This is a genomic window from Salinibacterium xinjiangense, assembly GCF_014645015.1.
GTDB classification, from domain to species: Bacteria; Actinomycetota; Actinomycetes; order Actinomycetales; family Microbacteriaceae; genus Rhodoglobus; species Rhodoglobus xinjiangensis.
Genome location: NZ_BMLC01000005.1, coordinates 1 through 57,671 on the forward strand (window position 1 = coordinate 1; position 57,671 = coordinate 57,671).

Annotated in this window: 50 protein-coding genes and 4 pseudogenes (1 of these 54 running past the window's edge); 33 read left to right on the top strand and 21 right to left on the bottom strand. The window is 62.1% G+C overall.

Annotation, left to right across the window (positions count from 1 at the left end; translation table 11 throughout):
• Positions 1-541: 541 nt before the first annotated feature.
• Positions 542-1,808, bottom strand: a pseudogene (locus tag IEW81_RS13280) (IS3 family transposase).
• A 438-nt stretch (positions 1,809-2,246) separates the two neighbouring features.
• Here IEW81_RS13280 and IEW81_RS13285 point away from each other — a divergent pair.
• From IEW81_RS13285 to IEW81_RS13295, 3 genes and pseudogenes are all read left to right on the top strand, one after another.
• Positions 2,247-3,755, top strand: a complete 1,509-nt coding sequence (locus tag IEW81_RS13285; protein WP_229671425.1) for a cell wall-binding repeat-containing protein — start codon at positions 2,247-2,249, stop codon at positions 3,753-3,755.
• Between the two features lie 462 nt (positions 3,756-4,217).
• Positions 4,218-5,371, top strand: a pseudogene (locus tag IEW81_RS13290) (IS3 family transposase).
• A 310-nt stretch (positions 5,372-5,681) separates the two neighbouring features.
• The gene (locus IEW81_RS13295; RefSeq protein WP_097061143.1) at positions 5,682-6,434 is read left to right on the top strand and encodes a hypothetical protein; all 753 of its coding nucleotides are present in this window, start codon (positions 5,682-5,684) and stop codon (positions 6,432-6,434) included.
• Between the two features lie 757 nt (positions 6,435-7,191).
• Here the strand turns inward: IEW81_RS13295 and IEW81_RS13300 are convergent.
• Positions 7,192-7,656: an IS3 family transposase gene (locus IEW81_RS13300; protein ID WP_097061141.1), complete on the bottom strand. Its 465-nt coding sequence runs from the start codon at positions 7,654-7,656 to the stop codon at positions 7,192-7,194.
• 17 nt (positions 7,657-7,673) lie between these two features.
• The gene (locus IEW81_RS13305) at positions 7,674-7,988 is read right to left on the bottom strand and encodes a transposase (RefSeq protein WP_143544690.1); all 315 of its coding nucleotides are present in this window, start codon (positions 7,986-7,988) and stop codon (positions 7,674-7,676) included.
• 105 nt (positions 7,989-8,093) lie between these two features.
• On the opposite strand from IEW81_RS13305, the gene IEW81_RS13310 reads away from it, so the two are divergent.
• Positions 8,094-8,717, top strand: coding sequence for a DUF429 domain-containing protein (locus IEW81_RS13310; protein ID WP_179691869.1), 624 nt, complete (start codon positions 8,094-8,096; stop codon positions 8,715-8,717).
• A 63-nt stretch (positions 8,718-8,780) separates the two neighbouring features.
• Here IEW81_RS13310 and IEW81_RS13315 read toward each other — a convergent pair whose 3' ends face one another.
• Together IEW81_RS13315 and IEW81_RS13320 are read right to left on the bottom strand one after the other, a co-directional pair.
• Positions 8,781-9,803 (bottom strand): LacI family DNA-binding transcriptional regulator, encoded by a 1,023-nt coding sequence (locus tag IEW81_RS13315; protein ID WP_097061138.1) that lies wholly within the window; start codon positions 9,801-9,803, stop codon positions 8,781-8,783.
• 30 nt (positions 9,804-9,833) lie between these two features.
• Complete coding sequence (locus IEW81_RS13320; protein ID WP_097061137.1) at positions 9,834-10,859, bottom strand: carbohydrate kinase family protein; 1,026 nt, start codon at positions 10,857-10,859, stop codon at positions 9,834-9,836.
• A gap of 123 nt (positions 10,860-10,982) precedes the next feature.
• On the opposite strand from IEW81_RS13320, the gene IEW81_RS13325 reads away from it, so the two are divergent.
• Together IEW81_RS13325 and IEW81_RS13330 are read left to right on the top strand one after the other, a co-directional pair.
• A complete protein-coding gene (locus IEW81_RS13325) occupies positions 10,983-11,825 on the top strand; it encodes a class I fructose-bisphosphate aldolase (protein ID WP_097061136.1) in 843 nt (280 codons plus the stop codon).
• The gene (locus tag IEW81_RS13330; RefSeq protein WP_097061135.1) at positions 11,822-12,970 is read left to right on the top strand and encodes a Gfo/Idh/MocA family protein; all 1,149 of its coding nucleotides are present in this window, start codon (positions 11,822-11,824) and stop codon (positions 12,968-12,970) included. The genes IEW81_RS13325 and IEW81_RS13330 overlap by 4 nt, the downstream gene beginning before the upstream one ends.
• 12 nt (positions 12,971-12,982) lie before the next feature.
• Here the strand turns inward: IEW81_RS13330 and IEW81_RS13335 are convergent, their stop codons facing one another.
• The 3 genes from IEW81_RS13335 to IEW81_RS13345 form a co-directional block, all read right to left on the bottom strand.
• Positions 12,983-13,453 (bottom strand): substrate-binding domain-containing protein, encoded by a 471-nt coding sequence (locus tag IEW81_RS13335; protein WP_097061134.1) that lies wholly within the window; start codon positions 13,451-13,453, stop codon positions 12,983-12,985.
• 219 nt (positions 13,454-13,672) lie between these two features.
• Entirely contained in the window at positions 13,673-14,146 is a 474-nt protein-coding gene (locus IEW81_RS13340) for a hypothetical protein (protein WP_188732732.1), read from the bottom strand.
• 108 nt (positions 14,147-14,254) lie between these two features.
• Positions 14,255-14,410 carry a shikimate kinase gene (locus IEW81_RS13345; RefSeq protein WP_143544689.1) on the bottom strand — a complete coding sequence of 52 codons (156 nt, stop codon included), beginning with the start codon at positions 14,408-14,410 and terminating at the stop codon, positions 14,255-14,257.
• Between the two features lie 215 nt (positions 14,411-14,625).
• Here IEW81_RS13345 and IEW81_RS13350 point away from each other — a divergent pair, with 215 nt between their 5' ends.
• Together IEW81_RS13350 and IEW81_RS13355 are read left to right on the top strand one after the other, a co-directional pair.
• Positions 14,626-15,651 carry a LacI family DNA-binding transcriptional regulator gene (locus tag IEW81_RS13350; protein WP_097061132.1) on the top strand — a complete coding sequence of 342 codons (1,026 nt, stop codon included), beginning with the start codon at positions 14,626-14,628 and terminating at the stop codon, positions 15,649-15,651.
• The gene (locus tag IEW81_RS13355; RefSeq protein ID WP_097061131.1) at positions 15,648-16,697 is read left to right on the top strand and encodes a class I mannose-6-phosphate isomerase; all 1,050 of its coding nucleotides are present in this window, start codon (positions 15,648-15,650) and stop codon (positions 16,695-16,697) included. The genes IEW81_RS13350 and IEW81_RS13355 overlap by 4 nt, the downstream gene beginning before the upstream one ends.
• Positions 16,698-16,885: 188 nt before the next feature.
• Here IEW81_RS13355 and IEW81_RS14565 read toward each other — a convergent pair.
• Positions 16,886-17,108 (bottom strand): annotated as a pseudogene (locus tag IEW81_RS14565) (transposase); the annotation flags it as partial.
• Between the two features lie 46 nt (positions 17,109-17,154).
• A complete protein-coding gene (locus IEW81_RS13365) occupies positions 17,155-18,996 on the bottom strand; it encodes a glucosidase family protein (protein WP_179691866.1) in 1,842 nt (613 codons plus the stop codon).
• Positions 18,997-19,294: 298 nt separating this feature from the next.
• Here IEW81_RS13365 and IEW81_RS14825 point away from each other — a divergent pair.
• The 16 genes and pseudogenes from IEW81_RS14825 to IEW81_RS13435 form a co-directional block, all read left to right on the top strand.
• Positions 19,295-19,591, top strand: a pseudogene (locus tag IEW81_RS14825) (aldo/keto reductase); the annotation flags it as partial.
• Positions 19,592-19,665: 74 nt separating this feature from the next.
• On the top strand, positions 19,666-19,938 hold the full coding sequence (locus tag IEW81_RS14710) for an aldo/keto reductase (protein WP_308421920.1): 273 nt from the start codon (positions 19,666-19,668) through the stop codon (positions 19,936-19,938).
• 110 nt (positions 19,939-20,048) lie between these two features.
• Complete coding sequence (locus IEW81_RS13375) at positions 20,049-21,248, top strand: ROK family transcriptional regulator (protein ID WP_097061468.1); 1,200 nt, start codon at positions 20,049-20,051, stop codon at positions 21,246-21,248.
• A gap of 140 nt (positions 21,249-21,388) precedes the next feature.
• Positions 21,389-22,756: an extracellular solute-binding protein gene (locus IEW81_RS13380; protein ID WP_097061128.1), complete on the top strand. Its 1,368-nt coding sequence runs from the start codon at positions 21,389-21,391 to the stop codon at positions 22,754-22,756.
• Positions 22,757-22,810: 54 nt separating this feature from the next.
• On the top strand, positions 22,811-23,761 hold the full coding sequence (locus tag IEW81_RS13385; protein WP_373285401.1) for a carbohydrate ABC transporter permease: 951 nt from the start codon (positions 22,811-22,813) through the stop codon (positions 23,759-23,761).
• Between the two features lie 4 nt (positions 23,762-23,765).
• Complete coding sequence (locus IEW81_RS13390; protein WP_097061127.1) at positions 23,766-24,671, top strand: carbohydrate ABC transporter permease; 906 nt, start codon at positions 23,766-23,768, stop codon at positions 24,669-24,671.
• 61 nt (positions 24,672-24,732) lie between these two features.
• Positions 24,733-27,753 (top strand): alpha-mannosidase, encoded by a 3,021-nt coding sequence (locus IEW81_RS13395; protein WP_097061126.1) that lies wholly within the window; start codon positions 24,733-24,735, stop codon positions 27,751-27,753.
• Positions 27,754-27,798: 45 nt separating this feature from the next.
• Positions 27,799-28,875, top strand: coding sequence for a Gfo/Idh/MocA family protein (locus IEW81_RS13400; RefSeq protein WP_097061125.1), 1,077 nt, complete (start codon positions 27,799-27,801; stop codon positions 28,873-28,875).
• Positions 28,872-30,005 (top strand): Gfo/Idh/MocA family protein, encoded by a 1,134-nt coding sequence (locus tag IEW81_RS13405; protein WP_097061124.1) that lies wholly within the window; start codon positions 28,872-28,874, stop codon positions 30,003-30,005. Before IEW81_RS13400 ends, IEW81_RS13405 begins: the two co-directional genes overlap by 4 nt.
• Entirely contained in the window at positions 29,998-32,145 is a 2,148-nt protein-coding gene (locus IEW81_RS13410; RefSeq protein WP_143544687.1) for an alpha-galactosidase, read from the top strand. The genes IEW81_RS13405 and IEW81_RS13410 overlap by 8 nt, the downstream gene beginning before the upstream one ends.
• A 47-nt stretch (positions 32,146-32,192) precedes the next feature.
• Positions 32,193-32,813, top strand: coding sequence for a MerR family transcriptional regulator (locus IEW81_RS13415; protein WP_179691865.1), 621 nt, complete (start codon positions 32,193-32,195; stop codon positions 32,811-32,813).
• A 163-nt stretch (positions 32,814-32,976) separates the two neighbouring features.
• On the top strand, positions 32,977-33,315 hold the full coding sequence (locus IEW81_RS14570) for a hypothetical protein (RefSeq protein ID WP_229671409.1): 339 nt from the start codon (positions 32,977-32,979) through the stop codon (positions 33,313-33,315).
• An 87-nt stretch (positions 33,316-33,402) separates the two neighbouring features.
• On the top strand, positions 33,403-33,726 hold the full coding sequence (locus IEW81_RS14575) for a hypothetical protein (protein WP_229671410.1): 324 nt from the start codon (positions 33,403-33,405) through the stop codon (positions 33,724-33,726).
• Positions 33,727-33,729: 3 nt separating this feature from the next.
• Positions 33,730-34,227 carry a GNAT family N-acetyltransferase gene (locus tag IEW81_RS13425; protein WP_097061121.1) on the top strand — a complete coding sequence of 166 codons (498 nt, stop codon included), beginning with the start codon at positions 33,730-33,732 and terminating at the stop codon, positions 34,225-34,227.
• 1,141 nt (positions 34,228-35,368) lie between these two features.
• On the top strand, positions 35,369-35,593 hold the full coding sequence (locus IEW81_RS13430) for a hypothetical protein (protein WP_097061120.1): 225 nt from the start codon (positions 35,369-35,371) through the stop codon (positions 35,591-35,593).
• 805 nt (positions 35,594-36,398) lie between these two features.
• On the top strand, positions 36,399-37,724 hold the full coding sequence (locus tag IEW81_RS13435; protein WP_097061119.1) for an alpha/beta hydrolase: 1,326 nt from the start codon (positions 36,399-36,401) through the stop codon (positions 37,722-37,724).
• A 928-nt stretch (positions 37,725-38,652) separates the two neighbouring features.
• Here IEW81_RS13435 and IEW81_RS14795 read toward each other — a convergent pair.
• A complete protein-coding gene (locus IEW81_RS14795; RefSeq protein ID WP_097061117.1) occupies positions 38,653-38,949 on the bottom strand; it encodes a helix-turn-helix domain-containing protein in 297 nt (98 codons plus the stop codon).
• Positions 38,950-39,674: 725 nt separating this feature from the next.
• Here IEW81_RS14795 and IEW81_RS13445 point away from each other — a divergent pair.
• Positions 39,675-40,730, top strand: coding sequence for a zinc-binding dehydrogenase (locus IEW81_RS13445; RefSeq protein WP_097061116.1), 1,056 nt, complete (start codon positions 39,675-39,677; stop codon positions 40,728-40,730).
• 979 nt (positions 40,731-41,709) lie between these two features.
• Complete coding sequence (locus IEW81_RS13450) at positions 41,710-42,717, top strand: alcohol dehydrogenase catalytic domain-containing protein (protein WP_097061115.1); 1,008 nt, start codon at positions 41,710-41,712, stop codon at positions 42,715-42,717.
• Between the two features lie 145 nt (positions 42,718-42,862).
• On the opposite strand, the gene IEW81_RS13455 is transcribed toward IEW81_RS13450, so the two are convergent.
• The 8 genes from IEW81_RS13455 to IEW81_RS13495 all read right to left on the bottom strand — a co-directional run bounded on the left by IEW81_RS13455 (position 42,863) and on the right by IEW81_RS13495 (position 52,095).
• Positions 42,863-44,554 (bottom strand): formate--tetrahydrofolate ligase, encoded by a 1,692-nt coding sequence (locus IEW81_RS13455; protein WP_097061114.1) that lies wholly within the window; start codon positions 44,552-44,554, stop codon positions 42,863-42,865.
• Between the two features lie 209 nt (positions 44,555-44,763).
• A complete protein-coding gene (locus IEW81_RS13460; protein WP_097061113.1) occupies positions 44,764-45,621 on the bottom strand; it encodes an SDR family NAD(P)-dependent oxidoreductase in 858 nt (285 codons plus the stop codon).
• Between the two features lie 787 nt (positions 45,622-46,408).
• Entirely contained in the window at positions 46,409-47,404 is a 996-nt protein-coding gene (gene dhaK, locus IEW81_RS13470; RefSeq protein WP_097061112.1) for a dihydroxyacetone kinase subunit DhaK, read from the bottom strand.
• 49 nt (positions 47,405-47,453) lie between these two features.
• Positions 47,454-48,098, bottom strand: a complete 645-nt coding sequence (gene dhaL / locus IEW81_RS13475) for a dihydroxyacetone kinase subunit DhaL (RefSeq protein WP_097061111.1) — start codon at positions 48,096-48,098, stop codon at positions 47,454-47,456.
• Positions 48,095-48,922, bottom strand: a complete 828-nt coding sequence (locus tag IEW81_RS13480; protein WP_097061110.1) for an HAD-IA family hydrolase — start codon at positions 48,920-48,922, stop codon at positions 48,095-48,097. The genes dhaL and IEW81_RS13480 overlap by 4 nt, the downstream gene beginning before the upstream one ends.
• Position 48,923: 1 nt before the next feature.
• Positions 48,924-49,784, bottom strand: a complete 861-nt coding sequence (locus IEW81_RS13485) for a class II fructose-bisphosphate aldolase (RefSeq protein WP_097061109.1) — start codon at positions 49,782-49,784, stop codon at positions 48,924-48,926.
• A 31-nt stretch (positions 49,785-49,815) separates the two neighbouring features.
• Positions 49,816-50,673 carry a LuxR C-terminal-related transcriptional regulator gene (locus IEW81_RS13490; protein WP_179691863.1) on the bottom strand — a complete coding sequence of 286 codons (858 nt, stop codon included), beginning with the start codon at positions 50,671-50,673 and terminating at the stop codon, positions 49,816-49,818.
• Positions 50,674-51,951: 1,278 nt separating this feature from the next.
• Positions 51,952-52,095 (bottom strand): GPGG-motif small membrane protein, encoded by a 144-nt coding sequence (locus IEW81_RS13495; protein WP_179691862.1) that lies wholly within the window; start codon positions 52,093-52,095, stop codon positions 51,952-51,954.
• Between the two features lie 188 nt (positions 52,096-52,283).
• On the opposite strand from IEW81_RS13495, the gene IEW81_RS14830 reads away from it, so the two are divergent.
• From IEW81_RS14830 to IEW81_RS14715, 7 genes are all read left to right on the top strand, one after another.
• Positions 52,284-52,631: a transposase gene (locus IEW81_RS14830; protein WP_486666778.1), complete on the top strand. Its 348-nt coding sequence runs from the start codon at positions 52,284-52,286 to the stop codon at positions 52,629-52,631.
• Complete coding sequence (locus IEW81_RS14835; RefSeq protein WP_486666777.1) at positions 52,574-52,963, top strand: IS3 family transposase; 390 nt, start codon at positions 52,574-52,576, stop codon at positions 52,961-52,963. Before IEW81_RS14830 ends, IEW81_RS14835 begins: the two co-directional genes overlap by 58 nt.
• Before the next feature lie 54 nt (positions 52,964-53,017).
• Positions 53,018-53,452, top strand: a complete 435-nt coding sequence (locus IEW81_RS14840; RefSeq protein WP_486666776.1) for a DDE-type integrase/transposase/recombinase — start codon at positions 53,018-53,020, stop codon at positions 53,450-53,452.
• Between the two features lie 437 nt (positions 53,453-53,889).
• Complete coding sequence (locus IEW81_RS13505) at positions 53,890-54,270, top strand: BlaI/MecI/CopY family transcriptional regulator (RefSeq protein ID WP_097061106.1); 381 nt, start codon at positions 53,890-53,892, stop codon at positions 54,268-54,270.
• A gap of 95 nt (positions 54,271-54,365) precedes the next feature.
• On the top strand, positions 54,366-54,677 hold the full coding sequence (locus IEW81_RS13510; RefSeq protein WP_097061105.1) for a hypothetical protein: 312 nt from the start codon (positions 54,366-54,368) through the stop codon (positions 54,675-54,677).
• Between the two features lie 687 nt (positions 54,678-55,364).
• Positions 55,365-56,069, top strand: a complete 705-nt coding sequence (locus IEW81_RS13515; protein WP_218840030.1) for a DUF4396 domain-containing protein — start codon at positions 55,365-55,367, stop codon at positions 56,067-56,069.
• A gap of 53 nt (positions 56,070-56,122) precedes the next feature.
• Positions 56,123-56,290 carry a hypothetical protein gene (locus tag IEW81_RS14715; protein ID WP_282432092.1) on the top strand — a complete coding sequence of 56 codons (168 nt, stop codon included), beginning with the start codon at positions 56,123-56,125 and terminating at the stop codon, positions 56,288-56,290.
• Between the two features lie 80 nt (positions 56,291-56,370).
• Here IEW81_RS14715 and IEW81_RS13525 read toward each other — a convergent pair whose 3' ends face one another.
• Positions 56,371-56,679 carry a hypothetical protein gene (locus IEW81_RS13525; protein ID WP_097061103.1) on the bottom strand — a complete coding sequence of 103 codons (309 nt, stop codon included), beginning with the start codon at positions 56,677-56,679 and terminating at the stop codon, positions 56,371-56,373.
• Positions 56,680-56,945: 266 nt separating this feature from the next.
• Positions 56,946-57,671, bottom strand: the 3' end of a protein-coding gene (locus IEW81_RS13530; RefSeq protein WP_097061102.1) for a PucR family transcriptional regulator. The gene runs 768 nt beyond the window's last position; the window shows 726 of its 1,494 coding nt (coding positions 769-1,494); its start codon lies off the right edge, out of view; it ends in the stop codon at positions 56,946-56,948.

Below are 57,671 nucleotides of genomic sequence, written 5' to 3' on the forward strand. Positions count from 1 at the left end.
ACGTCGCAAAGCGATCCACGCCTGACAGCCTCGAAACAGTCCCACCAGTCGACGCGGCCAACGAAACGGACGCAGACACAGATGTAGCTGCCAACATGCTGAGATAGAGCGCAAAAATCATTACAACACCAGTGACAAGAAGGCCTGTACTAGATTTAGAGGGCGAATGCATCAAATCGCGTCTCGATACCCGAAATTCCGGAGGCATTGCCACTGGAATGGCGGGACGGTGCGCCGACATTAATTCATCCTCAGGTTACGGTCCGCTAGTACGAACATTTAGGATTCAAGCTCAAGTTAGATGCCACGTCAACTGTAATTTGTAGCCGTCCTGCCGGTTTTTTGTCGGTGATCGCCAACGCCATCAAGAACCTTGATGGTTCGGGAGGATCTGCTGGCGATCTTGTTGACTCTGTGACGTGACCTACGGTGACGGTGGTCGCCGATGGAACGACGTCGGTTAGGCCCGCTTCCAGCGCCGCTGTCGGGCGCCAATTGAAGCGCCCCAGGTTTCCTGCCGCTCCCATGCGGGGTGCGGCTCTCAGTTGAGGGTCGCGTAGTGGGCGTTCTCGGACTCGACTGGTGGGACGTAGCCGAGGCTCGAGTGAAGCCTAAGATTGTTGAACCAATCGACCCAGCCAGCGGTCGCGTATTCGACGTCGGCGATGGTTCTGTAGGGACCGTCGTGGAAAACGGTGGTGCGGATGCACTCGGCTTTATAGAGCCCGTTGATCGTCTCCATGAGGGCGTTATCGTAAGCATCACGGACGCTTCCGATCGATGGCGCGATGCCGTCGAGAGCGAGCTTGTCGGTGTATGCCAACGAAACATATTGAGATCCGGCATCGGAATGCGCTCTCAGCTGCTGCGGCTGAACAGGCCGGCCCTGACGCCCGCGTTCCCACAGCCCCATCCGCAGCGGGATCATCACCAGCTCGACATGCTTCGAGGTCTGCGCGTGCCAGGCGACGATTCTCTGCGAGTAGACATCGATGATGAATGCGACGTAGACCCAACCGGCCCAGGTGCGGCAGTAAGTGAAGTCCATCACCCAGGTGTGATCAGGGCCAGGTGCAGTGAAGTCCCGATTCAGCAGGTCACCCGCACGGATCCCGTCCTTCGCGGGGATCGTGGTGCGCACCCCCTTGTCGCGGCGAATGCCCGATAACCCGAGCGCCCTCATGGCCCGGTCGATCGCTCCCCGAGACGCGCCAGGGACCGTCGTGCGGCGGATCAGCGCCGTCATCTTCCGCCGCCCATAAAGGCCTTCAGTGGTGAGCTTTCTGCGCTGATGGCCCGCGATCGTGGCAGTGGTCCAGGCCGCATAGCGAACAGCGCCTTGGACCGGAGCGTCGGTGACCGTCCGAGACGCGACAGCGCCGGTCTTCCAGGCCCGGTAGGTGCGCGCAGCGATCTGGCAGTCCTGCTCACGCAGAACCCGGCAGATCGACTCGACTGCGTACCCCTCGGATCTCATCGTGTCGATGAAACCCAACATCAACGGTTTCGGGGGTCGAGTTCCCCCACGAAGAAACTCGTCGCCTTCCGAAGAATCGCGACATCCTCACGCAGGCGCGTGTTCTCCGCCTCCAATTTCTTGATCTCCGCATGATCGACGGAGCTCACCCCGTCACGGGTGCCATCGTCAATATCGGCTTGCAACACCCATCGGGGCACAGACTCGTGGCCGACACCGACCTGACGGCCCACGGCCGCTGACGCGGCGTCAACGACGGATACTCCGACCGGTGCTCCCGCGCCAGCCGAACTGCCCGATCACGGAGGGCAGAATCTATTTTCTTAGGCATGACATACATCCTTCCAACTCAAAAGGATGCTGCAGGAAACCTGAGGCGCTTCATGTTGCGGAAACGGAATTGGCCCTTACAACGTGTGTGTGGCTCATGTTAGTGTCGGGGATCAACGGGTCGCCCACGATACGTTCACCAGTCAGACGTTAGGGGACCGCAGTGAAGCGGCATCTTTGTGCAGTAATTACGACTGCGATCACTGCAGCTTTAGTGCTCAGCGTCGGCGGCGTTTCGGCTACCGCCGCATCCGCCGGCAGTCAGGCTGCAATTTCCACCCTTCTGGATGAGCTCTTAACGGCCTCGCCGAGCATAGCCAGCTATGACCGTGCCTCCTTCACCCATTGGATCGATGCCGACGGTGACGGCTGTGACACGCGGAACGAGGTTCTCATCCTCGAATCTCAAACGGCGGTCACCCTGGGTGCGGGATGCAGCATCAGCAACGGGTCTTGGCTCTCCTACTATGACGGGGCTACTTGGACAAATCCCTCAGATGTCGATGTGGACCACATGGTGCCGCTTGGCGAGGCATGGAAATCGGGCGCGAGTGCATGGACCTCGTCACAGCGGCAGGCATTTGCTAACGACCTGGGTTTGGACGTTTCACTAGAGGCTGTAACCGACAATGTGAATTCGTCCAAGGGCGACCGCGATCCCGGGGCATGGCTTCCGCCGTTGAGTAACGTCCACTGCCAGTACGCAACCAACTGGGTCCTCGTGAAGTACCGGTGGAATCTTGCAGTCGACAGCAATGAGCGAGCCGCGCTTCAGAGCATCATCGCGGGCACGTGCGCCTCGACGATTGTCACAGTGCCAGAAAAAGCGGGCACTCCCACCGTTCCGGCATCTGTGGAACGGTTGTGGGGGGTGGACCGCTACGCGACGGCAATTGCTATAGCCGGTCAATACGCGGCGGGCGTGGACGCTCTCTATGTTGCCACCGGCACGAACTACCCCGACGCTCTTAGTGCAGCCCCCGCCGCTGCCGCTCAAGGCAGCCCGTTGCTGCTCACTGATCCATCGTCGCTGCCACTAAGTGTGGAACAGGAGATACGCAGACTTGCGCCGGCGTTGATCGTTGTCGTCGGAGGTCCCGGCGCCATCTCCAGCACCGTCTACGACAAGCTCGCAACGCTCGCGCCAGCGATCAGGCGAGATTCAGGCGTCGACCGGTATCAAACCTCCTACGCAATCAACCAAGCCGCGTTCCCGTCAGGGGCAAGTACCGCATTCATCGCCACAGGAAGCAACTTCCCGGATGCGCTCAGCGCATCCGCTGCTGCAGGAAGCATGGGAGCGCCCGTGATCCTTGTGAATGGCGCGGCAGCGAGCGTCGACACCGCAACCAGAAACCTCATCACTGAACTCGGCGTGACGAACGTGAAAATCGCTGGCGGAATCAGTGTCGTATCAGCAGGGATGGAGACATCTCTCAGCGGCATCACCGGTGTCACATCGGTGGTGCGTCATTCAGGAATCGATCGCTACACCACCTCCAGTGCAATCAGCAGAGCCTCCTTCATCTCCGCCCCGACCGTCTATTTCGCGGTGGGAACTGGCTTCGCCGACGCCCTCGCCGGTGCTGCCCTCGCCGGCCTCAACAATTCCCCCCTTTATGTGGTGCCCACGAACTGCGTGCCCTCCTACGTGTTGACCGACCTGCAAGCTCTCGGCACACGACAGCGGGTTCTGCTCGGCGGCAGCAGTGTGCTCGGCGCGGGCGTTGAAGCACTCACACCGTGCGACTCCAGCACGCCCCCACCGCCACCGCCACCGCCCGTATCACCGGCGAACCCCGGTGATACCAAGAACTGTGGCGACTTCGGCACCTGGCAGGAAGCACAAGCCTGGTTCAACACCTACTATCCCTACTATGGGGACGTCGCCCGGCTTGATTTTGATAACGACCTGATTGCCTGCCAAAGCCTGCCTGGTCACCCCTGAGCTCCGAGCATTCTCGCTGATCGTGGTCCGAAGGACACAGAGACTCAATTGCTGTGAGCAGTCGCGGGAATTGCCGGTGCTGCCGGCATGGCCGTGCTCGCCATTTTCAGCCCTGTAAGTCCTGGGATATTCCTCCGCTGATTTCGCTGGATCGTCCGGTATTCGGCAAGGTCAACCAGCCATCGGACAGGCTCTCAGATGTAGGCGCTGAAGTCCTGATCCGATTGCTACGCTCATCAGACCGATCGGCGGGCTGGATGGCGGCACGGGAACAACGACCTGTGACGTTTGGCTTTCGACAGGACTTAACGGTCGAGTGGTGCGATCCTGAGATCGACGCGATTCGGCCAAAACGCGGGTCGGATCGAAGCTCTTCCAAGTCGACTTGGGGAAGTGACGTGCCCCATGGTTTGGTTACCCGAAATGGTGTGTGGATCGGGCTCTCTTTGAGAGGCTTCATCCATGCCAAGTCCCTTTCCCGCTGAGTTCAGAATGCGAGCAGTTGCGCTCGTTCGCGCCGGCAAACCGATCACGACCGCAGCCGTTGAGCTGGGGGTGAGCGCGGCGGCGATTCACAATTGGGTTCGCCAGGATCAGATCGATCGAGGGGAACGCCCCGGGATAAGGACGCCGGAGAGTATGGAGTTGGCGAAGGCGAAGAAACGGATTCGGCAGCTCGAAACTGAAGTCGAGATTCTGAAGGTCGCGGCGAAGCTGCTCGGGGAGGATCACCCGGGCCCAAAGGGATTCACCCGGTAGTCGAGACCCTCGTGAAGGCGGGCTACCGGGCCAAAGTCTGCTGCCGGCTTCTCGGCGTCAGCAGCCCCGGGTATTACAAATACAAGAACCGCGTCCTGTCGCCGACTCAGATGCGTCGGCAATGGTTGACCGGGCTGATCCGGGAGGTTCACAGAGCCTCGCGGCAAACCTACGGTTCCAGGCGCGTCCACGCCGAGCTGACCCTCGGGATGGGTGTTCGGGTCAGCGAGCGGCTCGTCGCCGTTCTCATGAGTCATGCCCGGATCGCCGGACTTCCGGGGCCGGCGAAGGTGAAGCGACTGCACGGGGTTGTGACCGCCGATGACCTCGTTCACCGCAAGTTCCACCGGCTCTCCCCGAACGAACTCTGGGTTACCGACATCACAGAACATCCCACGAGAGAGGGGAAGGTTTTCTGTTGCGCCGTGATGGACACCTTCTCCCGGAAGATCGTCGGCTGGTCGATCGACAACGCGCAGGACTCGACTCTCGTCGTCAATGCCCTCGACATGGCGACTAAGAATCGCCAACCTGCCGCTGGCGGGATCGTTGATGCCGACCGCAGAGTCCAGTTCACCTCATGGGCGTTCACGAACAAGATCCGCGCCTCCGGGCTGATGCCGTCGTTTGGCACGATCGGCGATTGTTACGACAATTCGATGATGGAGTCGTTCTGGTCATCCATGCAGATCGAGATGCTGAACAGGAAGAAATGGCGCACGAGGATCGACCTGGCGAATGCGATATTCGACTACATCGAGATCTTCTACAACCGGCAGAGGCGCCACTCACAGCTCGGATATTTGACACCGATCGAGCACGAGCTACGCTTCAACCAAACATCCATCCCGGACTGATCTTCACACCCGCGCCGGTAACCAAGCTGTGGGGCACGTCATTAGCGACGTCCGTGTTAATCAGCATCAGGTCAACAAGAGCGGCTCCAGAGTCGGCATCAACCGTCCTGACCTCCAATATACGAAGGACGGCAAGCGCTATTACGTCGAGTACGACAAACAGCGATGCGGGAGCCCGGGCACAAGTCGGCGGGGAGATGCACACGAGCAGCGCGTCCTCGACAACGTCCCAACCATAGACCTCGGCGCTCAAGTGCTTTTGAAGCTCGTCGGCGCTTGCGAATGACCCGAATCGTGAGAAGCTCGGCGCATGACTGAGCGCTCTTCGGACAAATACGCTTCGCGCCTTCTCCTCGAGGGCGAGTGGCTACCGGTCACATCGACGATCCTTTTTATTCATGCGCCGGTCGAGCACTGTGTCGAGACACTCGTGAGCGGGGTTCGGGGTGTCCACGTTCGCCGCGAGTTCGGCAAGCCGCTCGTGCCGGAAACCGTCTCGGGCTCGCTCCCGGCTCTCCTGGCCAATCTCGTTCCCCTCGACTCGAGCCAGGATCGTCGCAACCTGCTACTTGCTACCGCGGATGCATCGTGGACGGCGATGTTCGGCTCGAACTGGCGGGGGTTCGACCCTCATTCGGCGATGAGCTGGTTCGGGGCGGCACGGATCGAGACGGTGGCAATCAGCGGCATCCCGAACGCTTACGAATCTGCTCTCGACAAGGGTTTCTATGGTGAACGCAAGATCGAGTCGTACGAGATACCGAGTGAAGGGGAGCCGGTAGGGCAGTCGCTCGGGGTGAGGATGTCTGAGCCCCGCAAGTGGGAACTCGTGTCACCGAGCGCTTCGTTCCGTGTCGGCAACGTGTGGAATCCCGCGGCGAAGCGAATCACCGATCGGTTCACCCACGATCACCTGAGCGAAATGGCAAACCGGTATGGTCTGCGACCCTTCGACGCCGACTTCTTCGCTCCCGAGGGAAGCGGGGTGCTGGTGTCGCGCACCGATGCTCCTCAGCCAGATGAGAGCCTGATCTCGCTCGCGATCGCGCGCGGCGAGCGCTGAGCGCACTGCGTCGGTCGAGCGAAGTCGAGACCAGGCCGAGCGAAGCCGAGGCTCATCCACTCAAGAAGGCAACCGCCGCACGGTACCCGCCTTTGCAGCCATCCATGCGAGCCCGCTCGGCTTGAGTTCCACCGACGCGACGACCATGAGCATGACGAGCACTCCGAAAACGATCGTTTAGGACAGGTCAAACTGACTCACCTTGTACCCTGATTTTTTAGGGTGGAGGACCTGTCCAAAAGTCGTTGCTGAAATCAAAGTCGCCGAAACGCTGCCGTCGTGCTTTCTGACCAAGATCCCTGGAAGCTATCTGCCGTGTCTTGAATAGCTAATGATTATCGAGACATGCGATCGGGCAGATTTCACGGGTCACAGATCGCTGCATTGCTGGGGGACTCGACTGTTTCGGAAACCCATCTCGGCGAGTTCAGGTGGTGAGCGCAACACCCTGAGTTCTATGGGGTGTCGTCGATGGGCAGACCGTGGTCGCTGTTGGATGTTCGTTTGGCGTTCTGGGAAGGGCTCGCCGCGGGGTTGTCGATGGCCGCTACGGCGCGGGCCGCGGGGGTTTCGTGGGCGACTGCCTACCGGTGGTTGAGCGACGATCAGAAGGTGCTATCTCCTCCAGTTGAAGATTTCAGTGTTCCCCGTTCGGGGCTCTTGTCGTTGCGTGAGTGGGAAGAGATCGGCTTCTAGCTCGCCAAAAGCCAGGGGGTGCGGCATATTGCCACGCTGCTGAATCGGGCGCCGTTGACGATCAGCCGGGAGGTCGCTCGGACCCGGCCCAGGCGGCGACACAGCTGAAGTCGGTCACCCAGGAATGATTCGGGAATGGGGCGGTGAAGTCCCGGTTCAGCAGATCACCGGCGCGTTTGCCATCCTTGGCAGGGACCGTGGTCCTGGTTTTCCTGCCGCGGACCAGTCCGTTCATCCCGGCCAGACGCATGAGGCGGTCGACCGTGTGCTTGGACACTCCGGGGAACCCGTTGCGGGACAGCCACGCCGTCATCGTCCGCAGCCCATAGAGGACCTCGGGTTTGGGCCGGCCCTTCGCGTCCCGCTGGTGAAGCCGGTGGAACACGTCGAGGATTCCGGCGTCGCTGAACGCGTGCGGCGGCGCGGCATGTCTCTTGCACGCCCGATATGTTCGCGCAGCGACCCCCACGCCCTGCATGCGCAGGACCTCACAGGCCGACTCGACTCCGCGACCATCAGCTTTCATCTGGTCGATGAACGCGACTATCCGTGGCGGCGAGGGTCGAGTTCCCTCGCGAAGAAAAACGCAGCAACTTTGAGGATCTCGTTTGTCTCCTTCAACTCACGAACCTCCTTCCTCAGCCGGCGTATCTCTTCCAGCTCCAAGCTCGAGGGCCCCGACTTCGTCCCGGCATCGGGTTGAGCCCGCCGGACCCACTTCCGCAGCGTCTCCGGGCCAACGTTCAACTTCTCGCCCAGGTCTCGGCATGCCGCCCACGGGGACGGGTAATTACGCAGACGATCCAGGGCCATCTGGGTCGCAGGCTGACGAACCTCGAGGGGATGTTTGTTGGGCATAACCAAATCCTTTCAACGAAAGAAAGCGGCACGAAACCCGGGACGGTTCAGGGTTCGACGGCGGCTGTTCAGCAGCTTCGGTTGGGGATCAACGATTCAGAGATCATGGATTTGTCGGTGGGCGCGGAGAAAGTCGGCATCGATTGCCCGTTCGGCTGGCCCGATGAGCTCGTGGATTTTATCGCTGCACACTCGCGCAGAGAAGTCGCGCCGCGGGAATTGGCCGGATCGGCATGGCGCCGCCGACTCGCGTATCGAGACACTGACCGTTTCGTCAGGGAGAGGGTTGGCCGTTGGCCGTTGAGTGTGTCGACTGATCGGCTCGGCCCAATGGCGATGCACTGTGTAGAACTTCTCTCCTTCTTTGAAGACAGGGGCGACATCATCGTGGATAGATCCGGGGCCGACGTACTGGTCGAGGTCTATCCGCGGGCTGCTCTTAGGGTCTGGGGTGTCGCGGTCGACGGGTATAAGACCGAGCTCCCAGCGCGAGCGTCCGCAACCGAGAATCTGCAGGTTCTCGCACCGTGGCTTGACCTGCAGCCAGCACATGTCGCGTTGATGTCGCGGTCCGACGATGCGTTCGACGCGGTTGTTGCGGCACTCGTCGCTCGTGCTCACGCGCGAGGCCAGACGTATGGAATACCCGATCATTCGCGCGAACGGGCGAAAAGGGAGGGGTGGATGGCGCTGCCACTGGGAACGATTGGTGAGCTCGTTCACACCTAAGTGCCGCGATCCTTACATCGCCGACGCCGATCAAGGAGACAGTGCACGAGCGTTATCGCCTGATCACTCGAGCCACTCGGTCCCGCTTATCTCCTTCGCCTCCGACCCGCGTAGCACCAGCCGAGTCGGCAGCACGTGCGTCTCAACGAGAGGAGCGAGGCCCTGGGCGGCGGCGAGAACGGTCTCGGCGGCGACGCGACCCATCTCGGCGACATCCTGAGCCACAACCGACACCGCGGGATTCAGAAGCGGGGCGGCCTCGAAATCATCGAATCCAATCAGCGGAAGCCGGTGGCCTGCACGGGCGAAGGCGCGCAGGGCGCCGATCGTTGAACGGTTGTTTGCCGCAAAGATCGCATCGGCGAGGTTCTTCTCCAGCAACGACAGCACGATGTCGGATGCCTGGTCGGCGGTGTGCGCGCCGGTGAACGTCAGCCTGGCCGATAACCTCAGGTCGTCGTGCTCGATGATCCGCCGGTACCCCGCGAGCCGCTCGCGCATCGTGTACAGCTTGAGAGAGTCGCCTATGAACGCCACGCGTGCGGCGCCCTGCCGCACCAGCTCAGCGGTGGCTGCCTCGGTACCACCGGCGTTGTCGGCAAGGATCGTGTGGATTCCCGGGGCAGTGACCGGACGGTCGACGACGACCAGCGGTATGCGCCAGCGCGCGCCATCGGCCCAGGCATTGGGGTCGTCGCGCGGGGGCACCACGATGAGTCCATCGACCCGCTGGGCGATCAACCTGTCGATAAGCAGCTGATGCCGCTCGGTATCCTCGTCGCAACTCATCGACATCAGCAGATAGCCGTGCTCCGAGCAGACGCGCTCGATCGACCGCGCGAGGCTCGAGTAATAGGGATTTGCGAGGTCGCTGATCACCAGCCCGATGAGCTTTGATGAGCGGCCGGGCCGGATGCTCGCGGCGGCAAGATTATGGCGGTAGTCCAGGGCCTCGATCGCGAGAGCGATGCGAGCGGCCAGAACCGGATCGATGTTTGTGGCGCCATTGACGAAGCGCGAGACGGTTTTGAGGCCGACGGATGCCGTGGCAGCGACATCATTCATGGTGGGTGGCCGCGCCTGCATCTGCCTCATCCTCCGGTATCGGCCGACGGTTCAGTTGAGCGGGACGAGGTGGGGAGCGAGCGTGCGAAGGACCTGGGGATTCGGCTGCGCCCCGGTCACGATCGCCGCTGAGCTTGCGGCCGCCCACTCGAGAGCCGCGCGCGGGTCGGCCCCGCCCAGCATGGCAAACAACAGCCCTGCCGTCGACGCGTCACCGGCACCATTGGTGGTGTGGATCTTATCCACGCGGCGGGGCAGCATGCGCAGGGTGACGTTAGCCCAGCGATCGGCGAGCGGCGCCAGCATCCGTCCACCGTCCCTGAGGCGTTTGGCTCCGGCCGTGCGCAGCAGCACACCCTCGGCGCCCGCGGAGATTGCCACGACAGCGGCGCCCCAGGCGAGCAGTTTCTCGGCCATCGCCTCGACGGTCCAATCGTCAGAGTGAACCGCTCCGATTGCGGAGGTCAGATCATCCACGCTCGGGGAAATGATGTCGGTAAGGGGGAGCACACTGCCCAGAATCAGCTCCCAGTCGTAGCTGCCCGCCTCGGAGGCAGTGTCGACGACGGCAAGGTCGAGGGAGGTGGTCGTGCCGTTGCGGTGGGCGCGGGTGAAGAGGGTGACGAGTGGTGCACCACCATCGCTAAGAAGTCCTGGTAGCAGGGGTGGATACCCGACATGGAGAAGGTCGGCGGAATCCAGTTGCAGCTGGGCTCCCGTGAATTCGGCGTTCGCTCCCGTGTGGTGCCAGAATGTGCGGTCGGTGTCTGGCGGCTCGATCACGAGACTGTACGAGGTCGCGAGGGTGGCGGACATGCTGAGGTCGGCGCTCAGATTCGAGTGCTCAGCAATCTTACGTTCGGCGATGCGACCCAGTTCGTCATTACCGATCGTCGCATGCAGCCGCACGGTCGCTCCGAGTTCGGCCAATGCGATGCCGGTGTTGGCGACACACCCGCCCAGGCTGATGTTGACCGGGCCGACTCCAATGAGGGTGCCGGGGTCGATGCGCGCGTTGGTGTCCACGGTTGGGGTCAGGTCGACACAGATATGTCCGGCCACCACGATGTCGCCCATCACTCTCCGTCCAGCTTCGGTGAGAGCAACCTAGACAACGTTGTCTCACCGGGGATACTGTGTCACATCGGGAGGCAAACAGAAACCCCTCACGACCGATACCTCAAGAGCAGGAGCCACCCCATGTCGTTGTACCGACTGAACCGTCTCTTCAATCCGAGTTCGGGGCGCCTCCTCGATGTCGCCGTGGACCATGGTTTCTTCGGCGAACAGTCATTCATCGCCGGGATCGAAGACATGCAGAGCGTCGTCGACACGCTCGTCGAAGCGGGGCCAGACGCCGTGCAATTGACCCTTGGACAGGCCAAATACCTGCAGCGTGTGCCAGGAAAGAGCAAGCCGGCCCTCGTGATGCGCACAGACATCGCCAACGTGTACGGAAACCCACTCGACGCGATGCTCTACAGCCACCATCTTCCGGATGCGATCGAGCAGGCGGTGCGACTCGATGCTGCCGCCGTGTGCGTCAACCTCATTCAGCTGCCCGGGCACCCCGAGGTGCGTGAGGCGAATATCCGGTCGATCATGGCCCTCAGGACCGAGGCAACCCGCTATGAAATGCCCCTCATGATCGAACCCCTCGTCATGCAAAACAACAGCACGGCGGGTGGCTATCAGGTTGACGGCGATATCGACAAGATCACGACCCTCGTGCGCCAGGCCGTCGAACTCGGCGCAGACCTGATCAAGGCAGACCCCAGCACCGATATCAGCGAGTACGGTCGCGTCATTGAGGTTGCCGGCGACATTCCTGTCCTCGTGCGCGGTGGCGGTCGAGTGGATGACCGGACTCTGCTCGAGCGTACGGTCGCCGTGCTCGGCGCAGGAGCGAGCGGCATCGTCTACGGGCGAAACATCGTCCAGCACGAGCATCCTGCAGCCATCACCGCCGCACTGCTCGCGATCCTTCACGACGGAGCCGACGTCGATACCGCCCTCGCGATGGTGACGGGAGCCGCGGCATGACCGCGGAACGCGTAAACATTGCCATCATCGGCGGTGGCCTCATGGGGCGCGAGATCGCCGCGGCGATCCAGCGATGGCCTGCGCTTATCGAGCATCCGGTGCGACCGCGACTCACCGCGGTCTGTGACATCAACCCGGCAGCGCTCGAATGGTTCGACGAGATCGACACCGTCGTAACCAAGACCACGAACTACCAGCAACTGCTCTCGGATGACAGTATCGACGTCATCTACGTCGCTGTGCGCCACGATCTGCACGAAGGTATCTACACGGACGTGATCCGAAGCGGCAAGGGACTCCTCGCCGAGAAGCCGTTCGGAATCGACGGGGACGCAGTCCAGGCGATCCTCGCGGCGATTGCGGAGCATCCCGAGAGCTTTGTTCGATGCTCAAGTGAGATGCCGTTCTTTCCCGGTGCGCAGGTAGCTATCGACTACGTACGCTCCGGTGCTCTCGGAACGATCGTTGAGGCGCGCAACAGCTTCCTGCACTCGAGCGACATCGACGTGAACAAGCCGATCAACTGGAAGCGCCAGACCCAGTTCTGTGGAAAGGCAGGGGTGCTCAATGATCTCGGGATGCATACCTGGCACGTTCCGCTGCGCCTCGGATGGGTGCCGGACTCGGTGTACGGAGTGCTGCAGAACATCGTGACGGAGCGGCCAGGGCCCGATGGCTCGACTGTCGATTGCGACACCTGGGATAACGCGGTCATTCACAGTTGGGCGCGTCACGATGGCGTCAGCTTCCCGCTCACCACCGAGACGAAGCGCATCGATCCCGGCCAGAAGAACACCTGGGAGTTCGAGGCGATCGGCCTTGACGGTGGCGTCAGGTTCAGCACCAAAAACCCTAAGCTGGTTGAGATCTTCACGGTGACGACGGTGCCGGGCGGTGGGCGCGAGCAGGTCTGGCAGCAGGTGGATTCGGGCAGCCAGTCGGTGTGGCCTACGGTCACCGGCCCCAATTTCGAGTCGGGTTTCTCTGACACCATCCTGCAGATGTGGGCCGTCTTCCTTGCCGAGCGTCACGGTTCCCTAGGCGATCGATTCGGCGCTGTTCGCCCGGAGGAGGCGGCGCTCACCCATCTCATTTACAACGCCGCGATAACATCGCACAGCGAGAAGCGCGCGGTCGAGCTGTAGGGCACGCCGAGGCTAACCGGGTATCAAAGCAGTGCCGAACTGCTGGCATGACATTCGCTCAATGAGCCGCACATTGAGTATGGTTCGTGGATAGAACGCGTAGCCAGGGCTCTCGATCCCGTCAAGAATGCGAGTGGCCGCGAGGCGACCGAGCTCGATCGGATCCTGCTCGATCACGCTTATCGACGGGCTCACCATATCGGCGAGCGGAAAGTCGCCGAACGCGATCAGGCCCAGCGGATGCTCGCCCAGCGAGGGAATCATGGCGATGGTGGATAGGGCGTTTGACGAGAACACGGCGGTCGGCGGGAGTGCGAGCCCGGCAAAACGGTCGAGCGCAGCCGCGGCGCTCTCCCGGGTGCTCGCATCGAGAGCGGTGAGTTCGTCATCGTAGCCGATCGCCGATTCGTCGAGCGCCGAGCGATAGCCCTCGAATCGCACAGCGATCGTTGGCAGCGCCAGTTTGCCTCCCAGGAAGACCAGCGTCGATGGCCATGACCGATGAGGTGCATGGTGGCATCGAACGCTCCGCGAAAGTCATCCTGGATGAAGATGTCTGCGGCCAGTCCTCGCGGTGCCCGGTCGACGAACACGACGGGGATCCGATCGGCCCATGCGGCCAGCGAGCCCCGGTCGTCTGAGGTCAGCGCGACGATGCCGTCCATGTTGGCGGCTTCGATCTCGATCACCCTGGCGAGTGCTTCATCGGCGAGATGGGGAGGAAACACACTGGCGATGACCCTCGCGACGGGCTGGCCGTGGCCCTTGGGCAAGAAGATCCACTGTCAACTCGTACTCCTCGGCAAGCTGGGGCCATGACCGGTTGACGGAGGGAGTGGAGTCGACGAGCGTTCCGTCGAGGTCGAACAGTGCACCCGCGAAGGTCCGGGAGAAAGTCGGATGATCAGCCGAGGGAGCTTCGATGAGGTCGAGGTGCCGTCTCACGATCGCCACCTGTTGGGAGATGGCGAGGGCAGCACCCACGACAATGTGCGGAACCTGGGGAGTCTCTCCCGCGGGTGGGTCGACGATGTGGTTGTCCCTGGTTGCTGCGCGGCCTGCGCGACGGGCTGCGAGGGTTCTCTCTGAAGCCGAAAGCCAGACCACGGTGAGAGCTCCGCCTGCCGCATTAGAAAGTAGCTCCCATTCGGCCCAACCCTGGAGTTCCACTGTCAATGGTGCGACTTCGATGGCACCCGAACCAACAGCGATCTGCTCGGCGATGGTGGACAGCAGCGCCGCATACCGGGCGGGTCGGATGACAATTCGCAGGGACCCATCGTTTCAGTGACGACCGGTGAACAGTGGTTCGCTGATCCCCTGCAGTAGGCGGTTCGTGAGCGTATCGAGGTCGAGGATCGGCAGTGCGAGCGATCGCGCGAGCTCGCACCCCAGGCTGCTTTTACCGCTTCCGGCGGCACCGGCGATAAGGATGATCACGTGCTGCTCCGTGCATTAAACGAATTTTTTGACAACACTTGACAGCGTTGTCATTATGAACACATCATAAGCGGATGACGGATTTCACTTCACGAAACACGCACATGACAACGCTGTCAGGGGGCACGACCAGTGGAGCATCTTTTCATAGCCGAGTCTGCGTCCATGATCGCATCGCCTGAGTCGTCCATCGTCACCAACGGCCGGATTCGCTGATGCGCCGGCCAGGGATCAAAGAGGTCGCTGAAGAATCGGGCGTCAGCATAAAGACAGTCTCCAGGGTCGTCAACGGTGAAGCTTCGGTTCATCCTGACACCCGCGGTCGTGTCCTCGCCGCCATCGAGCGCCTGGGCTATGTACCGAATACCGCCGCGCGATCCCTCAAGTCGGGCACCGCCGGAGGCATCGGCGTCGTCATCGACTCGCTCGCCGACCCCTTCTTCGCTTCCCTGGTTAGCGCGATCGAAGCGCGAGCGCTCGTCGAGGGACTCAGCGTGTTGGTCGCAACCACGGGGCTTGACCCTGAGCGTGAACGCAGCCAGCTTCTCAATCTCATCGCTGGCCACCAGGTCGCCGGGGTGATCTTCGCTCCCGTCGCCGACGAATTGCCGTACCTCGAGCCGTACCGTGCGCTGACACCCGTCGTCGCCGTCGATCGTCCGAGTCCCGCGCACGACAGCGTCGTCGTGGACGACTACGGAGCTACCCAGCTCGCCCTGCGCCAACTGGCATCATTCGGTCATCGCAGGATCGCGTTTTATGACCAGGACGAGAGGTTTCTGACCGTCCGCCGTCGCTTCCATGGCTACTGCGACCTGCATGAGGAATTTGGCATGAAACTCGACCCAGCTCTCGTGGCATGGACTGTCGACGGCTCGCTCGACTATGCGGCAGAGACGCAGAGGCTGCTGGGCATGGATGACCCGCCCACCGCGTTCTTTGCGTCGAATACGAAGGCGGCCATCGGGCTCGCGACCTCGCTTCACAGGATCGGCAGGGGAGACACTGCCTTTATCGCCTTCGGCGATTTCTCCCTCGCCGACGTTTTGCGCCCTGGCGTGAGTTGCGTTGACCAGGACCCGTTCCTCATCGGCAACGCCGCGATCGAGCGGCTGCTGGAACTTCGCGAGAACCCCACGACCGAACCCCGGGAATGGATCGTGCCCACCTCGCTCGTGCAGCGCGGTTCCGGCGAGATCCCCGCTCCCATTCCCATAACTATGGAAGGAATCCTCCTGTGAACCCACTCGTCCTTGCCCCCAATCTCATCGACCACTTCTACCGGGGTGGCGACAGGATCGCAGCTCTGCGCGGAATCGAGCAGACCTCCGAATACCAGCCTGAAGAATGGCTCGGCTCGACGGTCAGTCGCGTGGGCGAAGCACGCTCCGGTCTCGCGAGCACCCTGAGCGGTGAGCTCCTGCGTGATCTGGTTGCCGCAGACCGCGCGGGCTGGATCGGCGCTGGTCACGAAGGGGCATCCTCCACCTCAGATGTCGGGCTTCTCGTCAAACTTCTGGATGCACGCCAGCGGCTCCCCGTGCATGTGCACCCCGAGCGTGCTTTTGCCGTGAGCCACCTGGACTGCCCTTATGGCAAGACAGAAGCATGGTTCGTCCTCGACGCGGAACCGGGTGCAGCGGTGTACGTCGGGTGGAATACACGCGTCGATCGCGCAGAACTCGAACGGCGGATGAATGTTCAGGACAGCGAGTGGATGCTCGCCCACATGAATCGGGTCGAGGTGGAGCGCGGCATGGGGATCCTTATTCCGGCGGGTACGGCCCACGCGATCGATGGTGGAATCTTCGTCGCCGAGGTACAGGAACCCACCGACTTCTCGATCCTGCTTGAATGGTCGATCACGACATCGACTCGCGACGATTCGCACCTCGGCCTCGGCTTCGACACGGTACTCCCAGCTGTGTCAGTGGATGCTCTCGGGGCGTCGGAGCTCGAGAGTCTGGTGGTGCGGCATGACTTGAACGTTCGCACGCCTGTACCGGTGAGCCTGCTGCCCGAACTCGCGGACCCCTACTTTCGACTTCACCAGGTGACGGCGGGCCCTGAGAACACAGCCAGGGTTAATTCTGGATTCGCGGTGGCGCTCGTGCTCGAGGGCTCAGGCGCCATCGAGGGCACGGGTGAGATCGAATTTTCGGCTGGCGAGGTGTTCGCCGTTCCCGCAAGCTTCGGCCCGTGGAGAGCGCGCGGGTTGGGGCAACTGCTCGTCGCCTCTCCCGGGGCAGGGTGGCCGACGAGCATGTCCGAAGGCGGGATCCGATGACGCCGGGCTCGATTCGAAAGCTTGTATCCACAACTCGTGCGCCGAAGGACGACGCGAAATGCATCACCAGTAATCGATCACACCGCCCAGCGGTTCCGGTCGGAAAGGAAGTGAACTGAGATGATCACCCCAATTCTGGAGGCACGCGGCCTCTCCCGGGCGATCGTGGAGTCCACCGGCAAAGATCAATCGATCAGACCGCGGCAGCATCGGCGGCAGCCGTCGGCTTCTCGAGCATTCGATCCCCGGTGCCATCCACCGCCAGGCGATGCCACATCGATACCGGTAGACGATGCCCTCGCCCACCGTCCGTACGTCAGCGAACGGTCTTCCCTTCGGGCCCGTCGGGCGCGGCAGCATCCCATCGTTCAACGACCACTGAGCATCCGACAACACCTGAAACCTCGACACCGGACGAGCGTCTCAGCGAACCCTCCACTCGTTTACCAGACAGACGCTAGCTCAGGCGTGTGAGGGTGTTTTCAATCCCAGCAGGTCCGGCAAGGGCGAGCGTTCCGTCGGGTGCCACTGTGCCGACCTCATCCCCCCAGCGGTATAAATCCCCGGCCCCGAGGTCGTGGAAGAGAAAATCTCTGGTGCCCTCGCCCGGCACGATCACGCGCCAGTCCTGGCCCGAGCGCTCGACTCCGACGTCTCCGAGCCGGTATAACAGGTCGCCGTCGCGCTGGGGCCGGATATCTACCTTCGCCACATCGACGATGAGACCGTAGACGCCCTCCCTCAGCAGGATGTCCAGAATGCCCGGATACTCGTGGTAGCCATCGGCACGGGTCATGGCGCCGTGAGCGTCGTAACGTTCGCCCATCCAGGTGTGCTCGATCAGGTCAGCGCGCACGGCCTCGAACATGGCCAGAAATGCGCCGCGGTCGCCGCGGTCCCGGCGCGCGCGCATCTCGGCCCACCAGATGCGCGCGAAGGCGCAGTTCGAATCGCCCACGTTGCCGTCGTAGCAGAGCTCGGGCCCGTACCCGCGCGCACTGACCCACGTGCCACGACCGCCCGGGTGCATCCCCGAACTTTCCAGTCGATCGAATACGACGCGAGCGCGCGCATCGTCAGCGACTCCAGCGAGCACCACCAACACGTCATCGGAGTCGTGCATGTCGAGATCGTCACCGGTCCCTGGCAGCACGGTGGCGTAGTGGTCTCCGCGCCAGAAGCCCTCGATCGCGGCACTGATCCGGTCACGATTCGCACGCCACCTCCCCGCAGTCCCGGTCTCGCCGAGGTGTGTCGCGGCGTCGATCATCCGGCTGAGGAGAAGCACCGTGGCGGCGTTCGTGTCGAGGGTTATTCCCTCACGCCGGAAGACATCGATCCACAGCGGACCGCCCGAGCGGAGCAAATCATGGTCGGAATCGAGCGTTGCGAGGAGCGCATCCACACAGGGAATGAGTGTGTCCGTCCAGAGCGTGCGCAAGTAGTCTCGATCCCCGGTGGCAGCGACATGGTCGAGCACCGCGAGACAGAAGAAGATGTTGGGACCGGGCTGGGTTGCGCCGGAGATCGCGAGATACACGGGTTTGTGTGAATCGTAGTGGTGCGGGACTACGCCGTCTGCGGTGATGTCCGATCGAACCCGATCCAGTACGAGCCGGGCCTGATTGACGAGATACCCATCACCCGAGAAGCTCAGGCAGTTGAGCACGCTCCAGGAATCGGGATCGAAGAACGTGTTGAGGCTCCAATATTCGCGTTCGGGCAGCTTCAGGGTGGGATACACGGATCCGGGGACCTCGATGCCACCGAGGGTTCCGACCTGATTTGCCCAGAGCGCCGTGAGGTGTGTCTGCTCGTCCAGGGGGTCCGAGAATTTCGCGGAGCCGCGCGCGAATCCCGGAACCGAAACCGACTCTGTCCGAACGCGCACGATCGCTGGACTGTCAACCGATCCGAAACTGACGACGAGCTTCACCCGCGTATCGTCGAGATGGGTGATCGATGCCGACACAGGATGCGCGTCGCGGAGGTCGATGGAGACACATCCGGCTCCCCGCACGACCGTGTAAAACCGCTCAAGTCGATGCGGCAGCGCATGTTCATCGCGGTCATTCGGACCCGTCTGGACGACGCCGGAGTCGAACAGGGCGAAGGCGAGAGTGCCGTCGAGCAGGAACTCGAGGAACCGTGCCTCCTCGGGCACGTTGAGTTCGACTGTGCCATCACGCAGCGTGAGGCTCTTTAACGACACGGCCCCGTCTGCGACGACGTTCCATGTCGGGCGCCCCTGTCCAAGGGATGGATGTGCGGGGGAAGCTCCTCGGGATACCTGGGTCATCGGCTGTCCTGTCTCCCGAACCATGAGTGTCGTCTCTGCGGTGTGAGTATTGCAGTGTCTGCTGGTGCTGACAAGCGCAGAACGTCGGTGATGATGACTTTGCCCACTCGATGGGGATATTCCCCTAGGCTCACATGGTGAATCCCAATGGTGCGACTCTTCCGACACTCGCCCTGAACGACGGGAACTCCATTCCCGCGATCGGTCTCGGCACGTTCGGAATGTGGGGAGCCGACGGGGTAGCTGCTGTAGCCGAGGGGATCCGCGCCGGAAATCGCCCTCTGGACACGGCTCGTAAATATCACAACGAGTCGGAAGTGGGGGAGGGGCTTCGCGCGTCCGGGGTCGCCATCACGGCTACGACCAGGCCTTCGAGGGATTCGAAGAGTCACTCCAGAGTCTCGGACTCGACTACGTCGACCCTTACATCATTCATTGGCCGCTGGCGAAGCTCGACAGATTCGTCGACTCGTGGCGGGCGGTGATAGAACTTCGCGACCGAGGGTTGGTGAGGTCGATCGGGGTCAGCAACTTCACTACGGACCAGCTGACGCGGCTGGCCGATGAGACCGGTGTCACTCCCGCAGTCAACCAGATCGAGCTGTACCCTCACTTCCCCCAGGTCGGCGTGAGGGCAGTGCATGACAGTCTCGGCATCGTGACGGAGAGTTGGGCCCGCTGGCGACCCAGAAGTCGCTCATCACCGACCCGGTCATCCCGTCTCTTGCCAGCTCGAAGGGTGTCAGCCACACCCGGATCGTGCTGCGCTGGCCTGTGCAGCTGGGAGCGGTACCCATTCCCAAGTCAGCCGATCCGCAACGGCGACGCGAGAACCTCGAGGGTTTCGATTTCGAACTCTCGGCCGACGAGATCGCGGCCATTTCCGCGTTGGAGTCAGAACGACTTTGGGGTGGCGACCCCGAGACCCACGAGGAATTCTGAGTCCGGTCCCAGGGCGCACCCAGGGACTATCCTGCAGTTGTCGAGAGTAAGGATGCGCCGTGGCAGAGCAGCCGCAATTCACCATGCGCCGCGGGACTAATCTGCCGGCCATGGGCGACTTCAACCAGTCGGTCATCCTCGACGCGATCCGTCGTTCCCGCACGGGCCTGAGCAGAGTCGAGCTGGCGAGCGCAACCGGCCTCTCGGCCCAGACGATCTCGAACATCTGTCGTCGGCTGCTCGACCGCGATTTCATCGTCGCGGCGGGAAAGGAGATCAGCGGCCCCGGCAAACCGCGCACGATCCTGAAAATCAATCCGGACGGCAGGTATGCACTCGGAGTGCACCTCGACCCCACGGTGATGACCTTCGTCATGCTCGACCTCACTGGCGCTGTGGTCGCTCGTTCGCGCCATGCGACTCCCACCTCGACAGAGCCCGAGGTCATCATCGCGAGCCTGGTGAGCGCCATCACCGACCTCGTCTCCGAATCCGGTGTCAGGCGGGATCGAATCGGGGGAGTCGGGATCGCCGCGCCCGGACCGATCGACAGGGTGCGGGGAACGGTTGTCGATCCGCCCCACCTCGTCGGGTGGCACCAGGTGGCGCTCCGTGACGCGTTGGCTGAGGGAACCGGGTTTCCCGCCATCCTCGATAAGGATGTCACGGCGGCCGCGGTCGCCGAGATGTGGGCCGGTGGCCCGAGCGGTCTTGGCAGTTTCGTGTTTTTCTATCTCGGGACGGGAATCGGCGCGGGCCTCGTCGTCAAGGACGAGGTGGTGAGAGGCAGTTCCGATAACGCCGGGGAGATCGGCCACATCGTCACGGACCCCGACGGGCCTCCCTGTTTCTGCGGTCTGAGGGGCTGCGTGATCGTGACCTGTATGCCGAGGTCGCTGGTGATCGAAGCGGATCAGCGTGGCGTGTTCGGTGGTGTCCCGATCGGGCTCGACACGGTGTCGATCGACGAGCGCTTTACCGAACTGTGCGCCGCCGCTGCCGCCGGCGACGAGGCCGCGACCGACATCCTCGATCGCTCAGCCGTGAGACTCTCCAAGGCCGTCTCGGTGGTGGCGAACCTCCTTGATCTCGACAGGGTCGTCTTCGGCGGGCCGTTCTGGTCGAGACTCTCGGGCCACTACAAGCGAAGCATCCCTGCTCTCCTCGAAGAGTTGCGGGTGGCTCGCAGCATCCATCGCATCAGCGTCGTGGGAACCGGTGTCGGCGAAGACGTCGCCGCGATCGGGGCGGCGTGTCTCGTGCTCGATCGCGCACTCACCCCCAACCCAAAATCACTGCTTTTGGCCTGAGAATATCTCGTCGGATAAACCCTCGCCTTAATAAGTCAAATCGATGTACTATTGGCCCGAGGCACAACGAAGCGCTCAACCCTGCACTCGCGGTGTGTCATCGATATGGTCACATTCGCACAGTGGAGCAAGGGAGCACCATGCGCAGGACAGCAGCAATCGGCATCTCGGCGATAGCCATCGGGGCCATGATCGGTCTGGTCGGATGTTCAGCATCCGGAGATGCGGGCGGGGACAAAGTCCTCAAGATCAGTTACATCAAGACCGACGCCTTCACCGCGCTGGATACCCTCTTCACCTCGGTGAAAGCGGACTTCGAAGCGGCCAACGAGGGCGTCACGGTCGAACTCCAACCCGTCGCCGGCACCGACGACGACTACAAAACCAAGCTCGCACTGTCGCAGCGTTCGGCAGAGACCGCGCCTGACGTCTTCTACGAGGACACGACGGCACTCAGGTCGGACGCCGAGGCGGGGTTCCTGTTGAACCTCGACGACTATGTCGCCGAGTGGGATGACTGGAAGCAGTTCGACGACGCCGCCAAAGCGGCAGGGGCCGGCGATGATGGAAGCATCTACGCGGTCTCACTCGGCACCGACACTCGCGCTATCTGGTACCGCGAATCGATCTTCAAGGCCGCTGGCCTGACCGTACCGTGGAAACCGTCGTCCTGGCAGGACATCCTCGATGCCGCAGCGGCCATCAAGGTCTCACAGCCCGCGGTGGTGCCGTTCAACCTGTATGCCGGCACCGGCACCGGCGAAGGCTCCAACATGCAGGGCTTCTACGAGCTGCTCTACGGAACCGAGCTTGGTGGGGATGCTCTATACGACTCGAAGTCGTCCAAGTGGGTCACCGGCTCACAGGGCTTCATCGACTCGCTTGAGTTCCTCGACACGCTTTACAGCGAGAACTACGCACTCACGCCGGCACAGGCTCTCGACCCGAACATCTGGCAGGAAGTCTTCGGCACGATGTTCCCCAAGGGAACCCTGGGAGCTACGGTCGAAGGGTCATACACCCCGTCATTCTGGGTAGAGGGTGGCTCATACGCGTGGCCCGAGTACGCCGATGAGATGGGTGCTGTCGCGTTCCCGACACAGGATGGCCAGGAGCCAGGCGGAGTCAGCATGTCCGGTGGCTGGACCCTGGCAGTGGGCGCGAAGTCGGCCAACCCCGATCTTGCGTTCCAATTCCTGGCGATGGCGCTAAATAAGGAGAATGCCCTCTCCTACGACAACGAGAACTCGCAGATCGCGGTGCGGGCAGATGTGGCCGCCGATCCGAGCTACACCGCGGCCAATCCGTTCGTCGCCACTGTCACCGACCTGGTCGCCGTGACGCACTTCCGCCCCGCCACTGCTGACTACAACCAGATTTCGGTTGAGGTGCAGCGTGCCACAGAGGCCATCATCACGGGCTCAGCGACGCCGAAAGAGGCCGCAGCGGCCTATGACGCGGCGATCGAGGGCATAGTCGGAGCCGATGGAGTGATCAATAAGGGCTAGTCACTAATTCGGCCCGGTGAGAAATCAGAACACGACATACAGGAGCGATCCACTGTGACTGCAGAAGTGCTCACACCCTCACCGCAGCCGGAACTGCGGCGGGATCCCGAGGAAGGGTCCCGCCGCAGCCGACGCCGCAGCCTCACCAGCCTCATCAGGATGATCCCGCTCGTGCCGGCGATCTTCCTGATGCTGGTGTTTCTCGCGGGGCCGATCATCTGGTCGTTATGGGGCTCTCTCACCGACGCGTCTCTGACGGGCCGAGCGGCGACCGATCCGCAGTTCATCGGGGTCGACAACTACACCCGCCTGTTTGCCGACCCGCTGTTTCCCCAGTCGGTATGGCTCACGGTGGTCTTCACGCTCGTCTCGGCGGTGATCGCGCAGACCGTGCTCGGACTGTCGCTCGCACTGTTGATGAACAAGGCCAATAAGAAGGTCGGGGCCGTCGTGGGCACGATCATCGTGGCCGCGTGGATCCTGCCGGAAATCGTGGCGGCTTTCGTGGCGTACGCATTTTTCAGCCAGGACGGGACTCTCAACCAGATGCTCTCCGTGGTGGGACTGGACGGTCCGAACTGGCTGTACAGCTTCCCCATGCTCGCCGTGATCTGCGCCAACATCTGGAGAGGCGCTGCCTTCTCGATGATGATTTACCAGGCGGCGCTGAACGATGTGCCGCCAGAGATTACGGAAGCGGCCATGATCGACGGTGCTGGGGGCGCCAAACGGCTCATTTACGTGACGCTGCCGATGATCAGGCAGACGATCACCACGACACTGATGCTGATCACGCTCCAGACATTGTCACTCTTCACACTCATCTTCGTGATGACCGGGGGAGGGCCGAGCAACAACAGCACGACGCTGCCGATCCTTGCCTATAAGGAGGCGTTCCGGTTCAGCGACATCGGGTACGGCACCGCGATCGCGACGGTCATGCTGGCCGTCGGCGCGGCCTTCTCCATCGTGTACATCAGAGCGCTTCGCGCACCGAAGGACTGAGCCGATGACGACCACCACCACTCCCACCACGCCTCACGAGCCGGCGCTCACCCCCGACTCGCGACCTCGAACGCGCTCTGTCGCGGCACCGTCGAAGCGCATGTCGGCGTTCTTCGCCAACGCCTCCCTCATCATCATCGGATTCTGCTTCCTGCTTCCCCTGAGCTGGCTCGTCTTTGCGTCGTTCGACACGGCGGCCACCTACCAGACCCGTGTGCCTGCTGAACTGTCGTTCGACAATTTCTCCGCCGTGCTCACGCCCGAGCTGACCTTCCTGCCGCTGTGGAACAGCCTTATTATCTCGGTATCGACAGCCGTGATCACCGTGGTGATCGCTTTGCTGGCGGCGTATCCCCTGTCGCGATACCAGGCGCGCTTCAATAAGCCGTTCATGTATACGGTTCTGTTCGGCACCTGCCTTCCCATCACCGCCATCATGGTGCCGGTGTACGCACTGTTCGTCGCGCTCAACCTGCTCGATTCCATCCCCGGCACGATCGCTTTCCTCGCAGCATCCTCCTTGCCGGTGGCGATCTACATGGCCAAGAACTTCATGGACTCGGTGCCGATCAGCCTCGAAGAGGCCGCCTGGGTGGATGGCGCTTCCGCCATGCGGGCACTTCGAACCATCGTCATCCCGCTGATGAGACCCGGCATCGCCGTGATTTCGATCTACGTCTTCTTTGCGGCCTGGGGAAACTTCTTCGTTCCATTCGTGCTTCTGCTCTCGCCCAGCAAGCAGCCAGCAGCCATCAGCATCTACAGTTTTTTTGGTCAGTACGGCACCATCGCCTATGGTCAGCTCGCCGCGTTCTCGCTCATCTATGCGGTGCCCGTGATCGCGCTGTATGTGCTCGTCTCGCGCGGCATTGGTGGATCTTTCGCACTCGCCGGCGCAGTCAAGGGCTGACAGGCACCCCACTCCCATCCTCGCCTTCCCGGCGGGGCTTTGTCTGAGCTAAGGAGACAACATGCACGACAACAGGGCGCTCGTCGAAGCGCGAATCGAGCGTTTCACGCGCGAGCGACTCTTGCCGGCTGTCTATCGCCATCGCTCACCGCTGGAAATCGAGGCGTGGGAGGTGTCCGACGAGCCCGTTCCCTTCGCCGAAGCACGCCGACAGCCTTATGTGCCCTTTGCCGTCGGATCCAGCTGGGGCCGGCCGTGGAGCACCGTCTGGTTCCACATCACCGGTACTGTGCCGTCAGACTGGAATGTCGACGGCACGCGTCCCGAAGTAGTCGTCGACCTCGGCTACAACATCACGCTGCCGGGCTTCCAGGCGGAGGGTACCGCCTTCGACCCACAGGGCCGCATCATCAAGGCCATTGAGCCGCTCAACAGCTATCTGCCGGCGGGTGAGCCCGGCAGTGCGGTCGACGTCTATCTCGAAGCAGCAGCAAACCCGAACGTGGCGGGCACCTTTACCTTCGGGGTGACAGAGCTCGGTGACAAGGCGACGGCAGGTTCTGCGCACGTCTACCAATTGCGCACTCTCGAACTCGCTCTCCTCGACATCGAGGTGTGGGAGCTTGTGCAGGATGTCTGGACGCTGGCCGGGCTCATGGCCGAGCTCCCCGTGACCCTGCCGCGTCGGCTGGAGATCCTCATGGCGCTCGATCGAATGGTCGACGCCGTCGATCCGGAGAACGTATCAGGCACCGCCGCCGCCGGGCGCGCAGCGCTCGCCGACGTTCTGGCGCGGCCAGCCTACGCCAGCGCTCACAAACTCGACGCCGTCGGTCACGCCCACCTTGACTCCGCCTGGCTGTGGCCGGTGAGAGAGACCGTGCGAAAGGTAGCCCGCACGTTCTCCAACGTCCTGGCGCTCATGGAGCAGGATCCGGATTTCACGTTCGCCGCATCGAGCGCCCAGCAGTTTGCGTGGCTGAAGCAGTATTACCCCGAACTGTTCGAGCGCGTCAAAGCGCAGGTCGCCGCCGGACGTTTTGTTCCCGTCGGTGGAATGTGGGTCGAGTCGGACACCAACCTGCCGGGTGGCGAGGCGATGGCGCGCCAGTTCGTGGCTGGCAAACGCTTCTTCATGGAAGAGCTCGGGGTCGAACCTCTCGAGGTATGGTTGCCGGATTCGTTTGGCTATTCGGCGGCGCTGCCACAAATCGTCACAGCAGCCGGATCGAAGTGGTTCCTCACCCAGAAGATCTCCTGGAACGAGACGAACAGGATGCCCCACCACACCTTCTGGTGGGAGGGGATCGATGGCACCAGGGTCTTCACGCATTTCCCGCCGGTCGACACGTACAGCTCCGACATCTCCGGGCGCGAGTTGGCCAAGGCTGAGCGCCAGTATGCCGAGAAGGGTGCTGGCACGACCTCGTTGCTTCCGTTTGGCTGGGGGGATGGCGGCGGCGGTCCCACCCGCGAGATGCTGGCGGCGGCACAGCGCACAGCAGATCTCGAAGGCTCACCGAGGGTGTCCTTGTCAACGCCGCAGCGCTTCTTTGAGTCGGCGCAGGCAGAGTATGCCGATGCGCCGGTCTGGTCGGGGGAGCTCTATCTCGAATTCCATCGCGGAACCTATACGTCCCAAGCGAAGACCAAACGAGGCAACCGGCGAAGCGAGCACCTGTTGCGCGAAGCAGAGCTCTGGGCGAGCGCCGCCACAGTGCTGGCTGGCGGCGCCTATCCCTACGACGCCCTCGAGTCGGTGTGGCGCACCGTGCTCCTGCAGCAGTTCCACGACATCCTGCCGGGCTCGTCGATCGCGTGGGTGCACCAGGAGGCCGAGCGCAACTACGCCGAGGTGGCCGTAATCCTCGAGGGCATCATCACCGAGGCCATCGCAGCGATCGCCGGTGCGGGTGACGATGTCGTGACCTTCAACGCTAGTCCTTTCGCCCGCAACGGCGTCCACTCGCTCGGTGCCTCAGTTGAGGCTCCGTCGGCCGCGTCGATCGTGACGCAGACGGCGGAGGGCTTCGTGCTCGAGAACTCTGCAGTGCGCGTCGTCATCGACGCCCGCGGACTCATCGTGTCGATGCTCGACCGCATCGCCGGACGCGAGACCATTCCCGTCGGCGAGACGGCGAACCTCCTCCAGCTCTTCCGAGACACCCCCAACCAGTGGGACGCCTGGGACATCGATGAGAGCTATAAGCACAGCGGTGTTGACCTGACCGAGGTGGATTCGATCGCAATCACCGACGATGGCCATGGCGTGCGCCTCGTGCGATCGTTCGGAGCATCGAGGCTGGAGCAGACACTCTGGCTCGACGGTGAGACGGGCGCCCTCGACATCCACGTCATCATCGACTGGCACGAGACACAGAAGCTGCTCAAGCTCGCCTTCCCGCTCGCGGTGCACGCGGACCGGGCCGCATCGGAGGTGCAGTTCGGGCACGTCTATCGCCCCACTCACGCCAATACGTCCTGGGATGCCGCCCGCTTCGAAACTTCGGCGCACCGCTGGGTGCATGTGGGGGAGCCCGGCTTCGGGGTGGCTATCGCCAACGACGCCAGCTATGGCTACGACATTCGTCGACAGGCCGTCCCCGGGGCAGGCACATCCACTGTCGTCCGGGTGTCTTTGCTGCGCGCGGCGTTGTTCCCGGATCCCGACGCAGACCAGGGACGCCAGGAGTTCCGGTTCTCGGTCAGGGTCGGCGCCGGCATTGCCGACGCGGTTGAGGAGGGTTATCGCCTCAACCTCCCGCTGCGGCAGGCGACTGGGGCTGCTGACTGCGTCGCAGCACCATTCGTCTCGGTCGATGCGCCCGGCATCGTGGTGGAAGCGGTCAAGCTGGCCGAAGACCGCACTGGTGACGTCGTTGTCAGGCTCTATGAAGCGCTCGGGGCCACCTCCAGTGGGATGCTTCGCACGGGATTCAGCTGGATTCGCGTCGACGAGACCGACCTCCTCGAACGCGTCATCGATCGTCTCGCCGTCGCTACGGTGGACGATGACGGGGTCGCGCTGACGCTTCGCCCCTTCCAGATCGTGACCCTCCGCTTCGCCGGACCCGGACGCTAGCGTCAGCCACGACGGCGTCAGCAGAGACTACCGAGGAGAACATCAATGGCCACCGACAGCACATCCATCGTTCCGCTCACCGCAGCCGTTGTCGGCGCCGGTGCGGGCGGTACCCTGAGTATCGACGCCCTGATGGCGTCTGAGTCCTACACTCTGATCGCCGTGGCTGATCTCAGCGAGGCGTCCCTGGCGGCAGTCTCCGAGCGCACGGGGGGAGGCGTCGCCACGTACACGAGCTACGAGGAGATGCTGCGCGAGTCTCCCGCCGACGTTGTCTGCGTCTCCACGTATGCTCCCTCCCATCTGCAGTTCACACGCGCGGCCGTGGAGGCCGGGGCTGTGCTCGGAATGCTCGTCGAGAAGCCACTCGGCGACACGACCGCCGCGGGCAGGTCGATCCTGGCACTGCTCAAAAAGCATAATCTCCCGGTCGTTGTCCCTCACGGCCTGATGGCGCAGCGAGCAGCTCTCGAGATCATCGAGCGGGTGCACTCGGGAGACCTCGGTGAGCTGAGGCTTGTCGAGATGGAGAGTCCTGGCTGGGACATCATCAATGCGGGCATCCACTGGTTCCAGTTCTTCGGAGCACTCGTGCAGTCGCCCGTGGAGATGGTGCTGTCGACGGCAGACACCTCGACCCGCACCTTCCGGGACGGCATGCAGGTCGAGACCGAGGCCATCACCCTCGCGCGCGCGGCCAACGGCGTGCGCATCCTGCTCAACACCGGCGATGCCATACCGGTCCCGGTTGACACCGTCTGCCTCATCAGAATCATCGGTACCCACGGCTACATCGAGTTCAGGGCATTCGAATCGTCCTACCTGCTCGTCGTTTCGGGACAGGATCGCGCGGTGGTCGAGGTTGAACCGTTCGCGGTGAGCGGCCATGAGCGCCATCTGGAGCACCTGGCCGAGCAGATCCGCTCTGGAGAGCGTGACTACGCAATCCCCGATACCTCGCTCCAGGCGCTGGAGATCGTCGAGGCCGCGTACCTCTCGAACCGCACGGGCACGTCGGTCGTGCTCCCGCTCGGGGGGCCGCAGCCCGATCCGGGCGCCGACTGGGATCCAGGGTCGCCGTACGCGGGCTTGGGTGGCGGCCGCAATGGACGTGACCTGTGATCGCCCGGGAGACCCACGAGTATGCGACTCCCGTGCGCATCGGGGTCATCGGCGCGAGCTGGAGGGCCCAGTACTATTTCCGAATTGCTCGCGAGCTGCCTGACCGTTTCCTTGTGACCGGGGTCCTCGTGCGCAGTGCCGACTCTGTCTCACGCGTGGCGGCACAGTGGGGGTTCGACGCCACGACAAGTCTCGATTCCTTTCTCCGCGCTGGTCCCTACGACTTCGTGGTGGTGTCGGTGCCGGTCGAGGAGGCCGCAGACCTCGTGCGCGCCGTCGCCTCTGCCGGTATCCCCGTGCTCGTCGAAACACCGCCGGCGTCGTCACTGGAGGCGATGGAGCAGCTCTACCGCGATACGGCAGGTGCACCGGTCCAGGTCGCCGAGCAGTATCGCTTCCAGCCTCATCACGCTGCCCGGCTCTCGGTCGCCCGCTCGGGAGTGCTCGGCCGAATATCCAGTGCCCACGTCTCGGTGGCGCACGGCTATCACGGCATCAGCATCATCCGCTTCGCTGTCGGTGTCGGTTTCGAGCCAGCCCGGATCTCCGGTTTCGAGGTCGTCGACCACGTTGTCTCGGCTCGAGGTCGCGACGCCTGGGCAACCGATTACACCGAGACCGAAACTGCCAACATCACGGCGCTTCTCCAGTTCTCCGGCTCGTCGGGCGTATTCGAGTTCAGCATCGAGCAGTACTTCTCGCCGATTCGCGCGCGGCACATCACGATTCGAGGCTCGCGGGGAGAGCTGCGGGGTGACGAGGTCGACTATCTCACCGAGCCGGGATTTGCGGCGCACGAGAGGCTTGTGCGCGAGGAGACCGGTCGTGACGGAGACCTCGAGGGCTCATTTCTGCGACGGATCAGCCTGCGAGACACCGTGCACTGGAGCAATAACTTCGCGCCGGCGCGGTTCAGCGACGATGAACTCGCTGTCGCCGAGGTCATGGAGCGGATGGCCGAATTCGCGAGGACGGGAGCGGGCTTCTACTCCCTCGCTGACGCGAGCCACGATCATTATCTCGGCATTCTCATGACGCAGGCCGTGGCCACCGGTCGCACCCTCACGAGTGCGGCAACGGCCTGGTCTCTCGAGTCCAGTGCCTGCATCCAGGTCCCCGCCGGTGACTGAGCCCTGCGCTGTCACCCGCACGATCGACTGGGGCAATAGTCGCATTCGACTGCGGATGACGGTGGATGCGCATGACCGCCTCCGAATGGTCGCCCTGGGCCCGGCGGACCGGTTGGGTGATGACGTCCCGCAGGCTCTGGCCATCGGTCCGGTGGAGCTTCAACTGGCCGGTGATCAGTTTCCCCAGGGAGCCAGGCACGTCGAGCTCGGCGGCACCGAGCAGTTGCGATTCCGCTCGCATGAGATCTCGGAGGTCGATGGCGGCAGCACCCTTACTGTTCTCCAGTACCACGAGCCCCGCGGCGCCCGAGTCGAGTCGACCTGGACAGTCTTCGACGACATCGCGGTGATCCGCTGCGTGAGCCGGGTCGTCAATGACGGGGCCGTCCCGCTCACGATCGAGTACGTCTCCTCCTTCGCCTTCAGCGGCTTCGTCGACTTCGGTCGACCTGACTGGGCCGATACGATCACCCTGGCGGTGCCGCACAACACCTTCTTCGGCGAGTACCAGTGGATCGAGCAGCACCTCCCCGACCACGGTATCTATGATGTCGGGTTCGTCGCGGGGGGAGAGCATTCGAGCAGGAAGCGCATCTCGATTGGCAGCGTTGGCACCCAGCCGACCACCGAATACCTGCCGATGGGTGCCCTGCGCGATGCAGCCAGGGGTGTCAGTTGGGCGTGGCAGATCGAGCACAACGGATCGTGGCAGTGGGAGCTCGGGGATCTGCGCACCGCCGTTTACGTGACTGCGGGCGGTCCCAATGATCAGGAGCATCAGTGGCACACGGTGTTGGCGCCAGGGGAGTCCTTCGAGACGGTTCCGGTGGCCGTCGCCGCTGTCGTCGGGGATGTCGCCGAGACGTTCATCCCTCTCACGTCGTATCGGCGTCGCATCCGTCGGCCGCACCGCGACGACCTCGAACTCGGCGTTGTCTTCAATGACTACATGAACTCACTCCTGGCCGATCCCACGGAGGAGAAGCTGATGCCCGTGATCGCGGCCGCGGCGGCGGTGGGTGCCGAGTACTATACGGTCGACGCCGGCTGGTACAGCAACGAGCCGGGATGGTGGAGTTCGGTGGGGGCTTGGACGGAGTCGACGGCCAGGTTCCCGCGTGGTTTCTCGGTGGTGTTCGACGCGATTCGCGAGGCCGGGATGGTTGCGGGGCTGTGGATCGAGCCAGAGGTGATCGGTATCGACAGCCCGCTGGCCGCTGAGCTGCCCCGTGATGCTTTCTTCGTGCGCAACGGAAGCCGGGTCAACGGTGCTGGACGATATCAACTCGATTTCCGCAGCTCGGCCGTCATCTCTCGAATGGATGCCGTCATCGACCGGCTGATTGCCGATTACGGGCTCGGATATCTCAAGTTCGACTACAACATCAACGGCGGAATCGGCACGGACATCGCCTCGGTCAGTGCCGGAGACGGACTGCTCGGGCACAACAGGGCATTTCTCGAATGGATCGACCGCCTCTTCGACCGTCATCCTTCCGTCATTATCGAAGCCTGCGCCAGCGGCGGTGGGCGAGCCGATGGTGCCACCCTCGCGCGACACTCGATCATGTCGACCAGCGACCAGACCGACCCGCTGCTCTCGATTCCGATCGCCGCGGGCGCCGTTACCGCGATGACTCCTGAGCAGGCAGCGATCTGGGTCTATCCCCAGCCCGAGTTCACCGACGACGAGCTGCATCTGTGCATCATCAACGGATTACTGGGCCGGCCTCAGCTCAGCGGCGGCATGTGGAAACTGGACCGTCGCCAGCTTGACGCGGTGCGCAGCGCGATCACTCTGTACAAGGGATTTCGCCACGATATCGCGACGGCGATCCCGTTGTGGCCGCTCGGGCTTCCTGGCTGGAGTGACGCGTGGTGTGCCCAGGCGCTTCAATTCCGGGATCGAATACTCGTCTCCGTCTGGAGACGCGGTGGCGATGAGAGTGTCGAGCTGGACTTCCCTCGACTGGCGGGTCTCGACGTGGATGTCGAGCTGCTGTTTCCGGCCGACCAGCCCACGGAAACAGTCTGGAATCCGGGAGGATCGCTCTCGGTGAAACTGCCGAACGCGCCCTCGGCCAGGCTCTTTTCACTGACCGCCGCTGGCCGTGGAGTGTCCTCGCACAAGCGGTTGTGAGAATATAGAGAGTGCCTTTCTAGATAGTTTCACTATCGACTATGAAGATGTCCGAATTGAGTGAGCGCAGTGGGGTGAGCGCCGCATCAATCAAGGCCTACCAGCGTGAGGAACTGCTGCCGGATCCTGAGCGATCCAGCCCCAACCAGGCGCGGTACGACGGGAACCACATCGACAGGCTGCGCCTGGTGCGCGCACTGATCGACGTGGGCGGGCTGTCTGTGGCGGCCGTACGGAATGTACTGGCCGCTGCCGAAGCTGACATCCCCCTCGACTGGTCGATGGGGGCGGCCCAGCGTGCCATCCCCGGCTCCATCGACCTGCCAGAGCTTCCCAGCCGGGGAGTGACCAAGGTCGACCAGATCACAAAGGACCTGGGCTGGATGGTCTCTCACGACAATTCGGGACGGGGGATGGCCGCTCGGGTCGTCGATTCCTATCTTGAGCTCGATCACGGGGAGTTCCTGAGCGGTCTCCCCGAGTACTCGCGGGCCGCAGCCATCGTCGCGGACACCGACCTCGCCACCGTCGCGCTGCAGCCGAGTCGCGCACGTATGTCGGAGACCGTCGTGGTGGGAACGGTGCTGGGTGACGTGCTTTTCGCTGGCCTGCGCCGAACGGCACAGGAGGATGCAGCTCGCCGCCTTTATTCCGGGTACCAGTCATGACCGCGCATCGGCCCCTATTGTGGCTCGTAGCCCTGATGGGTGGCCTCGCTGTGGTGGCGATTGTCGGCGTCGTCGTCGACCCTCGTGAGGTGCTGGGCGCTCCGGTCTGGGTAAAGCCTCTGAAGTTCGTGCTGTCCATCGCTATCTACGCGGTAACTCTGTCGTGGCTTATCGGCCAGCTCACAGGATGCGCCGCCTGGCACCCATGGCCGGTTCGATCAGCGTCGTCGGCCTGGCTATCGAGATGGTCATCATCGTCGGAGCTGCGATCCTGGGGGAGACGAGCCACTTCAACGTCTCGTCCCCGTTTCACACGTTCCTCTGGTCTGTGATGGCCTTCTCCATCGTCGTTGTCTGGAGGATGACGCTGATCGTGGGGACGGCGCTGTTCAGGAACCCGCTCGGAGATCCCGCCCGCACTCTCGCCATCAGAAGCGGCGTCGTCATCGCGATCGTCGGCATGGGGCTCGCATTCCTGATGACGACCCCGATTGCCCAGTAGCTCGACGACTTCCAGGGCATCGCCCGTGCCCGCGCCGTTGGTGTCGCCGACGGTGGTCCCGGTCTCTTCTTGCTTGGTTGCGGCCCTGTGGCCGGCGATCTGCGCATTCCGCATTTCATCGGCATGCATGCCCTCCGGGTGCTGCCGATCCTCGTGATCGTCCTCGAGTTCCTGTCGCAGCGGATGCCATGCCTCGCCTTCCCGCAGGTGCGCCTGCGGCTGGTGCGCGTGGCCGTCGTCACCTACGTGGCCACCCTTTCCATCCTGACCTGGCAGGAGCTGGCGGGCCAGTCGATCGTGAGCCCCGCCGGACCGATCCTCGCTGCCGGAGCGGCTGTCGCCGTGGCCACTGTGATCGCGGCTGTCACCGCCATCATGGCGCCGGAGCGAGAACTAGTCCGGGATCATTGAGGCATGCAGATTCGCCCGGCGATCGATTCCGACCTCGACGCGATCCTCGTCATCCACAACCACGCCATCCGCGAGACGACCGGGATCTGGACGGACGTCGAGGTCGAACGCGCCGACCGAGAATTGTGGCTCGAAGCGCGGCGGGAGGCGCGACAACCGGTCATCGTCGCCGAGGTCGATGGAGCGCTTGCCGGGTACGCGGCCTACGGGCCGTGGCGGGACAAGACGGGGTTCCGGTTCACCGTCGAGAACTCCGTGTACGTGGCGGAGGGCTTCCAGCGGCGCGGCATCGCACGGGAACTGATGACCGAGCTGATCCGCCTCGCCGGGGAGCGGGGCATCCACGTCATGATCGCTGCCATCGAGGTGGGTAACACAGGGTCGATCGCGCTGCACAGGTCCCTGGGATTCGGCGAGCCGGTGGTGATCGCGGAGGTCGGATTCAAGTTCGGCCGATTTCTGGACCTCGCGTTCCTGCGGCTTGAGCTACGCGCCCCCTGACGCCGGACGCCCCCGACGACAGTCGGTGGCGTTCGTCAAAGTCGGCTAGCGGGATCCGACCACGACTCGCGAGTCTTCGGTGGTGGAATCCACCTGGACGAGGATGCTGTGGGTCACCGATGCCGATCTCGGGACGACGTGAGCGATCGGCCGGCCCGATGAAATCACCAACTCCACAACCTCGGCGTGGAACTCAGCGTCGAACGTAAGACGTTCGCCATGAACCAGATCCTCCTGACGTCTGTCTCGATTACCCGTACGGGCGCAATCAGTCGGTGAATCCGGAACGTGCCTCCGGAGAGATCCGGGGCACCGAACGATGAGGCAGGTGAAGTTGAAATCTTTGATGTCTTCCCAAGAGGACAAGCTCTTGAGACAAAATCACCTCAACGACCTCAACGACCTCAACGACCTCAACAACCTCCACTCGATGGTCGGCCGGCCCACCGCATAAAGGGCCCGAATCGAATTCGTGAAGGAATGGATTTTTTCTGGTTCCGAGTTGTCTTCGGCCGTCAGCGGTGACTTTTATAACAATCGATAACACCGCTCAGGTCTGCTGTCGATCTAGCCAACTCAGGTGACACCAAACCGCGCCGGAGACCCGATTGCAATTACGCACTTCGAGCGCGCTATCGAGTGGGGAGAGGTTGGAGCCGGGCTCAATCTTGGAAATAGCTACAGAGCTCTCGGGGAGATTCAGCGTGCAATGGATTCATACCGGTTCGGCGTGGATGGGAGGAGACCTGGATGCGGCTTACAACCTCGCGACCACTCTCGAGGATTGCGGGGAAACTGAAGAGGCGGCGAGGGTGTACCGACTGCTTTTCGAACAAAACTATGTCAAGTCGGTTATTTCTCACGCATGGATATTGAAGGACGAGCATCAAGATATTGCAGCCGATGAAGTCCTCGTGAGCGTACTCGGGCAGCCTGGCTTGGTTGGGACTCTTGTCGCGGGAACTCTCGGACATTGGCGGTGGAGTGACGGCGCTCGCGACGTCGAGTCACTACTGCGCAAAGGAGCGGATGTTTATCCAGCCGCACGGGCTGATTTGGCAGTCCTCCTGCTTCATCGAGGCGGTGGGCCGAGGCTCGACAGACATTGGAGACGGGATCCGCTCACGGGGAGGTGGCCAGCATGGTGCCGCTAGGGAATCTCTTGTGGGAAGACGGCGAGTTGGTCGCTGCAGAACAACACCCTAATGTCGCCGCTGCTCTGGGCGATGCGTACGCCACATGCAACTATGCCCAGTTGCTCGTTGAACTTGGTCGGAAGTCTGAAGCGCGCGCTATGTTCAAGACCGCAGTTGAACTGGACGACCGTGATGAAGCTCGGCTGCTCAAGGACTTGGAAAACGGATGATGCCCATACTGGACATCCTGATCCATGATGGAGCGCCGATACGCTCAGCTCTATTTTGACCGGGCCGATTGTGTTCTTCGCACGATAATCACTACTGCTTGTCCGAATTGTGGCTACTAAGGGAGGTGCTGTTCGTGGTGGGGGGGACTCGGATCGATTTCTTCGATTGATCGTCCGGGACGATCCGATCGCGCTTGAGAATTCGCAGCGGATGATTTCCGTCGTGCTCGCCTGGAGCGTGGGTGTTCTCCAACGCAAGGCGAGCTTGCTCGAATCAGCCAACACATACCCAACACTTTGACTCGGAATCGGCCCGAAATGCTCGGTAATCATCAGACCTGACGTCTCCCCGAAATGGCTCAGATCCCGCGCAATTCCTAGGTTTTCGGCATCGTTCGGTAGCTGGCAGAGTCTCCGATTCTGCGTCAGGGGGTCGCAGGTTCAAATCCTGTCAGCCCGACAATGTGCCCCGGATTTCTGCGGAAGTTCGGGGCTTTTCGTTGCGTTTTTGAGGGTCACGCTATACATCCAGCACTCACCCAACACTTTGAATTCCCGGGCGAATGAAAGTCACGAAGAAGCGCGGAGAAAAGTGCGAACAAAAGGGGCTGCTGTCGCGGCACCAGCATGCTCACCAGGCTGGAGCCGATGACCTGCTTCCTGAATGAAGAGCGGCTGCTTCCTGCCAGAGTCGTCTACGCTGCTCGCGCGGAAAGCCGAAGGCAGTAGAGTTCGGGCGAACGAGCTTCACCGGAGCATTCGTCCGCAAGCAGCGCTCGTACACGACCGTGCAGACGGGACACTCATGAACGACATCGGCACCTCGCTGCTCCGCATCGACATCGTCACCGGCCCATTGCTGTACGTCGTGCTGGGTCTTGCGACCGTCCAGCTGCTCTACCTTCTCGTGCGCGCCCCGACCAGGGTCTGGATTGTGACGGTCGTGATCGCCGTTGCCGCTGGGGTCGGGGTCGCTGGCATGACCTGGTTCGTGGTCGTGACGGTCGTCGATGCTTTCGGGATGTCGCCTGGTTTGGTGAGCTTCCTCTGGTTTGCCGCAACGTGTTCGGCGATAGCCCTGGCGTTGGCAAATCTGTGGCGTTCGCGCCGGCGTCGTAAAATCGTGGCTGTAGCATCCGTGCTGCTTTTTCTGGTGTCTGGGACATTAGCGATCAATGCGAGCTTCGGGCTGAACCGCACGCTGGGCTCGCTTTTCGGTGTGACGATGGCAGCGGCGGTCTCGCTACCGGCCACGAGTACGCCCCCGGAGACAGGCCCGAGTGCGCCCCCAAAGACCGGCCCGCTCTACCAGAGCTGGGTAGCTCCGGCCGATCTCCCCGCGCAGGGCACGACCGGCAGCCAAGTGATCCCGAACACGGTTTCGGGATTCACCTCACGGCCGGCTGGGATCTATCTGCCGCCCGCGGCATTCGTTGCCAATGCGCCTGCGTTGCCGCTGGTCATCCTCCTCATGGGGCAGCCGGGTAACCCCGATCCGTCGTTCATCGCCGCGACCCTCGACCGGGATGCCGCCGCCCACGATGGTCTCGCACCGATCGTCATCGTCGCCGACCAACTCGGCGACCCGGCCAGCGACCCGCTGTGCCTGGACACTCCGAATTACGGCAAGGCTGAAACGTTCATCACCCAGGACGTCGTGAACTGGGCAGTGTCGAACCTGAACATCATCAAGGACCCGAGGTATTGGACCATTGCCGGGTATTCCAACGGCGGACAGTGCGCCATTTCTTTCGCAGCCAAGCACCCCGACTTGTTCTCTAACGTCGTCGACATCTCCGGCGAGGAATTCGCTGGATCAGAGAGCGAAGAGGCGACACTCGCCGACGTCTTCCTCGGGGACCAGGCCGCCTACGACGCGATCAAACCCCTCAACCTGCTCGCCGCGAGGAAATTCATCGACACGGTCGCCGTCTTCACCGTCGGGTCCAACGACACAGGATTCATCCCCGGACAGCAGCGGATGGCGGCCGCAGCGACGGCCGCCGGCATGACGGTCACCTATTGGGAATCGCCCGACGGCGGGCACGTCCTTCCCGCGCTCACCGACGGCCTCGACGAGGCCTTCGTCGTGCTCTACCCACGGCTTGGGCTCGCACCAGCAACCGGTTGACCCGATACCAACTGCCTGTTGGCACCCTTGTTGCACCATTCCTCCGCGCCCGCCCCGCGCGCAAAAATGTCACATGGGACGGCCCGGGTTCAACATTGGCCCTGGTCAGCGAGTGACAAGCATCGGAGTGGGATTCAGCATTGGGTCTGGATCGAAATCTCAAGCGTGACAATCCGACGTCCTGACGCCATTGCGACATCGGAGCGACGAGCACCGCCTGAGAGTGCAGGCGATAGTGGATCAACAGGTGTCTAACCATTACGAACAGCGTCATAGAAATATCCATGGCGCACGCGGAACGCGCAGCGCCCAATCCCGGCCTGGCCGCGGCGTATCGAGGGCAGGCTATCAACGCGGCGGTAAAGGGGGCAGTTGCTGAGGATCCGGTCTTTGGCGGACGTCTTTGGATGTCTCGATCCGGAGAGTACGGTTCACGATGTTATGACCGATGAATCGTAGGACGAGACAACGTCGTGGCAGAAGCATTTGGACTCGTAATCGCCACTGTTTGGGAATGGGACGGGGTTGTTCACGCAATGGCGTCGGGGCCGCATTCCGACCGGTGGATGACGTCGGCTGCTCGAGTGCTCACAGCCGAGGCGGGGTTTCGGCTCATCGTCGGCGAGAGCTTCGAGGGACTCGACCGCGTCTGGCTGTATCTCGGTCGCAGGGAAATCAATTCTCGTGGGGACGCGAACCGAGATGATCTGCGCAATCACCACAACTATTCCGGCTGTGAGGTACGGCCCGGATGGCCAGCAAAAGGCAACTTCGATGTTTCCGTTCCTTGGCGGATTACCCTGGAAATCGGAATGCGGCTCAACCCCAGAACGACCCGGGAGGAGGGCAAGGAGATTGTCGAGCAGAGATGCCTGTGCCGGGCACTAACGCGCTTGGGGGAGTCGCGTCTGTAGCGGCGTCGGCCGGATTAGGTTGCGTCGGCCTGAGCGGACCGCATATGTGCCGGCCACAGCGCTACAGCCAGGCCGATTTCGAGCTTGGCGATCGTTTCCAACTCCGGCCAGGACCGTCCGTCGACGATCGAAAAAATCGTGGAGTGATCGACCCCGCAGCGAGCCGCCGCCTCCCGGAGGCTCAGGCCCTGAAGTTCCGACCGGAGATTCAACGCAAATCGGCGTGCAACCTCCGCTACCGCATCGTCGGTCGGAGTCTCTGGCCAGTTCGGCACACGCTCGCGAGGGGACAGCTTCTTCGGACGGGGCATAATCAGAGCGTAAAGGACACGGGTCGACCCGAGGCTTCACCATCAGAGACGAGAACCTCGGCGCAAACGGGAGGATGCGAATCTGTAGGTCAGGTCGCCTCAGGTCACCGAAACCCTCAGCAATCTCGAACGGACTGCTGCATCCAGCTTTTCCGCTCAATCATCGCAGCACAAAAAGCGAACGGCTGCGACGCCTCAGCAACTATCCGCTACTCGATCGTATGACGGGCACTCAGAACGCTTTGGACTCCACATGGCCGACCAGTCACGGTCGCCGAATACCGCAGGCTCGAGACGAGGCTGGCGCCACGATTTGCCGTCGCGTGCTCGAAAACGCTATTTGTGCGACTGAAGATTAAGCTCATGAGACGCCTCGTATCCCACGCTTGGTCTCAAGGGGTCATCGCAACACCTGGGGTGCGCGATGAACATCCGTCTTTCGAGGACCAGACGTTCTGATAACGCAACACCGCTGCACGCGTCGGACTGAAATGGTGCACCTCAACGAGGACGGTTGCTCGCGCGCCGCAGGGTGAAACGACGCTCGACCGACCCTATTCACCAGAAAAAGCGGCCGGGGGTCGGGGACGGTCTTAGGAGCATTCTTTGGTTCACGCGCCGTGGTCAGAAGCAAGAGGAGTCAGAGCCTGACGCTACCCACGTCGATCGCGCCGGGCATATAGTCGAGAACGTGTAATTATGCTCATCTCTTCGAGAGGAACTCCATGAAGGCACTCGTTTATAAAGGTCCAGGCCAGAAGTCGTGGGAAGAGGTGCCCAACCCGGCGATCCTGCAACCGACCGACATCATCGTGAAGATCGACACAACGACGATCTGCGGCACCGACCTGCACATCCTCAAAGGCCACGTTCCCACTGTCGAGGTGGGAAGGATCCTCGGCCACGAGGGCGTGGGCACGGTCACTGAGCTCGGGGCCGCCGTCACGAGCCTCAAGTTGGGCGACCAGGTCATCCTTTCCTGCGTCTCCGCCTGCGGACACTGCAGCTACTGCAAGCTAGGGGTCTATTCGCACTGTCTTGCCGACGAGGGGGCATCCGGCATCGGCTGGATTTTGGGCCATCTCATCGACGGGACGCAGGCCGAATTCGTGCGGGTGCCCTTCGCGGAGACGTCGGTCTACCTGCTGCCCGAGAATGTCACCCCCCAGCAGGGAACTGTGCTCTCGGACATCCTGCCGACTGGGCACGAGATTGGTGTGAAGTACGGCAGGGTCAAGGCTGGCGATGTCGTCGCTGTCGTCGGTGCGGGTCCGGTCGGACTCGCGGCGATTGCCACCGCGGGTCTCTATGGCCCCTCGCGGATTATTGCGATCGATCTCGACGCCAATCGAGTGGAGGAGGCCAGAAAATTCGGCGCCACCGACACGGTCGTCTCGAGTGATGCTGACTGGAAGAAGCAGGTACTTGCGATGACCGACGGGCTCGGGGTCGACGTCGCGATAGAGGCCGTCGGTATTCCGCAGACTTTCACGATGTGTCTCGACATCGTGCGTCCCGCTGGCGCCGTGGCAAACGTCGGAGTGCACAGCAAGTCGGTCGATTTCCCGTTGCAGGACTTGTGGATCTCGAACATCAATATCAGCATGGGTCTCGTCAACACCGACACACTCGATATTCTCCTCAAGCTCGTTGCGCAGAAAAAGATCGTGGCCGAGAACTTCGTCAGCCACACCTTCGAACTCGGAGACATTATCGAGGCCTACGACGTGTTTGGGCGTGCCGCCGAAACAAAAGCCCTCAAGGTTCTTCTCAACGCATAGGTCCCTTCCCGATCCGGCCCAGCGTCCGGCGGGGTCTGCCCCGAAGTGCGCGGGATCTGTCCCGCCGCTCGCGCGGTTGTCCTCTGACGTGCCCCACGATTTAGTTTCTTCGGTGGGTGTGGAGTTTCGGGCCTTGCTGGGAGGCTGTGAAACATGTTGATACCGTGCTCTGCCGAGTCGCAGCTAGCGCGGTCGCGCTGGGCAGGGACAGCAGACCTCTGTCACCACCACTGCCGCTGAGGTCGGGATCAGTCAGTCGTGCCTTCGTGACCAGACCCGTCAGGACCAGGCGAATCGGGGTGAGCTTCTCGGAGTCATAACGGTCGAGAACGCGGAAGTTGCCCGCCGACAGAAGTATCTGCGCGGAGTGATTCAGCCAACACTTACCCAACACTTTGACCCGGAATTGCCCCGGAATGTTCGGTAATCGTCAGACCTGGTGTCTTTCCCAGACGCCTTTACTTCCGCATGATTCCGGGGTTCTCGGCACTACTCGGTGCTTGACGGACCCGTCGATTCGAAGACAGGGGGTCACAGGTTCAAATCCTGTCAGCCCGACAATGGGGCTGTTCAAAGAACTGCCTGAAAGAGAAACGCTCCGGAGAGATTTCGGGCGCGTTTCGTGTTTTCTGGACCAGAATCGGTCCCGGGGAGGCAGCTGCATCGCCCTTCGACACGATCTGCTCGTTGACTGCTGGGCGCGCCCGGGTCGGTGTGCATCACATCGTTCGGTGTGCGGTGAGTTTTACCCTCTCGGGCGGTGTTGCAGCCGGGCTGACGGGACAGGAGGCAGGCGGAATCCGTCGACTCCGCCTGCCGCAACACTGCAGAATCACGAGCAGCTAGCAGTATTTCTGCAGAAACATGTCGCCGCGCCTTACCCCGTGCGAATGATCCGCAAACCGGTTCGCACGGCGCTCGCGGCAGGAAGACGGGCAGGGGATTCTGGAGGGCTGGTGACCCTGATAAAATTGGCATTGTGTTCGCCATTGAGCTAGACGCTCCTTCCCCGCTGTCTGAACATCCACTCAACTGGCGCGAGATCGCCACCCCCGAGCCCGGCCCAGGGCAGCTGCTGATCAAAATAGCGGCGTGCGGGGTGTGCCGCTCGAATCTGCACATGATCGAGGGCGATTGGATTGATGGGGGAGTGCCTGCCATCAGCCCGATCATCCCCGGGCACGAGGCGACCGGCACGGTAGCCGCGATTGGTGCGGGCGTGACGACATTCCAGATCGGTGATCGGGTTGGTGTGCAGCCGCTGTGGTGGACGTGCGAGGAGTGCGAGTTCTGCCTCTCCGGCCGCGAGGAACTCTGCCATGAGCGCAAGATCACGGGTGAGCACGTAAACGGCGCGTACGCGGAGTTCATGCTCTCGTATGCGGCGCACAGCTATCACGTGCCTGAGTCCATCGACCTGGTTGATGCCGCTCCGCTGTTCTGCCCGGGAATCACCGCGTTCAGCGCCGTTTCAAAGCTCGACCTCGGGCCCGGAAAGCGTGTCGGAGTGTTCGGCATCGGTGGCGTTGGCCATATGGCCCTGCAGTTTGCGGTACTCACCGGAGCCGATGTCATCGCAGTGGGTCGCAGCGCTGGTCACCTCGAGGTAGCGAAAGAGCTCGGTGCAACGGAGGTGGTGGACTCGACGAAGGTCGACCCGGGTGAATACCTGGAAGACTCTCTCGACGCGGTGCTCACCTTCGCGCCCTCCGACGTGGTGAACGCCGGCGCGCTCCGGGCGCTCAAGTGGGGCGGCACTCTCGTCACTGGTGTTCCCCTGACGTTCGAGGGGTTCCCTTTCAACAAGAGTCAGACTGTGATCGGTACGATCCTCGGCAACCGCGCGCAGATGAACGAGGTGCTGCGTCTCGCCGCGGACGGGAAGATCCGCACCGTGGTCGACCGCTTCCCGATGGCCGACGCAGCCGAGGTCCTTCAGAAGCTCACCAGCGGAGAGTTGCGCTCGCGCGCCGTGCTCGAGAACTGATTTTCACCCAGCCCCGTCAGGTGGCCGAAAACAGCATGGGCATCTCGCACGGCTGAGTGAACGCGCGGCATCACAGCCGTATCCGGGCACCCCGCACGACGTCACCGATCGTCCAAACGGGCATCTGCCTGACAGCATCTGCCTATCAGGACAACCCGACGATCTCGCCGTTCTCATCGATATCGATGTGTTCGGCCGCTGGTGCAGACGAGAGACCGGGCATGGTGCGCATGTCGCCACAGATGGGGTAGATGAATCCGGCCCCGATTGACGCACGTACCTCACGCACCGGCAGTCGCCACCCGGTCGGTGCTCCCTTGATGCTGGGGTCGGCCGACAGGGACAGGTGTGTCTTGGCGATGCATACCGGCAGGTTGCCGAAGCCCGCCTGCTCGTATCTGTCGAGTTGCCGCGCGGCTAGCGGTGAGATGTCTACCCCGTCGGCGCCGTACATCTCGCGCGCGATCAGATCGATCTTGTCGACCAGGGAAAGCTCGTCGGGATAGAGCCGGTGGTAGCTCGACGGCTCAGTGCAGGCCTCGGCTACAGCCTCGGCCAGTTCGGCCGCACCGCGACCGCCCTCGGTGAAGTGGTGACTGATGGCCACTCGTACACCCTCCTCCGCCGCGATGTCCATGATCGCCCGGTGCTCACTGTCATGGTCGGTGGGAAACGCATTCACGGCAATGACCGGTGTGACTCCGTGCTTGCGGATGTTGGCGATCTGCTGGCGGAGGTTCGCCGCCCCGGCGAAGATGTCATCGGGGTTCTCGGCCAGCATCTCCGCTGGCAGCGGTCGACCGGCGACCACCCGGTACTTGCTCGAGTGGGTTTTCAGGTCACGCACCGTCGCGACGATGACGGCAGCATCCGGTGTCAGCCCGGACGCGCGGCACTTGATGTTGAAGAACTTTTCCGCGCCGATATCTGCACCGAACCCCGCCTCGGTGATGAGGTAGTCACCCGCATGGATGCCGATCAGGTCGGCGACGACGGAGGAGTTACCGGTGGCGATGTTGCCGAACGGACCCGCGTGCACGAGAACTGGCGTCTGCTCCACGGTCTGCATCAGGTTCGGCTTGATGGCATCCTTCAGCATCACCGTCATGGCGCCGGCCACCTTGAGCGTCTCGGCCGTCACCGGATCGCCATCGCCGTTGTAGCCGACGACGATTCTTCCCATCCGCTCGCGGAGATCACGCAGTGATGTGCACAGCGACAACAGCGCCATCACCTCGCTGGCTGCGGAGATGTCGAAACCGGTCTGCAGCGGATTGCCGTCATCAGGAGTGCCGAGCCCGGTGATGATGTTGCGCAGTTCGCGGTCGTTGACGTCGAGGACACGCCGCCAGGTGATCTGATGGGGATCCAACCCGAGACGGTTTCCCTTGTGGATATGGTTACCGATCATCGCCGACAGAAGGTTGTGGGCCGCGGTCACGGCGTGCATGTCGCCGGTCAGGTGCAGGTTGAGTGCCTCCATCGGCACCACCTGGGCGTAGCCACCACCAGCGGCGCCACCCTTGATACCGAACACCGGTCCCATCGACGGCTGCCGGATGGCGACGATCCCGAGCTTGTCGATCTGCCGAAAGCCCTGGCCGAGCCCGATCGCGGTGGTCGTCTTACCTGACCCAAGTGGTGTGGGCGTGATTGCGCTGACGACGACATACTTGGCCCGGGGACGATCACGCAGCTCATCAATCGCGCCGAGGGAGATCTTCGCTGCCGCGTTTCCGTAGGGTTCAAGCAGGTGTGCACCGATGCCCATGTCGGCTGCCACCTCTGTCAGCGGACGACGGGTCGCAGCACGGGAAATAGCGAGATCCGAGGGCATGGCCGCGCCGCTTGGTCGAGATGGCTTGAGAATGATGCCTCCTGAGTTTTAACCGCCTGCAGCGCAGCTGACTCGGTGGGGTGGTGGTTTCACGCGGCTGTAAGCGCCACCACTATTCTCTCAAACTCGATCGGGTTGAGCGCAGCGACGCGGCTCAGCTGATCGGTGCGGTGTCTGATCCCTGTGATGCGCCGGGCGGTACCTGTTGCTCAGATGCTGCGGTGGTCGCGCACGGCCAACTCGAGGGCTTCGAGACCGGGTGCGAGGGCAGCATCCACCGCCATCGGATCGGTGATGTTGAGCTGCTGCATCTGCCGGCGATCGCCCGGTGCGGTGTTTATTTCGTGCTCTCCAGCTTCCAGAGCAGCTATCAGGTCGGTGATGACGTCGCCCAGCGATCGACGTTCCCACCCGAGATCGGCACCGGCGTTCTGCGAGGTCATCATCGCCGTCTCGGTGGCACCGGGGTAGACCGTCGCGACATGCACGCCAGTGCCAATCAACTCACGGCGAAGAGATTCGCCGAACCGGGCAAGGCCTGACTTCGTGGCCGCATAGACGGAGTAGAACGGCATACCGACCAGCGCAATCCCGCTGGCAATGTTCAGAAGGATGCTCCCTCGGCCAGTTCCGCTCTGACGAAGAGCGGGAAGCAGGGCCTTGGTGAGCAGAATCGGGGCAGTGAGGTTCAAAGTGATCATGGAGTGGACATCCGCATCGCTGGTCAATTCGAGCCGCCCCGCGCGAACATTGCCGGCGTTGTTTACCAGCAGATCAATCGTGTCCCAGGATGCGACCGCCTGCACAATCCGCTCGGCTGCACCGGGCTGAGTGAGGTCTTCGACCAGAATTTCGGATGTTCCGCCAGCAGAGGTCACGAGCCCGGCCGTTTCCGTGAGCGTGGTCTGCTGTCGCCCGACGAGCAGCAAGTGACCCCCGCGCCGACCGAATTCAAGCGCGAGTGCCCGGCCAATGCCCTGCCCTGCGCCCGTGATGATCCCGCGGCGGTTGGTGAGATCAAGGGCCGTGAGATTCGTAGCGGTGAGATCGGGAGTCGTTGAATGCATTGGAGCACGCTTCTTTCCGTTGATTTCGGCAGGATGGAAGCGGCCCGAAGTTCCGGGCCGTCGCCACGGACGCTGATTGAAGACAACCGGGCACACCGACAGAAATTCCGCAGCTGTCCCGCAGCCCGCCGATGTGGCCGGCGCGGCTGCGCACCGGAACCTGCGCTCACCTCACGAGCGTGACCGGGCAACCCGAATCACATCACCGTCGTCCGACGGTCGATCGATTTCTTAGTTTTTTGGTGATCACGTGTGCCTGTTCCAGCAGCAGCCTGCTCAGTTCTGGCCTGCGTGAAGTGCTGCAGCGTGACTCGATCCCGGTGAGGCTGAGCGCCCATGCGGGGCGGCCGTACTCGTCGAACATTGCTGCTCCCATACCCCAGCCGCCTTCCACAATGAGGCCCGGGTTGACCGCGTAGCCGTGTTGCCGCGTCTCGGGCGATGCGCTGTCGCAAGACGGGAATCGCATGCGATGCGCCCCACTCAGCCTCCAACAGATCCCATGCCAGATAGGCCTCGGCCTGGGCGAGGGAGAGAAAGTAGAGGATTGCCAGCCCGGCTGAGGCCATACCAAGCGGGAACCGAACACCCTCGTGAAGCACGACCGACCCAACGGGAAAGCTACCTCCTCACGCTGCCGCGCGTTTTGCGTGCGGCGTGGAGATTCCACCGCGTCATCGAGCATCCGTCGCATCGGTTGGCCCGGTGCATTACCGGCGTGGTGACGGCCCGGCTCGAGACGCACAGAGGGCGCTAAACACCGTCGGCGGCGTAATCGGACTCTTCTCTAGAAGATGCGCACAGCCACCTCGGCTGGAGCCTCGAGCAGTCGTTCGATCTCGTCATCCAGCCGAACCAGCGTGAGCGAGGCACCCGCCATATCGAGAGACGTGCAGTACTCACCGACATAGCTTCGCCCCACTGTGATTCCCTGGGCTGCGAGCTTTTCGTGGGCGATTCCGTACAGGATATACAGCTCACTGGTGGGGGTTCCTCCGAGACCGTTAATCATCAGCGCCACCCGGTCGCCGCTGGCGAAAGGAAGGTCAGGAACGACAGCTCCCAGCAGCTCATCGATGATCTCGTTGGCCGGCATCCACTTGGCCCGTCGTCGTCCGGGTTCTCCGTGGATTCCCACCCCGATCTCGATCTCGTCGTCGGCCAGTTCGAACAGCGGCGAACCCTTGGACGGGGGTGTGCATGCGGTCAGAGCGATGCCCATCGTGCGGGTGACAGAGTTGACTTTTTCGCCGATCCGGACCAACTCGTCGAGGTCCGCTCCGGTTTCAGCGGCTGCGCCGACGGCTTTCATCACGAAGAAGTTTCCGGCCACCCCGCGGCGTCCAACCGTGTAGGTGGAGTCCTCGACCGACACATCGTCATTGATGAACAGCGTTTTCACCTTCACGCCGTCGGCTTCACTCATTTCCTGGGCCATATCGAACGCCATCCGGTCGCCGGTGTAGTTGTTCACCAGCAGCAAAACGCCCTTGGGGGAGGCCAGCAACTTCGTCGTCTCGTAGACGTAGTCCATCGGCGGTGCGGCAAAGATGTCACCAGGGCAGGCTGCGTCGAGCATTCCCTTACCCACGGTCATCACATGGGCCGGCTCGTGGCCGGAGCCCGACCCCTGGATGATTGTCACCTTGTCGTCCCGAGGCGAATCGATGCGGTGGATGAGGTTGTACTTCGGAACGTAGACAAGGGTTGCCGGGTTTGCGAGTGCAATACCTTTCAACATCTCGGGAACGAATTGCTGCGGGTCGTTGATGAACTTTTTCATTGACTTCTCCAATTGGCGGGTGGTGAGATGGAAAATCTTGAGGGGTGCCTCACACGGGTTGGCGGCTACTCCAGGTTTCTGCAAGCCGTTCGGCCAATACTGCGACGGCGAGCGCTCCTGCATCTGCAGACCCGATACTGCGTTCGCCGCTGTAGCTGGCCCGCCCGCGCCTCGCCTGCATTGTGCTCGTATGTTCGGCAGCGGCGCGAGCCGCCGTCGCCATTGCCCGCACAGAATCCTCCACGGACTCGCCGGCATCGTGCGCCCGCTCCAGGGCGTCTACGGCAGGCGCGAGTGCGTCGAGCAGCGTCTTGTCACCGATATCCGAGTTTCCCCGTTTCTTGATGCCTTCGATACTCGAGCGCAGTGCGGTAACGACATCGCCGACCGCCACGTTTTCCATGCCCTTGAGCTGAGTCCCCGCCCGCAAGAAGGCGGTTCCCCAGATCGGCCCGGACGTGCCCCCGATTCGACTCGTGATTTCGATGGCCACCTTCAACAGGAACGTGCCCGAATCTTCACGGTCGAACTGGTCCCAGTTCGCAAGCACCTGCTCGAAACCGCGGGCAAGGGAAAATCCGAAATCCCCATCGCCGACGACCGAGTCGAGATCTCCGAAATATTTCTCATTCTCGACGCAGGTCGTCGCGATCGTGCGGACGACGAATTCGGTCGTGTCAAGACTGCTGCTCATAGCTGTTTCCTCTCGTGTCCATCGGAGCGTTCCGGTTCGAAGGCACCAGGTGATGCTCCCGCCAGAACTGCATCGATGTCTGAAATTGTGATGTAGGCCTGTGGATGCACCCCGGCGGCGTCAACCAGCACAGCGGTGACTTCGCCATCGGGTTCACCAAGGGAAGTGACAACGAGGGATGCGCCGGCGAAATCTTCCTCACGCGTGTAGCCGCTGACCGTGACGACAGTCGAGATCCCGGCTGCGAGTGCGGCCCGGAGCCCATTGGCGCTGTCTTCGATGACAACCGCATCGTCGGCAGTAATGCCGAGTTGATCAAGGGCGAGCAGATAAATGTCCGGTGCCGGCTTTTTTGCCGCGACCGAGTCGCCGGCAAAAATACGAAATTCCTGAGCAGTGGTTGTACCGACCACGTGTGTGAGCACTGCCCGGACGGATGCTTCCGCTGAGGTCGAGGCGATCGCCAGGGTGTAGCCCGCCGCAAGCGCTTCGTTCACAATCCGCGGAATACCCGGCCGTGCCGGGAGCGCCCCGGATGCGACGAGGCCAGTGTAAATTTCCGTCTTGCGCCGATGCCACTCTGCGACGAGTGCGGCCTGCCCCGCGGCATCCGTTGGCAAGCTGGCCAGGGAGACCAGGTCAGCGGTCAGCACGCTCGCCATCCGTTCCTTGCCCCCACCGATCAGCACTTTTTGGGCGTAATCCGCATCGCTCCACTCCACCGGAATACCGAATTCCTTGAAGGTCTGGTTGAAGGCGGGAAGGTGCCCGAAACGCTCGGTGTCTGCGAGCACACCATCGCAGTCGAAAATCAGGGCAGGCATCTCACCACGCCTTCCCGGCGCTGCCAAAGGTTGCTGCAAGCGCTGTTGTCATTTCCCTGACATCACTGGACACCGCGGCGAAGACAGTCGGCGGATCCCACTTGCCCGCGGCCCCTGATTTCTGCGTGTGTGACAGTGAGGACTGTAGGTAGAGCATCTTGAGTGCTGTCGAGATATTGACCTTCGCACAGCCACGGCTGATGAGGTCGCGAAACTGGTCATCAGTCATTCCGCTGCCCCCGTGTAACGCGATCGGCACAGGTTCGGCTCCAACCAGGGCCGTCACGCGGTCGAAATCGAGTACCGGCTCGGAGGCGTACACGCCATGTGCATTACCGATCGATGGTGCGAACACATCCACCCCGGTTCGGCGGATGAAGTCGAGCGAGACCTCAAGGGTCTGGCGTGCTCCGACCTCGTCAGAACCATGGCCGTCTTCGACTCCGGTAATGGCCTCGATTTCCCCTTCGACGTGAGCGCCATGGGCGCGAGCTTCAGCCACAACCTCAATCGTCTGCCGCAGATTTTCCTCCACCGGCAACTGGGACGCATCGAAGAGCACCGAGTTCCAGCCGAGATCGAGACATTGGGTGATTACCGCACGATCCGGGCAGTGATCGAGGTGAAGAGTGACGGGAACGTCGACGTGCTCGGTCATGCTTTTCCACATCGCGAACAGCACCGGAGCGCCTATCGACTTCACGGTCTTGACCGAGGTCTGAACGATCAGTGGAGATCTCGCCTCCATCGCGCCCGCGAGCACCGATTGCAGGGTGAGATCGTTCAGGATGTTGATTGCTGGCACGCCGTACCGCTCGCCAAAAGCCCGATCAACAATCTCCTTGAGTGAGACGACACCCACATTGGCCTCCGTAATTTGCGTACTTCCGAACCTAGATCGCAGCTCGGACAGCGGCTATGGGGAGTTTCCCTACTGGATCCCCCGGATCGCCTCGGATGATACGAGCCGCAACTTCCGCCCGGCTGCGTGCGCCGGACTTGCGAAGAATTGTGCCGACGTGCTTCTCGACTGTCTTCGCTGAAATCCCGAGTTCCCGCGCGATGAGTTTGTCGGGCCAACCGCGCTCGAGGAATGTGGTCACCTGGAGTTCGCGGGTTGTCAGGCCCGGTATCTGCGCGGCTGTCGGCACGTTGAGTACGCGCGAATTCGCTATTGCAACCGCGGCATGAATTGCAAATAGCTCGAGAAGCTGCACGTCATCGGTATCAAAGCGACGGGAGGGGGCATCCCCGAACACGACACAGGCCCCGACGATGGCGGGTCCGAGACGAATTGGCACGCCGATAACCGCGCGGGAATATCGGAGGTCACTCGGTTGGATGTGGCCTCCGGGCACCAGCGAATACTGGTCAAATCCAATCGGCCCGCCCGCTCGCACGACGGCTCCGGTAACGCCCTCGTCAAGGGGGAAGACCTCGCCTGACCGGCATCCGACGTCGAGGTCCACTTCCTTGCGGTAGTGCCCCGCAGTGGCGTCGATCGTGCAGATCGATCCACTGTGACAGTGCAGCAACTCGACAGCATTGCGAAGGATGCGGCGCAAAAGCGGTTCGAGTGCAAACTCCCCGGCCAGATCATTCGCCAGCAGCGACAGGGTGGCAAGCTGACTGACTGGCTGAGGAGACTGTCCAATCCGAGCGTTATTGCCGAGAATCCGGGTGACTGCGGTGTGGTTGGTAGCCGCACCGGTGCCCTGGATCGGGTCTGATGCAAGCGACGAAATAGTCATCGATATCTTCCTGCCTCGCGCCGGTGCGAAGTCCTTTTCCATCCTGTCCCAGACCGCGCCGAGGTGCGAGGGTTTCGGCTGTATTCACGGAGACATCAAGGAAAGGTGACATTCAGGCTTCACATTTCCCGCAGGGGACGTCCTGGGTGTCAAAGCTCACATCCGATCCCGAACCACCACACTTTTCATTGCCGCTGGCAGGGCCCAGTGATCAGCTAATACCTGGGCCGCGACGATCGATCTGGTCGATTGGCCCGCAACTAGGTGCCCTCGTGCACCCGGTTTCGTGTGGCCTCTACCGGTGATGCTGAACAGCCTCACCTGGGGTTTTATGCCGTCCGCATAGACCGTTTCTACGACATCAGCTGAGACCTGATGTTCCGCCCCGGGGTCAGAATGCCGTTGCGTTGCGCGAAATACTCCGCAGTCGCTGGTGCTGAGAGCATCCCGCCACCGCGGAGTGGTCCCCAGCGCCTGGCGGATTGGCCGCTGTATTTGACGAAAAAATCGCTGGTGCCGTGGAACATGGTGACGGCCATTGGCGTGGATTCGTATCGGCCGCCGATGAAGTGTGCCGCGTCAGCTTGCGTTGCCGAGATCAGGCCGGCTCCGGCGATTTTGACCGGTCCAAGTGACTCTCGCCTCCGAGACGAATCAGCCAACACTTACCCAACACTTTGACCCCGAAATACCCCGAAATGCTCGGTAATCACCAGACCCGGTCTCTGCCAAAAATGCCTGAACTCCCGCATAATTCCGGGGTTTTCGGCATTGTTCGGTAGCTGGCAGAGTCCACGATTGTGAGTCAGGGGGTCGCAGGTTCAAATCCTGTCAGCCTGACAATGTGCCCCGGATTTCTGCGGAAGTTCGGGGCTTTTTCATTGTGTTTTTCAGGTTCAGGGCTAAAACGCCGCATTTTGCTAACACTTCGAATTCCCGAGCGATCAAGGTCGTGAATTAACCGCGCCTCGCGGGTGACCCTTCAGCGGCAGAAACGAGTTCTCGCTCGAGGCTGATACTCGCCTCAACCGCAATCGCGGCCTAAACAAACCAGTAACCGAAACCGTCAGCAGTCCCACCCGACAGCAGTCCACGACTGAAGCGAGCCCTATGCAACCGGTCGATGCCGCACCGCCAAGCGATCGCAAGTTTCGGGAAAAGCTATGGCGTCCTCGACGACGTGTAGAACTCAGGCAATGAAGAGCGTTAGTGGATCTTTGACGCCGGAACCGTTCCGGATCTCCGCCACGCCCTGAAACGGCTACTCGATCCGCGGTTTCACGTGAAGAGGCTCACACCACCTGGGCCGACCAGCAGTCCCACGACGATGAGCACAATACCCCAGAGAACTTGGCGTCGAACTAGCGCGACAATACCTGAAATGATGAGGATTGCCGCAATGACCCAGAGAATTGTTGCCATGGTGTTGCTCCATTTCATTCAGCGCCGACGGGCCGTACGCCCACAGCGGTTTTCGGTCTGTTGAAGCGAACGTACCCCCTTCCCGGTCTCTGACCACTGTGTTTTATCCAGAATTTCGTGGTGGTGGGAGGGATTGGTGTCGGTTTGATTGACTTTTGGTTTGCGAAGATTTCGGTTCTCACGAAGGGATGATCAGTCTGCCGAAAGCTTTTCCTTTGGAGTTCCGTCGCGACGTGGTTGCGGTCGCTCGGAAGAATGGCGCCCCGATCGCCCGAGTGGCGAAGGACTTCGGGATCTCCGAATGGTGTTTGCAACGCTGGTTGAAACTGGTCGATTTCGAGGACGGCAACCGGCCCGGGGTGACGCAGGCTGATGCGGCCGAGCTGCGGGAGGTAAAGAAACGGATCCGGCTGCTGGAGCAGGAGAACGAGATTCTCCGCCGGGCGGCCGCATATTGGTCGCAGGCGTCGCTCCCAAAATGGGGTTCCCGCTGGTCCTCGAACTGGCCGCCGACCGGAAGATTCCGGTCGCGGTGACCTGCCGGGTGTTGGGCTTCTCCAGACAGGCGTTTTTCGTCTGGCGGAGGAATCCGGGGTCGCGACGCGACTGGGACAACGCCCACCTGATCAATGCGGCCCTCGCCATTCATGGCGATGAGCCCGGCTTCGGGCATCGGTTCATCGCTGACGAGATCGAGGCGGAGTCTGGCATTGCGGCGTCGGAGCGGCGTGTGTGGCGGCTGTGCTCGCAGCAGCGGATCTGGTCGCGCTTCTCGAAGAAACGCGGCCTGAATCGCAAAGCCGGCCCTCCTGTCCGTGACGACCTCGTGCAACGCGACTTCACCGCGCAGCGTGCGAATCAGTTGTAGCTGACCGACATGACCGAGCACTGGAATCCAAGCCGACGAGGGCAAGCTGTATTTGTGCGCGATCAAGACCTGTGGTCGAACCGGATCATCGGCTACTCGATCGATTCGAGGATGACCGCGGAGCTCGCGGTGGCGGCGGTGCGCAACGCGGTCGCCCTCCGCGATGTCGACGGAACGATCCTGCATTCGGACCGCGGATCACAATTTCAGTTCAGGATGTTTGTCGAGTTGCTCCGCCAGGAGGGCATCGCCGGATTGATGGGACGGGTCGGCGCGTGTGGTGACAACGCCGCGATGGAGTTGTTCTTCGCCCTGCTGCAGAAGAACGTCCCCAAAAAGAGGAAATGGCGCACCCCGCAGGAACTTCGGCTCGCGATGGTGACCTGGATCGGGCGAATCTATCACCGTCGGCGCCGCCAACGTGGACTCGGCACGTTCACCCCGATCGAGTTCGAGATAATCAATTCACAAGCCGGTCACGCGGCCTGAAAACCCCAAACAGGACGAGTCAACCAAACCGACAGCAGACCCCTTCGGATGCGATCGGCCGGGCATCGTGGTCACCTGGTTGACATAGTCATTCCGATCGGTTGCGAGGCATTTGAGTAGTCACACCACGTCGGGTGCAAAACGAAGAGGGTCCTCGAAGCGAAGCCCCGAAAAGATGCCAGCGCTGTTCAATTCAGAGAACACCAACGAGCACCGACCAATTATCAGAAACCCGCCGAGCACACTCAGGGCGCTGTCTGTCCTGATGAACTGACCTTCGCCAGACGGAAATGTTGCCGGGATTACGGGCGACTATATGCGCGAGCTGCCACCTCAGGGCCATCCACCAACGGACTGGCTGAACCCCACCCCGCTACTATGAACGGTAGTGGGAGCGGCCATCGCGGTCGGACACGAAGGCACAACGGAGACGGAAAATGACACGCCCGCTAGGCACTCTGGAACAGTCGGTCATGGACCGTTTGTGGTCTTGGAGCCAGCCTGTGGCGGTGCGTGAAGTCCTGGAGGATCTTCGACGCGATCGAATGCTGGCGTATACAACTGTGATGACTGTCATGGACAATTTGCATCGAAATGGCGTACTGACTCCTGAAAAAGATGGGCGCGCCTATGTGTACCGTCCGGCCGTGACGCGTGAACAGTTCACCGCAGTGTTGATGGGTGATGTTCTAGCCGGCAGCGCCAACACAACGGCCACGTTCCTGCACTTCCTCGAACAAATGCCACCCGCAGAGGTGGCCAGTCTCTGTGCGGCGCTTGATGGACACGAGAAGAATGCTCCCGACCCAACACCATGACTGCTCCGATCGCGGTAATTATCTTCGCCGTGCTCGGGGCTGTGCCTGGCCCGGCTCTGCCACGCCGGAGCCCGTAGCTCGAGCGGTCACCGAACATGGATATCGCGATGCGGCAGGCGGCGAGTTTTTCATTGCTGTCGATCGTGACACTCGTCGGCCTGGCTCTCGCGCTTCCGGCGATCCCGTGGATTACGGATTTGGCATTGCTGATCGAGGCTTGTGCGATGGCCCTTCGTAAGCGGTGCTTCACCCCTGCCGGCGCCATCGTCAGTGCCGCGGGTGCCATCGCTGTTCTCGTCGTGCTCGGGGGAGTCGCCTACTGCCTGGCGTTGGGGCTGACCCGGTCGATGCGCTTGTGGAACACACGTGCAAGCCCTGAGCCTCATCGCCCGGCCGCATCATCATGACGATGCACTCGTGGTCGAGCACGAATCGGCTGCCGCTTACTGCCTGCCGGGTCGGGCTGTGGTCGACGCTCTATAGCGGGCCCTTCCCAGAGGTGACGCCGTCCATGAGGCACTCAGCACCCTCGCACGTCTGGTGGAGATGTCGGCCGATGACACCGCAGCCCGGAGCAGCGAAAGGTTGACTGCAGCTGCAGCTGCAGCGTTGATGCGGTCGGCGGAACGAGGGATGACGCCGCCCGTGGAGCCGGCGGCGGTTCCGCCGCCGGCCGCGTCCGGAGGCTCGTCGGCCCGGCTGGGCCCCCTGATGAAAAAAGGATTGCGGGGACAGCACGAGGAGTCGGTGTCGTGCTGACCCTGCCGTTATTCTGCATTGTCGCCTCAGCGTCCGCTGCTGGAGCGATGTCTCCGTGCACGGTGACAAGCGCCATCTGGATCTTGCAACGGGAGTGGCTTGTGGCTCGCCTGAACGATCGGCCGAAGATGACAGGTTCACCGAAAAGCTCTGCGGTGATCCGCACCAGGCGCCAACAGTACGTGCCGCTGAATTTGCTGCGAATTCGCCACCCAACGGTAAAAAGTGGAATGGCGCGTCTTCCAACTACGTACGATCGGAGCTTGGCATCCGCAACGCGCGGGCCGACCGACATCGTGTGGAAATGAGAAGCTGGTATGAGTTCGATGGAGTCTATGGTGCCGGACTATCTCTATCCCGTTGCCTGGCTATTTGTCGCCGTAGGGGTGATTAGTGCTGCGGTCATCCTTTATGACGTCCACAGCCGCGGCTTTCGCCAGGACAAAAAGGCGATGGAAGCTATCTGGGCCATCACTGCTCTCTATTTTGGCCCGGTAGCGCTGCTGGCCTATTACAAATGGGGCCGCACCAACAGCGCAAAGGTCCGCGAGCTCACGACTTCTCCCATCCAGGGCGGGTGGGGCCGTTCGTTCACCGATGGAACCCCCGGTGGTGCCGCCGCTACGGTTGCGCATTTCATCGGTGTACCGCTCGTCGTCACCAGCGGCCTGACCATAGCCGGAACAGACCTGTGGGTGATGATCATCACCATCGCCCTCCTCGCTATCGCCCTCCTGTTTCTTTTTGAGAAGTTCGTGGCCGGTCTCAATACGGGCCGCGCCCTCCTCACCGCCGCCATCATCGTTCTCGCGTTCGACGTCGGCATGGGTGGCTGGATGATTTTCCTGCATTTTTCATCTTTCATGCCACCGCCTTCTGACATCAGATTCTTCCTCCTCATGCAGATCGGAAACATTCTCGGCTTCATCACTGCCTATCCGGTCGTGAGAGTCCTCGCCCGACGTGGCCCTAGTGCGGCCCACTCCGGCCAGGCCCGCCTCCCTGACGTCGCCGATCCGATCCCGGCGAGCACGACGTAGTCATATTCCGCAGCGATGTGATCGAGGGTCCCGGATCGTAGCTTGCTCGGCACATGACCGAGGATCCGTTCACGTTCGTGCGCATCATCGGTACCGTCCTCAGGCTCAGGCTCAGGCTCAGGCTCAGGCTCGGCGCCGCCGTCGTTGACCGGCTTACGTTCGACGGCACCATCATCGGAACCGGGACCGATTACTGGCGCCTCGCCCAGACCCAGAGGTAACAATCAGCTGCAGACACGATCAGCCGCAAACACAACCGGCCGTAAACGCAAGGACACCGACACCCGGACGCCCATCGGAATCAGGCGTGCTCCTGGATTGCCCCGACAAGCTGGGTAACGGTGGGAGCACCTGCGAACCCCGTGTCAGTGCGATAAACGCGGCAGGCTAAATCGGAGGTGCGCCCAACCGTGGGGAACAGGTCAACACCATCAAGAAGAATCGTCGGCGAACCCGCGAACGGAACCGCTGCCGCCGCGGCACTGTCCGCCAGCAGGCGATACGCCACCTCGATGTCGCCACGATCGAGTTCGGCGAGGGCTGCTTCGACCCGCGTCCCTGCCTCGACCCAGTTTGGGCACTCATCAATATGAAGGATCTCTACACGCATACCCCCAGTATCGCTGTCGCCAGAGCTTCGAGTGATAGATCGACATTAGTGCTCAGGTGCGGCGAAACCAAGCGAGGGTTACGGGTTACGGGTTACGGGTTACGGGTTACGGGTTACGGGTTACGGGTTACACACACTCTTGGGTCAGGTTCTCCAGACGATGAGAGGATGGAAATGAAAACTAGAAATGGCCTGCTGGCTGTATCGACCTTCTTTCCAGTTGCCGCCACCATCGTGTTTGCTTTGAGAACGTCGTGGCTCCACCATCAGGAGATGTACCGTCGCGATCGGTCGAAGGCCCACAGCGCGATGGAAAGAGAGACCCGGTCGCTGTCATCCAAGGGGTTCCGGCCAACGATCTCAGCGATCCGCGCGAGTCGATGACGAACCGTGTTGACGTGAAGATATTGCAGATCCGCAGTCGACTGCAGCGCTCCCTGTTGTTCGAGGAACGTGCGGAGCGTTGCCAGAAGTTGACCTCCGCGGCGTGTGTCGTGGTCCAGCAGCGGCCGTATGAGTTGGTCGATGAACGGAACGAGCCTCACGGGGGGCTGTTGCTCGAGAAGGCCCGTGAGAGTGGTCAGGCTCTCCGGACCGGCAACCTTGCCGAGACGGCGTGCGAGACCGAGTGTTGCGCGAGCCTCCCCGATGCCACGGGAAATCTGGGACACCTCAACCGGACTTCCGTGCCCGCAGACCAAGCCGAGATCGCGGGCCGTGTCGTAAACAGGGTCGGAGCCAGTCGTGACTACGAAGGTCGCTTCGGGGGCGTCAGCGATGAGTGCGCCGGGTAAGTGCGCGGCGAGAAGGGATGCGGTCTCCGCGGGCCACGCCGAGATCGTCAGCGGTTTTCCGACAAGGCCTGCTGTCAGCAATTCCGGCATAAGGGCAGCGGAATCCGCAAGTCCCGCGGCGACCAAGGCGAATAACTGGCCAATGCGTTGCCGGTTCTGATTCTCGTGATCGTCCTTCTCATGCCTGGCGATTTCGAG

What these genes read in the sequence shown, in the direction of transcription:
- IEW81_RS13295 (WP_097061143.1), top strand. Translation starts at nt 5,682, where the DNA reads ATGACTGAGCGCTCTTCGGACAAATACGCTTCGCGCCTTCTCCTCGAG.
- IEW81_RS13300 (WP_097061141.1), bottom strand. Translation starts at nt 7,656, where the DNA reads ATGAAAGCTGATGGTCGCGGAGTCGAGTCGGCCTGTGAGGTCCTGCGC.
- IEW81_RS13305 (WP_143544690.1), bottom strand. Translation starts at nt 7,988, where the DNA reads ATGCCCAACAAACATCCCCTCGAGGTTCGTCAGCCTGCGACCCAGATG.
- IEW81_RS13310 (WP_179691869.1), top strand. Translation starts at nt 8,094, where the DNA reads ATGGATTTGTCGGTGGGCGCGGAGAAAGTCGGCATCGATTGCCCGTTC.
- IEW81_RS13315 (WP_097061138.1), bottom strand. Translation starts at nt 9,803, where the DNA reads ATGCAGGCGCGGCCACCCACCATGAATGATGTCGCTGCCACGGCATCC.
- IEW81_RS13320 (WP_097061137.1), bottom strand. Translation starts at nt 10,859, where the DNA reads ATGGGCGACATCGTGGTGGCCGGACATATCTGTGTCGACCTGACCCCA.
- IEW81_RS13325 (WP_097061136.1), top strand. Translation starts at nt 10,983, where the DNA reads ATGTCGTTGTACCGACTGAACCGTCTCTTCAATCCGAGTTCGGGGCGC.
- IEW81_RS13330 (WP_097061135.1), top strand. Translation starts at nt 11,822, where the DNA reads ATGACCGCGGAACGCGTAAACATTGCCATCATCGGCGGTGGCCTCATG.
- IEW81_RS13350 (WP_097061132.1), top strand. Translation starts at nt 14,626, where the DNA reads ATGCGCCGGCCAGGGATCAAAGAGGTCGCTGAAGAATCGGGCGTCAGC.
- IEW81_RS13365 (WP_179691866.1), bottom strand. Translation starts at nt 18,996, where the DNA reads ATGACCCAGGTATCCCGAGGAGCTTCCCCCGCACATCCATCCCTTGGA.
- IEW81_RS13375 (WP_097061468.1), top strand. Translation starts at nt 20,049, where the DNA reads ATGGGCGACTTCAACCAGTCGGTCATCCTCGACGCGATCCGTCGTTCC.
- IEW81_RS13380 (WP_097061128.1), top strand. Translation starts at nt 21,389, where the DNA reads ATGCGCAGGACAGCAGCAATCGGCATCTCGGCGATAGCCATCGGGGCC.
- IEW81_RS13390 (WP_097061127.1), top strand. Translation starts at nt 23,766, where the DNA reads ATGACGACCACCACCACTCCCACCACGCCTCACGAGCCGGCGCTCACC.
- IEW81_RS13395 (WP_097061126.1), top strand. Translation starts at nt 24,733, where the DNA reads ATGCACGACAACAGGGCGCTCGTCGAAGCGCGAATCGAGCGTTTCACG.
- IEW81_RS13400 (WP_097061125.1), top strand. Translation starts at nt 27,799, where the DNA reads ATGGCCACCGACAGCACATCCATCGTTCCGCTCACCGCAGCCGTTGTC.
- IEW81_RS13415 (WP_179691865.1), top strand. Translation starts at nt 32,193, where the DNA reads ATGTCCGAATTGAGTGAGCGCAGTGGGGTGAGCGCCGCATCAATCAAG.
- IEW81_RS13425 (WP_097061121.1), top strand. Translation starts at nt 33,730, where the DNA reads ATGCAGATTCGCCCGGCGATCGATTCCGACCTCGACGCGATCCTCGTC.
- IEW81_RS13430 (WP_097061120.1), top strand. Translation starts at nt 35,369, where the DNA reads ATGGTGCCGCTAGGGAATCTCTTGTGGGAAGACGGCGAGTTGGTCGCT.
- IEW81_RS13435 (WP_097061119.1), top strand. Translation starts at nt 36,399, where the DNA reads ATGAACGACATCGGCACCTCGCTGCTCCGCATCGACATCGTCACCGGC.
- IEW81_RS14795 (WP_097061117.1), bottom strand. Translation starts at nt 38,949, where the DNA reads ATGCCCCGTCCGAAGAAGCTGTCCCCTCGCGAGCGTGTGCCGAACTGG.
- IEW81_RS13445 (WP_097061116.1), top strand. Translation starts at nt 39,675, where the DNA reads ATGAAGGCACTCGTTTATAAAGGTCCAGGCCAGAAGTCGTGGGAAGAG.
- IEW81_RS13455 (WP_097061114.1), bottom strand. Translation starts at nt 44,554, where the DNA reads ATGCCCTCGGATCTCGCTATTTCCCGTGCTGCGACCCGTCGTCCGCTG.
- IEW81_RS13460 (WP_097061113.1), bottom strand. Translation starts at nt 45,621, where the DNA reads ATGCATTCAACGACTCCCGATCTCACCGCTACGAATCTCACGGCCCTT.
- dhaK (WP_097061112.1), bottom strand. Translation starts at nt 47,404, where the DNA reads ATGAAAAAGTTCATCAACGACCCGCAGCAATTCGTTCCCGAGATGTTG.
- dhaL (WP_097061111.1), bottom strand. Translation starts at nt 48,098, where the DNA reads ATGAGCAGCAGTCTTGACACGACCGAATTCGTCGTCCGCACGATCGCG.
- IEW81_RS13480 (WP_097061110.1), bottom strand. Translation starts at nt 48,922, where the DNA reads ATGCCTGCCCTGATTTTCGACTGCGATGGTGTGCTCGCAGACACCGAG.
- IEW81_RS13490 (WP_179691863.1), bottom strand. Translation starts at nt 50,673, where the DNA reads ATGACTATTTCGTCGCTTGCATCAGACCCGATCCAGGGCACCGGTGCG.
- IEW81_RS13495 (WP_179691862.1), bottom strand. Translation starts at nt 52,095, where the DNA reads ATGGCAACAATTCTCTGGGTCATTGCGGCAATCCTCATCATTTCAGGT.
- IEW81_RS14830 (WP_486666778.1), top strand. Translation starts at nt 52,284, where the DNA reads ATGATCAGTCTGCCGAAAGCTTTTCCTTTGGAGTTCCGTCGCGACGTG.
- IEW81_RS14835 (WP_486666777.1), top strand. Translation starts at nt 52,574, where the DNA reads ATGGGGTTCCCGCTGGTCCTCGAACTGGCCGCCGACCGGAAGATTCCG.
- IEW81_RS13505 (WP_097061106.1), top strand. Translation starts at nt 53,890, where the DNA reads ATGACACGCCCGCTAGGCACTCTGGAACAGTCGGTCATGGACCGTTTG.
- IEW81_RS13510 (WP_097061105.1), top strand. Translation starts at nt 54,366, where the DNA reads ATGGATATCGCGATGCGGCAGGCGGCGAGTTTTTCATTGCTGTCGATC.
- IEW81_RS13515 (WP_218840030.1), top strand. Translation starts at nt 55,365, where the DNA reads ATGGTGCCGGACTATCTCTATCCCGTTGCCTGGCTATTTGTCGCCGTA.
- IEW81_RS14715 (WP_282432092.1), top strand. Translation starts at nt 56,123, where the DNA reads ATGACCGAGGATCCGTTCACGTTCGTGCGCATCATCGGTACCGTCCTC.
- IEW81_RS13525 (WP_097061103.1), bottom strand. Translation starts at nt 56,679, where the DNA reads ATGCGTGTAGAGATCCTTCATATTGATGAGTGCCCAAACTGGGTCGAG.